Here is a 57,671-nt window from a genome sequence, read left to right on the forward strand (position 1 = left end):
TCGCGGCTTTCCACCAGCCGAATGCCCATCAGGCGGGCCAGGGTGCTGTGCTCGAAATACGCCGAGTTGTAGATGCCCGGCGACAACAGCACCACCGTGGCCTCACTGCCTTGGCGGTCGGCGAGGGCCAGCAGGTTCCGAAACAGCAAATCGGGGTAGTCCTTCACGGGCTGCACGTTGTTTTTGGGCAGCAAATCGGGGAAAATGCGGTAGGTGATGCTGCGGTTTTCCAGCATGTACGACACCCCCGAGGGCGTGCGCAGGTTGTCTTCGAGCACGTAAAACTCGCCGTCATGGTCCCGGATCAAGTCCACGCCGGCAATGTGGGTGTAGATGTCGTGGGGCACGTGCACGTTCAGCATCGGGCGCAGAAACTGCGGGCACGAGTACACCAGCGCGGCCGGAATGATGCCGTCTTTGATGATGAACTGCTGGTGGTAGATGTCCTTGAGGAAGATGTTGAGCGCCTTCAGCCGCTGCTTGATGCCGGCCTCAATGCGGGTCCACTCGGTGTAGTTGAGGATGCGCGGAATGATGTCGAAGGGGAAAATCTTCTCGATGCCCTCCCCGCTGCTGTACACCGTAAAAGTCACGCCCTGGCTCAGAAACAGCTTTTTGGCCAGCTCCACCTTCCGGGTCATTTCCAGGCCCGCCAGGTTTTCAATGGCCGATACAAAGTGGCGGTACTCGGGGCGGATGCCTTCGGCCCGGAACATTTCGTCCCAGACGTTGGACTGTTCTCGGTAGGAGTGAAGGAGTGAGTTTTCGGGCATAAAGCAACAGGTAAGAGGCGAGCAGCAAGCAGAACAGTCGGGAGCGGGAGTAAGTCATCGCGCCAACCACGATACTAAAAGCGAATACCCTGTAAAAAAGTAGGGTTGAAGCAGGAATTAAGGTAATAAAACCCGGAAAACACTCATGTTTTCAAAGGCAGTTGTAAATAATTATGCACTCGTCGTCTGAAACACCCACTTGTCCAGCAGGGGGTATGCGCACTTTCCTGTTCTGGCAAAGCCGCCGTTGGGTCGCGTAACTAGCAGCCTTTTCATGAGCTAGTAGTACAGCCCGCTGCCCTGCGGGGGCGGATAAACGGCGCTTACGGTCTGAATGACAGCGCCTTTCCTGAAATGCCCGTACACGCAGGCAAAGCCCGTTATTCTTCTTGCTTTATCATGCAACTTTTCAAGTGTACCCACTGCGGCCAGCAACTGTTTTTCGAAAACGATAAGTGCGAACAGTGCCAGTATCCATTGGGCTTTGAGAGCCAACAGCTACAGTTGTTTCCGCTCGTAGCCGAGCCCGAGGGCGCCACGTTCCGCCTGTACGGCTCCCCGGCCGCTGATGCCACCACGTACACCTACTGCCACAACCACACCGAGGGCGCCTGCAATTGGCTGGTGCCCACCGATAGCGCCACGCCGTTTTGCGCTGCCTGCACCCTCAACCGCACCATCCCCAACCTAGAGCAGCCCGAGCACCGTGCCCGGTGGCGCAAGCTGGAATCGGCCAAGCACCGGCTGGTGTATAGTTTGCTGCGCATGGGGCTGCCGGTGGTCAGCAAAGCCGCAGACCCCGACCGGGGCCTGTGGTTCGACTTCCTGGCCGATACCAGCCCCGAAAGCGGCCAGCGCGTACTCACCGGCCACGACGAAGGCCTGATTACCATCAACATTGCCGAAGCCGACGACATCGAGCGGGAAATGGCCCGCAAGGCTATGGCCGAGCTGTACCGGACGCTGCTGGGTCACTTCCGCCACGAGGTGGGGCACTACTACTGGGACCGGCTGATTGACAACACCCCGCATCTGGCGCGGTTTCGGGAGCTGTTCGGCGACGAGCAGCAGGACTACAGCGAGGCCCTCAAGCGCCACTACGACCAGGGCGCCCCCGCCGACTGGGCGCAGTTTTTCATCAGCTCCTACGCCAGTAGCCACCCCTGGGAAGACTGGGCCGAAACCTGGGCGCACTACCTGCACATTATGGATACGCTGCAAACTGCCCACGCCTTTGGCCTGAGCGTGAAGCCTGTGGTAGCCGACGAAACCCAGTTTCTGCAAGCCACCATTAGCGAAGAGCCTTACGAGCAAGCGGATTTCCAGCGCATCATGGACCAATGGCTGCCGCTCACCTTCGCCATGAACAGCCTCAACCGCAGCATGGGCCAGCCCGACCCGTACCCTTTCATCATTCGGCCGGCAGTGGTGGAGAAGATGGCCTTCATCCACAAAGTCTGCCAGGAAGTGAAGCACTGCCTCCAGGAAAACCGGGCCGACTGCTAGGCGTTGGTTCGCTTACTGGTGTAGCCTAAAACGGAAAGCCGCCGCTGCATGATGCAGCGGCGGCTTTTGCGTTGCGCGTGGTAGCTGAATGGCCGGCGGGTTTACTGCATCATTTCGGCCAGCAGGCCTTCTTTCAGAGCGGCTGAGGAGGTGCGGATGCGGGTGATGCCCGACACCCCCAGCACGTAATCAATGAGGATGCTGGCTACCACCAGCATGTCGGCGCGCATGGGCAGGATGCCGGGCAGGGCTTTGCGCTGCTCGTGGTTGTTGGTTAGTAGCTGGCGGTAGCTGTGCTGGAAGCTGCTCATTTCCAGCTCGGTGCAGGGTGGAAGGTCAGCCTCGGTGCGTAGTTCACCCAGCTGCATATCAGCCAGGCTGTCGAAGCTGCCCGAGGCGCCGACCAGCGTAACGGGCTGGTAGTGCTGGATAGCGGCCGTCAGGGGGGCCAGTACGGTGCTGAGGTGGGCTTGCTCGGCGGCTACGGCGCTGGCGGAAATGATGCCGCTGGGGTCGGGGAAGAACATATCTAGTAGCCGCTGCGCCCCAATTTCAAAGCTCTGCTTCCAGAAAATGGTAGCTTCGTCGGCAATGATGCACTCCACCGAGCCGCCCCCAATATCCACTATCAGGTTCTTGTCTGGCCCCAGTGGCACGGCCTGCCGCACGCCTTTGGTAATCAGCTCGGCCTCCCGCTCACCCGGAATTACATCCACTTTGATACCGGTCTGCTCGAAAATGGCCTGCACCAGCTCCGGGCCGTTGCGGGCCACGCGCACGGCACTGGTGGCGGTGGCCCGCACTTCCGTTACCTGGTGCAGCTCAATTTCCTCCTGGAAGGCCTGGAGCGTGTGCAAGGCCCGCGCAAAGGCCGCCGGCGTAATCTCGCCTTTGCTGATGCCGCCTTCCCCGAGCCGCACGCCCACTTTGGTACGCAGCAATACCAGCGTATCGTGGTGCTTTTCTTCGGGTAGCTCCACTATCAGCAAGTGGAATGTGTTGGTGCCCATATCAATCAGGGCGAGGCGGCGGTGGCGCATATCGTTTTTCGTTGTTGGTTTTTTGTTGTTCGTTAGTTGGGTTCACATAGTGCCGGCCAGCCGACGAACAACGAAAACCCAATAACGAAAAACGAAATATCAGGTGGCAAACCGGCAGAACGTGCCTAGCGGCAGCTTGCGGGCGCCGGCGTCGTGCAGGTAGATTTCCCCGATTTCGCGCTTCTCCCGCATGGCTGGGAAGATTTCTCCTACTAGGTTATCGAGAATCAGCGCCGAAAAACCCAGGGAGTAGAGGTTGACGAGGAAGAAATGGTCCTGCGGGTCGAGCAGCTCTTTGCAGAGCTTGAGCATTTCGTTGAGCTCGTCTTCCAGCTGCCACTTCTCGCCGTTGGGGCCGCGGCCGTAGGCGGGCGGGTCCAGGATGAGGCCCTGGTACTTGCTGCCGCGCTTCACTTCGCGCCGCACGTATTTCATGGCGTCTTCTACCAGCCAGCGCACCCCATCCAGGTTGCTGGCTTCCATGTTGTCGCGGGCCCAGAAGTTCACTTGCTTCACCGAGTCGAGGTGCGTAACGTCGGCACCGGCGGCCCGGGCGGCCAAAGTGGCGGCGCCGGTGTAGGCAAACAGGTTGAGTACGCGCGGTACGGCGGCTTGGCGCTGGCGCGTCTGCTGGTAAATGAACTGCCAGTTGGGGTCCTGCTCCGGAAACAGCCCCACGTGCTTGAACGACGACATGCCCAGCCGAAACCGCAGCTTCAGGCCGTCGGGCCGTTCGTAGCCGATTACCCACTGCTCGGGGGTGCCGGGCTTTATTTTCCATTGGCCGCGCTCTTGGCTGCCTTTCTCGCGGGTGAAGGTGGCGTGGGCGCGCTGCCACTCACTAGCGGCCAGGTGCGGGTCCCAGATGGCCTGCGGCTCGGGACGGGCCAGAATGTGCTTGCCGAAGCGCTCCAGCTTCTCGAAGTTGCCGGCGTCCAGTAGCTCGTAGTCGGCCCAGGGACTGGTGGTGAGGAACGTGTACATGTAAGGCAAAGGTAGTTGTTGGTTGCTGGTTGTGGATTGCTGATTGTTAATTGTGGCTTGTTGTCAGTTCTTGGGTAGTTGGCTATTCAATGACCTCCGAACGTACAGCAACCAACAACCAGCAACCAGCAACAATCACCTATCAACCTTCCACCACCCCATGACTGAACCCAAACGCATTGCCGACCAGCTGCGTCGTGCCTTCGATGGCGACGCCTGGTCGGGGTCTTCGTTGCAGCAAACCCTGGCAGGCATCACGGCCGCGCAAGCGGCTGCCTACCCGTGGCCCGGCGTGCATACCATTGGCGAGTTGGTGTGCCACCTGGCTGCCTGGACGGCCACGGCGGCGCAACGCGTACAGGCCCGAGAACATACCCCCATGACCCGCGACGACTGGCCTGCTTTTCCGGTGGTGGCCGACGAAGCCGCCTGGCTGCGGGCCCGGCAGGAACTGCACGAAGCGCACGAACAACTGGTGGCACTTACCGAAGCCCTGCCCGCTGCCGAGCTGGATACGGTGCTCGGCGACGTGCGCGAACGGGCCGATGGCTCGGGCGTAACCATCTACGTGCTGCTGCACGGCATCATTCAGCATTATCTTTACCACGCCGGGCAGATTGCCCTGCTGCGTAAATTCGTCTGACCCGCTCCTCCCGTGACTCTTCCCTTCTTCAAATACCAAGGCACCGGCAACGACTTCGTGATGGTGGACGACCGTGCCCACCGCTTCGACGAAACCAACCAGGCCCTCGTGCATCACCTCTGCGACCGGCGCCGCGGCATCGGGGCCGACGGGCTCATCCTGCTGCGTGAGCACCCGGAGTACGATTTCGAGATGGTGTACTTCAACGCCGATGGACGCATCGGCTCGATGTGCGGCAACGGGGGGCGCTGCACGGTGGCCTTCGCCAAGCAGCTCGGCGTAATTGCAAGCAGCACCCGCTTCCTGGCCGCCGATGGTCCGCACGAAGCGCAAATTGATGCCGATGGTACCGTGCACCTGCGCATGCAGGACGTAACCGGCCACCAGCACATAGCCGAGCACGACGGTGTCTTTCTGAACACCGGTTCGCCGCACTTGGTGCGCTTCATGCCGGCCAGCACCCTGGCCGAGTTGAACGTGTTTGCCGAGGGGCGCGCCATTCGCTACGGCAACGTATTCAAGGAGCACGGCACCAACATCAATTTCGTGGAGAAGCCCGCTACACCCGATTTGCCGTGGCAGGTGCGCACCTACGAGCGGGGCGTGGAAGACGAAACCCTGAGCTGTGGTACGGGCGTTACGGCGGTGGCACTGGCTGCCTCCCGGCACGGCGCGCAAAGCCCGGTGCGTCTGCTCACGCCCGGCGGCGAGCTGCGCGTTACGTTCGAGGCGCTGCCTGATGGCGCCTTCACCAACATCTTCCTTATCGGGCCCGCCCAGCGGGTATTCGACGGCCAAGTGGAAATCTGAGCGAGGCTATGCTGCACAACGAGCTGGTTTTTCTGCGGGCCCTGGAAGCAGAAGATTTAGAGTTTCTGTACGCCCTGGAAAACGACGCCGCGCTGTGGACCGTTTCCGACAACGTAGTACCTATTTCGCGCTACACCCTGCGGCAGTACCTCGACAATGCCGCCGCCGACTGGCAGGAGGTGCGGCAGCTGCGGCTGGTTATCTGCGCCACCGACGATAAACGGGCCGTCGGTACCGTCGATTTGTTTGATTATCAGGCACGTCATCAGCGGGCGGGCATTGGTATTGCGCTCTTGCCTGCTGAGCAGGGGAGGGGCTATGCGCAGGCAGCCTTACAACTGGTAATTTCTTACGCCCATACCACGCTGCACCTGCATCAGCTGTATTGTACAATTGCCACTGATAATGTGCGCAGTATTTATCTGTTTGAAAAATTGGGATTTACGGTGGTAGGCGTACGAAAGCAATGGTTGCGCAAAGCCGACGGTTGGCAAGACGTACTAGAATATCAATGTATAGTATAATTCAGGCCGTAAAATTAGTGTTGTTTCCTGCTCGTTAGCTTAATCTCAATATAAGCAAAGCTATATAAGTGGTAGTGTTGTGCTTGAATTTGTATTAATGCTATTGAAATATAATTTTTAAAAGTGAATTCTGCTGTTGAGCTATGTATAAAGCTATACAGTTGAATTTATTAGTTACAGGAATTACTTTTTTTGGGGTGTATCCTTTTGTTGGGTGGCTACGTAGAATATAAATACCCCGGCCAGTGACCATTATTTGACTGCTGCATAGGCCCGGCGGTACATCTATTACTTCTCACTACTGCTACTTTATGTCGCTGAACGACCCAGCGCGGGGGGCCTTGTCTGCCACCAGCTCATCTGTCTCTGCTTCTCAACCAACCGCTGGGTTATTCCCAGACCTCGTTTGCTTTGCGCACCTGCACTGGGATTTTGTGTGGCAGCGCCCACAGCATCTGCTCACGCGCTTTGCTCAGCAAGGCCGCGTGTTTTACGTGGAGGATGCGTTTTACCATGCCGACGACCTGATTGAGCCGCACATGGAGGTGAAGCCCCGGCAAGAAGGCGTGCAAGTGCTGGTAGTGCATTTGCCGGCCCGGCTGCGCGACAATGAAGCCGCCGCCGACCAGGCGCAGGAAAAAGTATTGCAGCAGTATTTCCGGCAGGAAAACATCAACCGCTACATTTTCTGGTACTATACGCCCATGGCGCTGGGCAAGTCCAGCCAGTTCCAGCCGGTGCTTACCGTGTATGACTGCATGGACGAGCTGGCTGCCTTCAAGTTTGCGCCACCCGCCCTGCGGGAGCGGGAGCAGGAACTGTTCAAGCGGGCCGATTTGGTGTTTACCGGCGGGTACACCATTTATGAATCCAAGCGCGAGCAGCATGCCGATGCGCACCCATTCCCGAGCAGCATCGACAAAGACCACTTCGGCCAGGCCCGCCAGGCCATGCCCGACCCCGCCGACCAAGCCGGTATTGCACACCCGCGCATTGGGTTCTTTGGCGTGGTAGATGAGCGCCTCGACATCGAGCTGCTGGGTGAGTTGGCCGAAGCGCACCCCGAATGGCAGTTCGTTATCATCGGGCCCGTAGTGAAAATTGATGCGGCCGTGCTGCCGCGCCAGCAAAACATCCACTACCTCGGCGGCAAAAATTACCAGGAGCTGCCTGCCTACCTGCACGGCTGGGACGTGGCCACGCTGCTCTTCGCCGACAACGAAAGCACCAAGTTCATTTCGCCTACCAAAACGCCGGAGTACCTGGCCGCTGGCCGCCCGGTGGTAAGCACCCCCATCCGCGACGTAGTGCGCCCCTACGGCGACCTGAAACTGGTGCAGATTGCCGCCACCGCCGACGAGTTTGGCAGCGCCATTGCACGGGCCCTCGAGCAAACCAAGGACGCCGACTGGCGCCGCCGCACCGACGACTACCTGGCTACCATTTCCTGGGACCTAACCTGGCAGCAAATGACAGCGTTAATGAAAGACCGGCTACAGGCAAAAACTGCCAACTCGTCTGCCGCAGCCCCGTCTTCGCCGCTTGTCTCCGTTGCTTAACCTATCGAATCCGTCACTTCTCATCCATCCAAAACACGCTTAGCATATGTTCGATTATCTGATTGTCGGGGCCGGTTTCGCCGGCAGCGTGCTGGCCGAGCGCCTAGCCACCCGCTCGAATAAGAAGGTCCTTATCGTAGACAAACGCAGCCACATTGCCGGCAACGCCTACGACCATTACAACGAGGAAGGCATCCTGGTCCACAAATACGGTCCCCATATCTTTCATACCAACTCGAAGGATGTATTCGAGTACCTCTCCAATTTCACCGATTGGCGCCCTTACGAGCACCGCGTACTGGCTTCGGTAGATGGCCAATTGGTGCCCATGCCCATCAACCTCGACACCATCAACAAGCTGTACGGCTTGTCGCTCAATAGCTTCGAGGTAGAGCAGTTTCTGGAGTCGTTGGCTGAAGAAATACCCGTTATCAAAACGTCGGAAGACGTAGTAGTAAGCAAAGTAGGCCGCGAGCTATACGAGAAATTTTTCCGCAACTACACCCGTAAGCAGTGGGGCCTCGACCCCTCGCAACTCGATAAATCGGTGACGTCGCGCGTGCCAACCCGCACCAACCGTGACAGCCGCTACTTCACCGACAACTACCAGGCCATGCCGCTGCACGGCTACACCCGCATGTTCGAGAAGATGTTGGACCATCCCAACATCAAGGTGATGCTCAACACCGACTACCACGACATCATCGACTTCATTCCGTTCAAGGAAATGATTTTCACGGGTCCGGTAGACGAGTATTTCGACTTCAAATACGGCAAGCTGCCGTACCGCTCGTTGGAGTTCAAGCACGAAACCCTCAACCAGGAAAACTACCTGGAGGCGCCCGTGGTCAACTACCCCAACGACAACCTCTACACCCGTATTACCGAGTTCAAGGCCCTTACCGGCCAGAAGCACCCCAAAACGGCCATCGTGTACGAGTATCCGAAAGCCGAGGGCGACCCATACTACCCCGTGCCGCAGCCCGAAAATGCCGAGCTGTACAACCAGTACAAGAAGCTGGCTGACAACACGCCGAACGTGCATTTTGTGGGCCGCCTGGCCACCTACCGCTACTACAACATGGACCAGGTGGTAGCCCAGGCCCTGACGCTATACAAGAAACTGACCGAGAAAAGCGAGGAAGCCGTGAAGGCTGCCAAGCCCGCCATTACCGGCTCGGCTTCTATCATCGACAAGCTGGTACCGCGCGACCCGGCCAAAGGCAAGCCGTAACCGAGCATCCATCTGAGTACAGCGGCCCGCGCCGCTACCTGTCATCTGGTTTCCAGGAGAGTCTGATAAGGCTCCACCGGAAATCAGATGACAGACTTGTTTTAGACTTAGGCAAACTTGATACTCTGGCCGTTCCGCAAGAATGAGGAGCCCACGTTTGCCAGCCTATTTTTTCACCACCGACCAACCCTGTGCCAGAGTACGACGTGGGCCAGCGTTTCAAGCCGCTGATGATGTGCTGATTTCGCCTGCTTACGTGCCCGACTCGGTGAACGTGTCGCTCGGCCTGCTCATCGATGAAGAGCGTGGGGTGTGGCACTTGGCCAACCAAGGTGCCTATACCTGGGCGCAGTTTGCTAGCCTAGCTGCCGATATGGCCGGCTTGGATCAGTCGTTTGTGCTGCCGTGCTCGATGCGTGCTTGCGGGCTGCCCGTTACTCGCCCTGCTTATAGCGTGCTGGGTAGCAAGCCAGGTAGTTTGCTGCCCGCAGTAGCGGATTGGCTGCACGAGTGCGTAGGCGAGCCGATGCCCAAGCTGAGGCTGGAACCCGAGAAGGCTATTGCGCTGGCCTCGTGAGCTGAATAAGTATTGAAACCACCTACAATGCCTGTTCATGGCCTGACAACCTTTCTTATCTGGCAAACCCCGCACTCTTTTTGAGGGAGCGGGGTTTCGTCGTTTTGGGGGCCGGGGCGACGCAGATACGGGGTTTGGCGGGGAGTTTCCCGAAAACGCCGTAAATTTGAGGTACGCCCTTGCGTTTCAGCTTAAATAAACCAGCATGTTTGATTTTTTAGGGAAAACCGTCGCCAAGATTTTCGGCACCAAATCGGACCGGGACTTGAAGGAGATTATCCCCTACGTGGCGCTTATCAATGCCGAATATGCCAAACTGGCACAACTATCCGACGACCAGCTGCGCGAGCGTACCAACGAGGTGCGCGCCCGCATTGATGCGCATCTAAAGGCCATCGACGAGCAGATTGCCGCGTTGCATGCCCGCGTCAACGAGGATACTACGCTCGATATTGCGCAGAAAGAGCAGGTTTTCGACCAGATTGACGAGCTGGAAAAGCAGCGCAACAAGGAGTTGGAAGTGGTGCTGATGCAGGTACTGCCCGACGCCTTTGCCATTGTGAAGGAAACCTCGCGCCGCTACAAAGACAACGGCCAGCTGGTGGTAACCGCCACCGACTACGACCGGGACTATGCGTCGCGCAAGCAAAACGTGACCATCCAGGGCGACCAGGCCATCTGGTCGAATAAGTGGCTGGCCGGCGGTGCCGAAATCACCTGGGACATGGTGCACTACGACGTGCAGCTGATTGGCGGCGTGGTGCTGCACCAGGGCAAAATTGCCGAAATGGCCACCGGAGAAGGTAAAACCCTGGTTTCGACCTTGCCGGCGTTCCTCAATGCGCTGTCCAAGCGGGGCGTGCACCTGGTAACCGTCAACGACTACCTGGCCAAGCGCGACTCGGAGTGGAATGCGCCGCTGTTCGAGTTCCACGGCATCACCGTGGACTGCATCGACAAGCACCAGCCCAACACCGACGCCCGCCGCAAAGCCTACGCCGCCGACATCACCTACGGCACCAACAACGAATTCGGCTTCGATTACCTGCGCGACAACATGGCGCGCGACCCGCAGGAGCTGGTGCAGCGCAAGCACCACTTCGCCATGGTCGACGAGGTGGACTCGGTACTGATTGACGATGCCCGGACCCCGCTTATCATTTCCGGCCCCGTGCCGCGCGGGGATGTTCACGAGTTCTACCAGCTCAAGCCCCGCATTCAGATGCTGGTAGACGCGCAGAAACGGCTGGTGCAGCAATACTTAGTGGAAGCCCGCAAAGGCATCAAAGAAGGCCAGGATGGCGCTAAGGAAGGCGAGGCTGGCTTGTCGTTGTTCCGCGCCTACCGTGGCCTGCCCAAGAGCAAGCCACTCATTAAGTTCCTGTCGGAAACTGGCAACCGGGCCGTGCTGCAAAAGGTGGAGAACTTCTACCTGCAAGACAATGCCCGCCAGATGCCGCAGGCCGACATGCCGCTGTACTTCACCATCGACGAGAAAAACAACCAGATTGAGCTGACCGAAAAAGGCATCGACCTGATTACGGCCCAGGGCGAAGATCCGCACCTGTTCATCATGCCCGACATCGGGATGGAAATTGCGGCGCTGGAGAACAGCAAAACCCTCACCAACGAGGACAAGCTGCACCAGAAAGAGCAGCTCATGCAGGACTACCAGGAGAAGAGCGAGCGGGTACACACCGTAAACCAGCTGCTGAAAGCCTACACCCTGTTCGAGAAAGACGACCAGTACATCCTGACCGACGACGGCAAGGTGAAGATAGTGGACGAGCAGACCGGCCGCGTAATGGAAGGCCGCCGCTACTCCGACGGCTTGCACCAGGCTATTGAGGCCAAGGAAAACGTGCGCGTGGAAGATGCCACCCAGACCTACGCCACCGTAACCTTGCAGAACTACTTCCGCATGTACCACAAGCTGGGCGGCATGACGGGTACGGCCGAAACCGAAGCCGGCGAGTTCTGGAGCATCTACAAGCTCGACGTGGTAGTAATTCCAACCAACCGCGGCATTTCGCGCAAGGACGAGCACGACAAGGTGTACAAGACTGTGCGCGAGAAGTACAACGCCGTGGCCGAGGAAATCCAGACGCTGGTACAAGCCAACCGCCCGGTGCTGGTAGGTACCACGTCGGTGGAAATTTCCGAGCTGGTGAGCCGCATGCTGAAGCTGCGCGGCATCCCGCACCAGGTATTGAACGCCAAGCAAAACCAGCGCGAAGCTGAAATTGTAGCTGCTGCCGGCCACCCCGGCACCGTAACCATTGCCACCAACATGGCCGGCCGGGGTACCGACATCAAGCTGCGCGGGGTAGCCAAAGAATCGGGTGGGCTGGCTATCATCGGCACGGAGCGCCACGAGTCACGCCGCGTTGACCGCCAGCTGCGTGGTCGGGCCGGCCGCCAGGGCGACCCAGGTTCGTCGCAGTTCTTCGTGAGCCTAGAAGACAACCTGATGCGCCTGTTCGGCTCCGACCGGATTGCCAAACTCATGGACCGCATGGGTCTGGAGGAAGGCGAAGTGATTCAGCATTCCATGATTACCAGCAGCATCGAGCGGGCGCAGAAGAAAGTCGAGGAAAACAACTTCGGCCAGCGCAAGCGCCTGCTGGAGTACGACGACGTGATGAACGCCCAGCGCGAAGTGGTGTACAAGCGCCGCCGCAACGCTCTGTTTGGCGAGCGGCTGGAGCTGGACATCTGGAACATGATTTACGACGTGGCCGAGGACATTGTAACCAGCCACAAGATTTCCGGCGACTACGAAGACTTCAAGCTGGCCATCGTGCGCATCTACGGCTACGATACCTACATCACCGAGCAGGAAATGAAAGGCCTGGCCGCCGGGCCGCTCACGCAGAAGCTCTACGACGAAGCCCTGGGCTACTACCACAGCAAGAACGAGCACATTGCCACCAATGCCATGCCGCTCGTAAACGATTTGCTGGCGCAGAACGCCCCGTTTGAAAACGTAGCCGTGCCGTTCACCGACGGCCGCAAGCAAGTATCGGCAGTAGCTAGCCTGCGCCGTTCCCAAGCCACGGGTGGCCACGAAATCATCCGGAGCATGGAGAAAACCGTGGTGCTGTCGACCATCGACACCGCCTGGACTCAACACTTGCGCCAGATGGACGACCTCAAGCAGGTGGTACAGAACGCCGTGTACGAGCAGAAAGACCCCCTGTTGGTGTACAAGTTCGAGAGCTTCGAGTTGTTCAAAGGCATGATTGGCAAAGTGAACGAGGAGACGCTGTCCTTCCTGTTCCGCGCCGACGTGCCGGTGCAAGCCGGCGCCGAAGGCACTAACGAGTCGGAGTTCTACATCGAAGACGAACTGCCCACCCCGGTTCCGATGCCCAAGCTGAAAGCCGAGAAAGAAGTATCCTCGGTTTCGTTGGGCGCGGGCCCCGAGGACATGGGCCCTGACGACTTGCCGCTGGAAAAGCAGCAGCCGGCCAAGGCCCAGAAGATTGCCAACCGCAACGAGAAAGTAAGCGTGCAATACATGGACGGCCGGATTCTGCGGGACGTGAAGTTCAAAACCGTAGAGGAAGACCTGCTTAACAACCGCTGCGTGTTGGTGGATATAGCTTAAGAAACCTTGGTTTAGCTACGTAAGGCGGGAGCCGGCGAGGGTCGTCGGCTCCCGCTTGTTTGTGAGGCAGTCTGCGTGGCGGCTTACTTGCGTACGTTACGGCAGCCGTGCCTCGTTCTTACCCGGCAGAGAACCGCTGACATTACCTTCAGACCCATGAACCTCGCCCCCTACATCGACCACACTTTGCTCCGGCCCGACGCCACTCCCGCGCAAATCGAGCAACTGTGCGCGGAAGCCGCCACACATAGCTTTGCCGCCGTGTGCGTGCCGCCTTGCTACGTGCGGTTGGCTGCTGAAAAGCTGCAAGAAACCAAGGTTGCCGTGTGCACAGTAATTGGGTTTCCGCTGGGATATCAGCTGGCCAAGGTGAAGTTTTTTGAAGCCCACCAAGCCCTGACCGAAGGCGCCACCGAGCTGGACATGGTTATCAATATTGGGGCGCTGAAAGCCGGCCGCACCGAAGAAGTGGAAGAGGAAATCGGGCAGTTGGCCGAACTGTGCCACCTGCGCGGAGCCTTGCTGAAGGTGATTATTGAAACGGCCTTACTCACCGAGGACGAAATGGAACTGGCCTGCCAGTTGTGCGAGGAAGCCGGTGCCGACTTCGTGAAAACCTCCACCGGTTTCGCCAGCCGGGGGGCGTCCGTAGCCGATATTATGCTGATGCGCCGAACCTTACCCGGCCAGATCCGAATTAAAGCAGCGGGCGGCATCCGAACCCGAACGGCAGCGCTAGCGCTGATAGCCGCCGGTGCCGACCGTATCGGCTCGTCAAATAGCCTAATTTTGCTTCACGAAGATGATACCACCATACCTGCGTAACGTGCTGTTTCTTGCTGCTTTTTTCGCGCTGGGCGCCTGTGCTTCCAGCGGCCCGGCTGCCCCTACTGTCACTGCGCCCGCCGATACCACCAAAGCCAAGCCCGCTACTACGGCCCGCACCGCGCAAGCAGCCCCGGCCGAAGACCTGAGCCGCTACCGGCCCACTTTCCCGGCTCCCAAGGAAGCGGCGCCCACCTCGGCCGCTAAAGTGACCGTGACGCCCACCAACCAGGTAAACGCTCAGATTGAGCAGCGCCTGCGCGACCAGGCCTATACCAACCAGAACGTGAAATACGCCCAGGGCTACCGTATTCTGGCCTATGTGGGCCTGGAACGCGAAAAAGCCATGGCTATTCGGCGCTCGGTTATCAGCCGCTACCCCGACGAAACCGACTACCTCACCTTCAAGCAGCCCGTGTTTCGCCTGCACATCGGCGACTACCTCACGCGCCTGGAAGCCGAGCAGGCCATGCTGCGCATTCGTCCGCTGGCGCCTAAAGCCGAACTAGAATCGGCGCAGGTGCTGCTGAATAAAGCGGCGTACTAGAGCTGTCAGTTGTCGGTTGTTAGTTGTTGGTTGTCAACCTGCTCTAGTAATCAACAGCTGATAACCCACTACCGACAACTGACAACGAGTTTTATGCAACACCTGCTTTCCCGCATCAAAACCCTGGCCGCCGACGCGGCTGCCGACACTGTAGCGCTGCGCCAGCATCTGCACGCCAACCCGGAGCTGTCGTTTCAGGAGTTCAATACGGCGGCTTTCGTAACAACTGAGCTACAAAAGCTGGGCCTCGCGCCGCAGCCCATTGCCAACACGGGGGTGGTAGCCCTCATTGAAGGCCGCAACCCCGGCGCCCGCACCGTAGCCCTGCGCGCCGACATGGACGCCTTGCCCATCACCGAGCAGAACGAGGTGCCCTACAAATCAACCAACCCCGGCGTGATGCACGCCTGCGGCCACGATGTGCATACGTCGTCGTTGCTGGGCGCGGCCCGTATTCTGGTGCAGTTGCGCGACGAGTTTGAGGGTACGGTAAAGCTGATGTTTCAGCCGGGGGAAGAGTTGTTGCCGGGCGGGGCTTCTTTGATGATAAAGGAGGGTGTGCTGGAAAATCCCAAACCGGCCAGCGTGCTGGGCCAGCACGTTTTCCCGATGCTGCCTGCCGGGCAGATTGGCATTCGGCCGGGCCGCTACATGGCCAGCACCGACGAGCTGTACCTGACCGTGCGCGGCAAAGGCGGCCACGGCGCCATGCCCGAAATGAACCTCGACCCGGTGCTGGTAGCCGCTCACATTATCGTAGCCGCTCAGCAGATTGTCAGCCGCCGCGCCAGCCCCAAAATGCCCTCAGTGCTGTCGTTTGGGAAGGTTATTGCCAACGGCGCCACCAACGTTATTCCCAACGAAGTGCATATTGAAGGCACCTTCCGCACGCTGAACGAGGAGTGGCGCAACGAAGCCCATGAGCACCTGCGCCGCCTCTGCGAAGGATTAGCTGAGTCGATGGGTGCGACGTGCGAGCTGGAAATCCGGCGTGGCTATCCGTACCTGGAAAACGAGCCGCAACTGACGGCCCGCATCCGGGCGGCAGCCGAGCAATACCTGGGCGCTGAAAACGTAATTGAGTTGGACCAATGGCTGGCGGCCGAAGACTTTGCTTACTTCTCGCAAGCTGCTGATGCCTGCTTCTACCGCCTCGGCACCCGCGCCCAGGACGGGCGGTTTGCCTCGTCGGTGCACACGCCTACCTTCGATATCGAGCCCAAGGCCCTGGAAACCGGCCCCGGCCTGATGGCCTGGCTCACGCTGCAAGAATTGGCTTGCCGCTAGAACGGCGGCAATTTCACTTATCTATACAAGTCTGATTGTGATGCGCTATTTGTCGTGGGTTCCGTTGGCTATTGGGGGAGTATTGGTGGCAACGGGCGCCACTGCCCAGCGCCGCAATGTGGGCGACCTTGTGATTGTGCCCGAAGCACAGGTAGAAGTGGCCCTTAAAGGAGCTGACTACCTATTGGCAGGCTTCAACCTGGTTTCCAATCCGGGAGAGGGCAGCACGTTTACGGGGGGGCAGCTTCGGTTGGGCTACGAGCATTTCTGGAACGAGCACTGGAGCGGCGGCGCAACGCTGCGCATCCTGGGCGGCAGCAACTACAGCTACGGCGACTTTCTGGGGCTGGAAGGGAATGTCACGCCGGGCTTGCTGGTGCGGCACAGCGGCACCATTGGCGGCTTCAACTTTAGGCAGCGCCTGGGGCTGGAGTATGCCACCACGTTTGATGTGCTGGGAAGCAGCAACGAAAACCGTGCCCTCACCCGCCTGCGCCTTGATGTGGACCGAGTGTTTCCGCTGGGTGGCAAGCTGGCAATCAGGCCCCGCATTGCGTATGAAGTGGTAACCTACCTGCGCCTCCAGCGCGACGAAAACGAGTTGAAAGAGCGGGTTGTTGACTTCGGTAATCTGCGGGCCGAGGTGGGCGTGCGCCTGTCGCCACACGTTGATTTCACGCCGTGGGTGGCCTCCCAAACCTACTACCTCAATACGCTGCCGCAGTTTGATGCTACTGGCAAGCAAACGGGTGGTGGCCGGACCAATCTGCTAACGCCCCTCGTTGGCCTCGACCTGCGCGTGACGGTGTTTACAAAAGCTGCAACAGCGGAGCGGGTTCAACTCCCAACCCAGCATTAAAGCGGTTTTGGCGGTGGGGCTTGCCCCCGCCCGTCGTCGAACGGAATTGGTGAAAAGGCGCTGGCATAGGGGTGGGGGCCAGCCCCGCCCCTATCTCATTCATCCTGTATACTGGCCCGGAAACCACTCTAGATTATCGATGATGACATTATGTCTTGTGTGTTAATTGTTGTTTTTATGGTCTGATTGTGTGTAAAAGGACTTTTTGCATTAAATCTATATGTATAATGTAAATTGCATATTAGTCAATAAAGACAAAGTGTCTTGCTAAATTAGCAAAAGGGCTTTTGGTACAGATTTTATAGAATCAGGGTGTACCCGCAAGGGAAAACATCAACTTCTGACTTCAATTAGCATCTTTTACCATGGCAACTTTGCTGTATAACAACCGTCCTGCTCTTCGCCCTAACCGCGCCTTCAATTCGTTGCTAAACGAAATGCTGCGCGACACCTTACCTGCCGTAACCGAGCCTTCCAAATCGTTTGTGCCCGCTGCCGACGTGTTGGAAACTGCTCAGGGTTTTGAACTGCACCTGGCCGTGCCCGGCGTAGTGAAAGAAGACGTTAAAATCGATTTTCAAGACGGCCAGCTGGTCGTGAGCGGTGAGCGGAAAGCTCCGGCTGCCGACGAAAACGCCCCGAAATTCCGCCGCCTCGAAACCGGCTTCGGTAGCTTCTCCCGCAGCTTCCGCCTCCCCGAAACTGTGGACGTAACGGCCATTGATGCCACCCTCACCGATGGTATCCTGCGGGTGGTGCTGCCCTTCGACAGCAAGAAAGTGACGAAACATCACATCGAAGTGCGCTAAGCCTTCTGAAAAACTGTAAAAAAGGCATCCGATTGGGTGCCTTTTTTCTTGGTTTGTGTGTTGCTTATGTAAGTGCCACTGGCTGTAACTCGCTGCGTCGAATGGCACGTAATTAGCTAGTGAGTACGGCTGAAGGTACTGGCTGGAAATCTAGTATGATGCAACCCTATACCGATAGAGTAGCATCTTTCGTTAAGTACCCCGAATGAGGAAGCAGGTTCATTTGCTTTTCATGCTGGTTTTGTAAATTCGAATCACATCTTTTTCTTCTTTTCATCATCCTATTACCCATGCAAGCAAAACAAATGATGCTCGGTCTGTTGGGCTCCGCCATTTTGGGCGGCGGCGTGGCAGTGGGTGGGTACAAGCTGCTGGAGCCCGAGCGCACCAATACGCCACAGGCTATAGCTGCTGACCCCAATGTTCGTTACACGAGTGAGCTGCGCAGCAGCAACTACGTGGTGCCCGAAGGGCTCAACTTCACGGCGGCTGCGGCTTCCGTGACGCCCGCCGTAGTGCACGTAACCACTGAATATGCCCCGAAGCCTAGCCAGGGCAGTGCGCAGATGGACCCTTTCCTGCGGCAGTTCTTTGGCGACGACTTCGACCAGTATCAGGGCCGCGGCCGCAACCAGGGGGTGCAGCAGGGCTCCGGCTCCGGCGTTATCATTGCGGCTAATGGCTACATCGTAACCAACAACCACGTAATCGACAAGGCCGATAAGATTACGGTGATTATGGACGACAAGCGCAAGTTTGAAGCCGAGCTGGTAGGCACCGACCCTACCACCGACTTAGCGCTGTTGAAAGTGAAAGCCGATAACCTACCCTTCATCCGGTACGGCAACTCCGACCAAGTGAAAGTAGGGGAGTGGGTGTTGGCCGTGGGTAACCCCTTCAACCTGAACTCCACGGTTACGGCCGGCATCATTTCAGCTAAAGGCCGCAACATTGGCATTTTGCGCGAGCAGAACGCCCGTAACCAGAACATGGGTATCGAGTCGTTTTTGCAGACCGATGCCGTTGTGAATCCCGGCAACTCGGGTGGTGCCTTGGTGAACCTCAACGGTGACCTGATTGGTATCAACTCGGCTATTGCCTCACAAACGGGCTCTTTCGTGGGCTATTCGTTTGCCGTGCCTAGCTCCATTGTGAGCAAGGTGATTGACGACCTGCTCAAGTACAAAGTAGTGCAGCGCGCTTTGCTGGGCGTGAGCATTCAGGAAGTGGATGCTACGCTGGCCTCGGAGAAGAAACTGTCCAGCCTGAACGGCGTGTACGTGCAGGGCACGACGGAAGGCAGCTCGGCCGCGGAAGCAGGTATAAGAACCGGCGACATCATCACCGAAATCAACGGTGCCAAAGTAAATACCTCGTCGCAGTTGCAGGAGCAGGTAGCCCGCTTCCGCCCCGGCGACAAAATCAAGGTGACCTACCTGCGTGGCAGCGACACCCGCACTACCACCGCCACATTGCGCAATGCCACGGGCACTACCGACATCATTCGGGAGGAAATCAGCAAGGCCATCAAGTACGAGGGAGCTACGTTGCAGCCTGTTAGCAAGCAAGAATTGAGCAAGCTGGGCCTTGATGGTGGCGCTAAAATCAGCGGCATCGGCAAATCCAACTTCCGCGAAACCGGTATTGCCGACGGCTTCATTATCACGCGTATCGATAAGAACCGGGTGAACAAGCCGCAGGATGTAGAGAAGTTCTTGGAGGCTGCCAAGGAAAGTCAGGGTGCCCTTGTAGAAGGCGTGTACCCTGATGGCCGCAAGGCATACTACCCAATCGGGCAAGCTGAATAAGTTTGCGCACTGCCTATAAAAACGCCTCTGCCGTACAGCAGAGGCGTTTTTGTTAGGTGGCATTTCCGGGATAATCAGCTACCTGGCACAAAGCCACTCCATGGCAGTGCCTTCGTCGCCGAAGAGGCGCATGTGGTAGGGCCGTTCCGGTGCCAAGCCGTAGGTTAAATATTGCATTTGAATTGGATCTGCCGCGTACACTGCCATGCGGGCCGGCGAGCAAAGCACACTGATACGCAGAATTTGGGGCGCCAGCCGGCCTGCTGCCTGCGGATAGAAAATGGTGGTCGTCCAGTGGCCTAGTTCCGGGCTAATCTGGTCGCGCCGGCGTACGTCAAGCATCCAATACGCCGTGGCGGTTTGCTCGGACATGGCCAGTACTGCTTCGAAATCAGCCTGCAACTGCTCTAAAGGTGCATCGTCAGGCCAGCGCACTACCAGCACCCCCAGGTCAGAGCGGTGCTGAATGGTACAGGTAATGTGCGGCATTGTGGCGAGCATATAAATGGAAAAAGAGCGGCATAACGGTTAGCAAACCCACTGACCATTAACCCTGGCAAGCTACAAAAGCCGCAGCATTGAGCGCGGCTTATCTGCCCTCACGAAAATATAAATTTATCACGTAAACCAACGCAAACTTTGCCCCGCCTGACCCTAAGCACAGTATCATAGGGCGCTGCTTGCATTTCACTCAATAGGAATGGCCAGCCAGCGCTGGGCTTCCCCTTCCTGGTCGAAAAGTTGAAAAACGTAAGGGTGCATACTTTTCTGAAACCTGACAAACAACTCCGTTAACTCGGTATCGGTCTGTAGCTGCCGCCGGCTACCGGGCGGCACCATGTACGCCATGCGTACCGGCCGATGAAAGCGGGCGGCCAGCGTGGGGTAAAATACATCATTCACCCACCGGCCGGCCTCTGCACTAATGGTCAGGGCGCGCGTATCGAGCAGCCAGCGGACAGTATTGCGTCGTTCGGCTTCATCGGCCAAGCAACGGTAGCCCACCTGCAATTCCTCCAGCGTAACGAGGCGTTGCCACCGAGCTATCATCACTTCCAGATCGGGCCGGTACGTGAGGGTAAGATGGTCGGCAATTGGTAAAGTCTCAGGTAGCATAAGATGGGTGGCCAGTGACGTTTAAAAATGTACCACTTCTTGCAACTCAGATGGGTTATTGCGTGGATAATGCTCTTCACAGAAAGGCTATTGTGCCTTCTTTGGCGCTAAATAACTAAGTGGCGAATAAAGGATGAACTATGTATAACTGGTATTATGCGTTGAGCAGCCACTGTAATGCCGCCGCTTCGTCGAAAAACGCCTGCATACGGTAGGGTTGGCTGAGGGATTGGGAACGGGAAAAAGTGGCTTGCAATTCAGGCTGGCTGTCGATGATACGTTGCCGGTTCGGCGACATGAAATAGGCGATGCGCAGAGAATTTGGCAATAGCCCGGAGGCCTGTGGTAGAAAATCGTCGACCACCCAGCTGAAATGCGCGTGTTCGACTAATAAGCGGCGCCGAACATCAATAAACCAATGGGTAGCCGCATGGTGGCGGGCCAAATAAAGAGCTGCCTGATGGCCAAGCTGTATCTCAGGAAACGTAGTATCACGCAGCCAGCGCAACACTACTGTGCGTAAGTCAGGTCGGTAACTCAAGCTTAAATATTCGGCATGAGCAGTGCTGGAAAAAGTTGCCAGAGTAGAAATTTCCATGTAGAGCAACAGGAGAGTGAGTTGTAATAATACAAAAATAACCATTTGTTTCAAATTGCTATTACCCTGTTCTGTTGCATTATCGTTGTGTTTTACAAAAGGTAGTAAAAATTTATATTGAAATGATTATATAATATGCAATTCGGATTCAACTTGTCAAATAGGGAAGTTCTGTTGGTAGTGTAGTTGCTGGTGGGTACAAATCAGGCATAGTTCGGTTGGCATCTTACCTTTAGGCCACCCATCCATTTCCAACTTCTCGCATTCTTTCCCCATCATGAAACAAGCCCTCGAAGAAGCTACCGCCACCGGTACCGACGTGCAGGAACACGACCCCCACGGCATGCAGCAAGTGTTGCGTGAACTCGGCATTCAAGCCGAAAACGCGGCTTGGAGCACCGGCCTAGCGTGGGGCGGTGCCAGCAACTCCCGCTCGAAAACCATCCACTCGCCCGCCGACGGCCGCCGTATCGGTACCGTGGCCTTGGCTACCACCGAAGATTACAGCCACGTGGTGGAAACTGCTCAAGCCGCATTCAAGACCTGGCGTACTGTGCCGGCTCCCAAACGCGGCGAGATTGTGCGCCAGATCGGCAACAAGCTCCGCGAATACAAGGAGCCGCTGGGCAAGCTGGTGAGCTACGAGATGGGCAAAATCTTGCAGGAAGGCCTCGGCGAAGTGCAGGAAATGATTGACATCTGCGACTTTGCCGTGGGCCTCTCGCGGCAGCTGCACGGCTTTACTATGCACTCCGAGCGGCCCGCGCACCGCATGTATGAGCAGTACCACCCGCTGGGCGTGGTGGGCATCATCTCGGCGTTCAACTTTCCGGTGGCCGTGTGGAGCTGGAACGCCATGCTGGCCGCCGTGTGTGGCGACGTCTGCATTTGGAAACCCTCCGAGAAAACCCCGCTGACAGGCGTGGCCGTGCAGCACATTCTGGCCGACGTGCTGCGCGAAAACGAATTGCCCGAAGGTATTTTCAACCTCATAATCGGGGATGCTGAAATAGGTGCTCAAATGGCCGCCGACCCGCGCGTGCCGCTGGTGTCGGCTACGGGTAGTACCCGCATGGGCAAGAAGGTAGGGGAGGTAGTAGGTGCCCGCCTCGGGCGGGCCCTGCTGGAACTAGGCGGCAACAACGCCATTATCCTGACCGAGCACGCCGACCTTGATATTGCCATTCGGGCCATTGTGTTTGGGGCGGTGGGTACGGCCGGGCAGCGGTGCACCACCACTCGTCGGGTCATTATTCACGAAGCAGTTTTCGAGGATGTGAAGGCGCGGCTGCTGAAAATATACCCTAGTCTGCCCATTGGGAATCCCTTGCAGGAAGGCACGCTGGTTGGCCCCCTCATCGACCAGGATGCCGTAGCTGCCTTCACAAAAGCCCTGGCCGATGTGCAAGCCGAAGGCGGCAAGCTGCTAACCGGCGGTGAAGTGCTAACCGGGGCCGGCTACGAAAACGGTACCTACGTGAAGCCCGCGTTGGTGGAAGTGGAAAACCACTACCACATGGTACAGGAAGAAACCTTCGCGCCCATTCTGTACCTGATAAAATACAGCGGCGGAGTAGAAGAGGCCATTGAGTTGCAGAACGGGGTGCGGCAGGGCTTGTCGTCGGCCATCTTCTCGCTGAACATGCGCGAAACCGAAACCTACCTCAGCCACACCGGCTCCGACTGCGGCATTGCCAACGTGAACATCGGTACGAGTGGCGCGGAAATCGGCGGCGCATTTGGGGGCGAAAAGGAAACCGGCGGCGGCCGCGAATCGGGCTCCGACGCTTGGCGCGTATACATGCGCCGCCAAACCAATACCATCAACTACAGCACGCAGCTCCCATTAGCCCAGGGCATCAAGTTCGACGTGTAGTTAGTTCATAAACAATCCAACGAAGGCCTGCCCGACCACTCGGGTAGGCCTTCGTTGGTTTTAATAGCTGTAAGTTTTAAGTAAAGGACAGAAAATAGCTGTACCAACCTAAATCAGTATACTGATGCAACTTCCTTTCCGCGGGTGCTGTCTTTCACTTGCTTAGCCTCTCCGCTGTGGCGGCTTTGCCCGGAAAGTTGGATATTTACCGTTATCCTTTCTTTAACTAGTTGCCGCTGTCCGACGCTATGGAAGCTTTTGCGTATACCGACATCAACGCCCCGCTAGTCGAGCGGTGCCGCCTGGGCGACCGACGGGCGCAAGCCGAAATCTACAAGCGCTACGCCAAAGCCATGTTCAACGCGTCGTTGCGCATCACCGGCGACTACGCCGAGGCCGAAGACGTATTGCAGGAGTCGTTTTTGAGTGCTTTCCGCGAACTGCACAGCTATAAAGGTGATTCTTCGTTCGGCAGTTGGCTGAAGCGGATTGTCATCAATAAAAGTATCAACTGCCTGCGCAACCGGCGCCTGCAATTGGTGCCTTTGGGTGAGCAGCACGATGCTGCCGGCCCCGAAACGCTGGACAGCTCAGCGGATACCGAAGTGGTGCAGTGGCGCGCCGATGTGGTTCGGCGCTGCGTGCAGGAACTACCCGACGGCTACCGCGTAGTACTAACCCTGTACCTGCTGGAAGGCTACGACCACGCTGAAATAGCCGGTATCCTGGGCATCACTGAATCTACCTCAAAATCGCAGTACAGCCGGGCGCGTAAGAAGCTATTGGAATTGGCTTCGCAACGCGGGCTTACGGCTTAGTAACCACCTCATTGTGCTTTACCAGCGCGGCAGGCCGTCCACCTAATTTCAACGGCGTGCCGTAAGTGAAAGCAAACCATGTGTTTAGTACCACCCCTGATATGAACGACAAAGAAACCGGTCTGGAGAATTTCATCGAGCGGCACCGCGCCGACTTCGATGTGTTCGAGCCGCGCCCGGATTTATGGGACGACATCGAGCAGAACCTGGCCGCACCCACGGCCGGTACTGTTGCGCCAGCCGCCGATGAAGCGCCTGCTGTTGCCCCATTACGGGTAGTGAAGCTATACCCTGATGAAGCGCCCGAAGCAACTCCCGCTGCTTTTGTCGGCCCAGCCTCTGCCACCACTTTCCGCAGCAAATGGCTACCCAACTCGGGCATGGCTGCCGCTGTGGCCCTGCTGATTGCGGCCGGAGTTGGCGCTGTATGGAGCAGCAACCACCAGGATACGGTGTGGGCCCGCACCACCGGAACAACGCCTTTGGTGTTGGCGCCCGAAAGTGAGCCGGAGGACTTGAACTCCGGGCTGTATTTTGGCGCTTCGCCGGTGGCGAATGCGCCCGAGTCATCGGCGCAGCACCTTACCACGGCCCTTCAGCGCATGGAGGCCTATTACGCCACGCAAATTGCCGAGCGCAAAGGAGCCTTGCGGGAACTGGAAGCCCAAACCACTGCCGCTAGTGCTCCACCCGCCGACTGGCGACAAGAGTTAGCCGGGCTGGATTCCACCTATCGGCAGTTGAAGGTGGAACTTTACCGCAACCCCGAGCCCGATGTAGTGCTGGAAGCCATGAACCGCAACCTGCAAATTCGCCTCGATATTCTGAATCAGCAGACCCGCTCCCGCGAGCAGGTGCAAGACTACCACGCGCAGCCCCTGATGATTGCCGACACCCACCCTATGCCATGAGGTATTTCCGCCGCACCCTTCTGCGCACCGGCTGCGTGCTGGCGGTAAGCTGCCTGCTCGCCACCAGCGCCGCTGCACAAACCCAGCCCCCCACCGTAGCCAGTACCCCCGCCCGCCCCGGTTCCGCCACCGAAGCCCAGTACTACCAACCCTCAACAGCTGAAACTCCTGCTTTCTGGCCGCAAAATGGGGCAACCCACGCGGCGCACGTGAGCGGCTGCCCACAACAATCGGAGCAGGTATATACTCAAGGAACGCAGGAACCCGAGCAGGGAACGGATGTCAATCAGTTGGCTGCCGAGAAAACCCGTAAGCTGAGCCGGACTTTTGCCGTGTCGGCCGGCAAACCGTACGCCTTGGATACCCGCTACGGGCGGGTGCTGGTAAACGTGTGGAGCCGCCCGGAAATCCGGACCGATGTGGACATTATTACCCGCGCCGACACCGACGAAAAAGCCCAGCAGCTTCAGGAGATGATTCAGGTGGAGCTAACCGAAACCGACCCGGCTACCGGAGGCGTATCGGTTCGCTCGAAGTTTGGGGCCATGCCCCACGGGTGCCGCAGCCGCACCAAGCTCTACGAAGTGAACTACACGGTATGGATACCCCGCAACACGCCGTTGCGCGTGTACAATACCTTTGGCGAAGTCAGTATCCTCGGCGACCTAGCTGGCCCTACGGAACTGGCCGTGGAGTATGGCACCTTGCGCACGGGCCGGTTGGAAGGCAGCAAAAACCTGTTGCGCATTGGCAATGGACAGGCATCGGTTCCGTATGTGCGGCAAGCCGGAATTGACGCGTCGTACTCACGCCTGCGGCTTGACGCGGGGCAGGTAGTTGATTTGCGCAACAACTACTCCGATATCAATATTGGCGTGGTGCAGGACCTGAGCGTGCATAGCAAATACGGCGACGTAGCGCTGGGCACCGTTCGTAACCTGCGCGGCACGTCGGGCTTCTCCACCTTCAGCATCGACAAACTAGGCAACCAACTGGACATGACGGTGCAGTATTGCCCCAATTTCGAGGTGCGCAACACCGGCCGAAATTTCCGGGCAATCAACCTGGACGGTGGCTACAGTACCATCTTGCTGAATTTTGCCGATGAAGCCGGCTTCAATTTCGATGTAAACACCCAGCACGGCAAACTGCTGGTTGACAAGAAACTGGTGCGCGTAGCATCAGAGGAAAGTAGCCCGGTTTCCAGCGACATGCAGGGTACTTTCGGGGTGGCAAAAGCCCGGCCGGCGTCCAGCAACGTCAACATCAAAGTGCGGTACGGCAACGTGCGCTTCAACCGCTAAAATACAGAACAAGCTTAGTTGGAAGCCTCACAAAGAGCCTCTCCTAAACAAAATGGTGCTGTGTAGCGCCGCTTTGTTCAGGAGAGGCTCTTGCATTGGCGGCAGGCAAAACGGCCAAGAGCAGCTACTTCTGCGCCGGATGCCGTTCTTTGTGTTTCGCCGATTGTAACCTGTTATGCGTGCTGCGTTTTTACTGCTATGGATGGGGCTGCATGCCGCATTGGTAGCCGCTCAATCTTCTGTGCCCATGCCCACTCTGCCGCCTGTTTCATCAGCTACTGCTTCTCCCATGCGCACGTATGCGTTGCGCCTGAAGCCGGGCCAGGATGTGCGCCAGCAGCTTACTGCTTTCACCACCGAGCACCAGATTCGGGCGGGCGCTATGGTAACGTGCGTGGGCAGCCTCACGCAGGTAACGTTGCGGCTCGCCAATCAGGAAAACCCAACGGTGTACCACGGCCACTTCGAAATTGTATCCTTGGTAGGTACGCTCTCCACCAACGGCAGCCACTTGCACCTGGCCGTTTCCGATTCCACTGGGCGCACTATCGGTGGGCATCTGCTCGACGGCAACCTGGTGTATACAACCGCCGAACTAGTGATTGGAGTGCTGGACAACTTGGATTTCCGGCGTGAGCCCGACCCTACGTTTAACTACCGGGAGCTAACAATTTATCCAATTACGCCAGCGGCCAAGCGCCGGAAACAATAAATTAGTTAGCTCCTCAGTCCACCTACTGACAGCCAGCTGAAATTTATTGCTGCCCTAGCTTCGCCAGCTATTTCAGGGGTGCCTATTCGTGTGTATTATTGTAAGAATATCCGCTGTTTATCAAGCGTGATTACTTGCATTTTAGCTGGTTTATTTATTTAAGATTGATGCGACTTCTACCTTACAGTGCTACGTGGGCGCTGCTCTTGTCGGCTAGTGCTGCCTACGCCCAAAAACCACTTCCTGCTACTATTCCGCCTCTCGTCAACTCCGGTGAGGCCGTGAAGGAAGGCATTGCACTCCACGACAAAGACCAGTTTGAGGCGGCCTTGGCCCACTACGCCACCGTCACCCCCGGCGACTCGCTTTACGCGGCGGTGCAAGGCGAAATGTCGCTCACGTACCTGGCCGCCAAGCGCTACCCCGAAGCTATTGAAGCGGCTCAGCGCGCGCTGAACCTCCGCTACGCCGACCCCCAGCCCTATATTACGCTGGGCTCAGCCGAAGACGAATCGAAGCACCCCGAGAAAGCAGTGGCCGCTTATCAGGCCGGGTTGAAGCGTTTTCCTTACTACCAAAGTCTGTGGTATAATCTGGCCGTAACCCAGATCGGAGCCAAGCAATTTCAGCCGGGCCTGAGCAGCTTGCAGCGCAGCCTGGAACTGCGGCCCACCCACGCCGGCAGCCACTACGCGCTGGCAAAACTGGCCGCTCGGCAAGGGCAAACCAGCCATGCCATGCTGAGTTTATTGACCTACCTGCTGATTCAGCCTGATAGTGAGAGCAGCAATAGCGTACTGGTGGAGCTAGAGAAGCAGGCGTCGCACGCAGCCGACATTGCCGAAACTGACCGGATTCCTGCTTTCCTGCCCAACGAAGCTTTCCGGGAGCTGGATTTGCTGCTCGATTCCAAAGTGGCACTCCGCAAAGACTACACCTCCAAGGTGAAGTTTGATGCCAACCTAGTGAAGCAGCTGCAACTGCTGGTAGAGAAGTTTCCGAGCACTACGGCCTCCCCCGACGACCTCTGGCTACGCCTCTATGGCCCGCTGGTAGAAGGCCTGCGCCAAGGCGAAAACCTCACTGCCGCTACTTACTTCATCTTGTCATCGGCCGATGATAAGAAGGCGGCGCAGTGGGTGAAAGGCAACAAAAGCAAGGTGGATAAGATGCTGGAGGCTCTTTCGCCGGCCATCTTGCGCTTTCGTGAGCAGCAGCCGTTGGTGCGCGAAGGCAAGCCTACTATGCTTAAGGGCTGGTTCGATGACGACGCCCGCTTGCAAGGCATAGGTGCCGGCACGATGCAGGGCGAAGAGCGCCATTTCACGGGTCCCTGGATGTTTCTGACCAATACGGGCGCAATTGAAGAGGAAGGCGAATACGGCCCCGACTTCAAGCGAACCGGAGTATGGCGTAGCTACGGCCCCAACGGCCAACTCACCCGCACTGCTCCTTACGTCAATGGGCAAGTGCACGGCTTGGTGCGCGACTTCCACGACAACGGTCAGCCTTCCGCCGACATGAACTTCGCGCAAGGCAAGAACGAGGGGGAGATGAAAATCTACAACTACTGCGGCACGCTGGAAGAAGTACGCACTTTCCGGCAAGGCTTGCTCGAAGGCCCGTATACCACGTTCTACTCGGATGGCAAACCGCGCCTGCGGGTGCAAATGCGGGCCGACAAGCAGGAGGGACCCCAAACCACGCTCTATCCGAACGGCGTGGTAGAGGTGGAATACACCTACGTGGCCGATAAAAAGCAGGGCCCGTTCCTGGTCAACTACCCCGACAAAACCCCGGAAAAGCGCGGCGCCTACGAGCAGGACGAGCTGCACGGTCCTTACACCGAATACTTTTCCAACGGGCAGCTCATGAACACCGGCACTTACACGCGCGGCAAGCGGACGGGTGTTTGGAAAGAGTATTTCGCCGATGGTAAGCTCAGTTCAGAAAGAACCTACGACGAAAACGGCGAGCTACACGGCACCTATCATGATTATGACTACCAAGGCCGGCTGGTGTCGGACAATGATTACGAGCATGGCCGCACCACTCGCCAACGCTACTACAATCCCGCTACCAAAGCCACACTGCTCGACAACGCCATTAAAAAAGGCCGCGTAGCCATAGCTACGTTCAACCTTGATGGCATATCGAAAGGCAGCGGCTTCTACCTCAATGGGCAAACCGACGGCGAATGGCGCTGGACCTACGCCAACGGCCAGCCGCAGCGGGTTCGTCATTTCCAGAAAGGTCAGCTGGAAGGCGTGGCCGAAGACTACTACGCCAACGGGCAGCTGAAAAGCCGCACCACGTACCACAACGACGAGCAGGAAGGCGCGTACGAAAGTTTCTATCGAGACGGCCAACGCTACCAAACCGGCTACTACCGCAACGGCCAGCCCCAGGGCGCATGGCGCGAATATTACGCCGACGGCTCGGTGCGCGAGGAATATGAGTTGCACAAAGGGCAGCGCAACGGCCCGAACCGTAGCCTGGCTCCTAACGGCAAGCTTACCGAACTGAGGATATACGAGTTTGGCCGTAAAATGCAGACGCTGACCTACGATACCCTAGGGCGAGTGGTTAGTGATGTGCAGCTTCAGCCTGGTACCAAAGAAGTTTCGTTCAACCACCCTGGCGGCAAGCTCCGCTACCGGACGGCAGTTTCCTGCTACGAAAACCAGGGGCCGGCCGCGTGGTTCTACAGCTCCGGTCAGCCCAACGCCACCGTCAGCTTCGTGGCCGACAAGCGGGAAGGAGCGTTCAAGTCGCTCTACGCCACCGGTAAAACCAACTTGGAGGGGCAGTTCAGCAACGGCGACCGGGAAGGCGAGTGGCGCGAATACTACCCGTCTGGCCAGCTACGTTCCAAGACCGGATACCGCGAAGGCAACCTCGACGGGGTTACTAGTACTTTCTACGAAAATGGCCAGCCCGAATTAGAGCAGCACTTTCTGTACGGGGCCGCGCAAGGCGTAGCACGCTACTACAACCCAGCCGGCGAGTTGCTGGTGGAAAAGCTGTTTGAGCGGGGCGACGTGGTAGGCTTCCGCGACGGGCGCAACCCGGCGGCATCTTGGCAGCCCATCGAGCGAATGGCGGGCACCATCAAAACTGCCTTTGCCAACGGGAAGCCCGCGCTAGATGAAACAATTGAAGCCGGGCAACGCGCTGGCACCCGCACCGCCTACTACAGCTCGGGGCAGGTTTTTCGGCGCATGACGTTCAAAGACGGCCTGATAACTGGCGCGCTAACAAGCTATTATCCCAATGGTAAGCTTATGGAGGAAGAACAGTATCTTCACGATGAGCGCCACGGCCGCTGTAGCTACTACCGCCCCGATGGTACCCTGGAGCGCACCGAAACGTACCGCAGCGGCGAACAACTTGGCCCTACGGTGTACTACAACGCCAAGGGCCAACCCACCAAGACGGAAATTCACTGGAACCAGTACGTGTATGAAGGCAAATAAGCACCTGCGCCGCCGCGCCGCGCTACTCGTTTTTTCGGCACTGCTCACCGCTGGCTTGGTTGCCCCTGCCCAGGCGCAGCAGCCCATGCAGCTGGTAACCCAGATGCAGACCCAGTTTCCGGGCGAAAAAGCCGTGTATTTAGACTACCGTACCGACGTAACCCTGGAGCTGAAAGGCGACTCGGTGGTGGTGCTAGCCAAGCACCATCAAGACATGCTGCACCTCGATGCGCAGTCGGCAATGTATGCCAACGACCGGGTGTTCAACTCGCACTTCAGCCGCTTGCAGAAGCTGGATGCTCGTACGATGGTGCCGGCCGGCAACAGCTACAAAGCCGTGAAAGTGACGGATTTCAAAGAGAAATTTGAAGTGCAGTCGGGCATCTTCTATGACGATACACGGGCTACTACGTTCAGCTTCCCGGCCGTATCGGCGGGGGCGCGCACCGTTACCGACTACACCGTGCGCCACCCCGACCCGCGCTTTCTGATGCCATTCTACTTCGGGGCGCACATCCCCATGCGCCACGCCGAGCTGACGGTGACGGCCCCGCGCAGCATCAAAGTCAGCCACAAGCTGTTCCACGTCGAAAACACGCCGGTCAACTTCACCAAGCAGGAAAAAGGCAACCTGGTCACCTACCGCTGGACCGCCGACAACCTGCCCAGCCCGCCCCGCGACGACGACGGCCCGGAAGTGGCGTACTACCTGCCGCACCTGGTGTATTTCGTGGAGGAAGTACCCTCGGCCGCCGGGCAGGCGCGCCGCATGTTGGCGGGGGTGCCGGAGCTATACAACCTGTACTCCGGCTTCGTGAGCAACCTCAACACCAAGGAAAGCCCTGGCCTGCGCCACGTAGTCGATTCGCTGGTGGTGGGTGCCAAAACCGAGCAGGAGCGGGTGCAGCGCATCTACTATTGGGTGCAGGACAACATCCGGTACGTGGCCTTCGAGAACGGCATGGGCGGCTTCATTCCGCGCGACGCCGGGCAAGTGTACGCCAAGCGCTACGGCGACTGCAAGGACATGGCCAACCTCACCCGCGAGATGCTGCGCATGACCGGCGTGAAGTCGTACCTCACCTGGATTGGTACCCGCGACCTGCCCTACCGTTACTCCGAGCTGGCCACGCCCGGTGTGGATAACCACATGATTACCACCTACGAAGCCAGCCCCGGTAAATACGTGTTCCTGGATGCCACCAACAAATACATGCCGTACGGGCTGCCTTCGTCCTTCATTCAAGGCAAAGAAGCGCTGCTGGCCATTGATGGCAAAACCTGTAAAGTGGTAGAAGTGCCGGTAATGGAAAACAACCGCAGCCCGGTGGCCGACGTGTCGGTGCTGACGCTGGACGACAAAGGCGGCCTCCGCGGCAAAGGCAGCCTGCAACTCAGCGGCTACGCCAAAGTGCGGCAGAGCTACGCCCTCGATGGCCTCGACCACCTCGAAGAAACCCGCTACGTGAAAGGCCTGCTGGAGCGCGGCAACAACAAGTTCTTCGTTGACAAGTACAGCGTTAGTCACCTCGACACCCACGACCAGCCCCTCACCATCGACTACGAGTACCGCTTGCAGGATTATGTGCAGAAGCTCGACGACGAAATCTACGTGAACCTGAACCTGGAGCAGCCCTACGCCCACGACAAGATTGACGCCTCCAAGCGCCGCCTGCCCCGCGTGAACGAGTATGCCCACCAGAACCGCACCCGCACCGAGCTGGAAATTCCGGCCGGCTACGACGTGGAATATCTGCCCGCCACGGCCGAGTCGCAGGACCCGCTGTTTGGTTTCCGCATCAAGTATGAGCGGCAGGGTAACAAGATTGTGCAGGATAAGGAGCTGTACATCAACTATTTGATGCTCCAGCCTCAGCAATTCAACCAGTGGAACGCCGGCATCGACAAGCTGAACGCCGCCTACCGCGAAACCGTCATTTTCAAGAAGAAGCGGGTGTAATTCGCGCAGTTTCTATCATCATTATCAACCAATATGAAGTTTCTATCCGCTGCTCGTGCTACCGCGCTGGCTGTGCTGCTTGCCTCTGCTACGCCGCTGCTGGCCCAAACGGTACCCGCTACGCTGCAATACGCCACTTATACCTGGGATGCCAAACGTACCAAGCGCCTAGCGGTTTCCGATGAGGAAATGAAGCAGCCCGCTTTGATGCTGCGCGATTTTACCGCTCACGAATATCTGTATAGCCCGCAGGATAAAGGGCTGAAGCTATATTCGACGGAACACCGCATTGTGCGCGTCAACACGTCGGAGGGCATTGAGCGGTTCAACAAAATCTATATTCCGCAGGATGGCGGCCAACTGCTGTTTCTGAAAGCGCGCACCATCAGCCCGCGGGGCGAAGTGGTAGAGGTGAACGAAAGCAGCATCAAGGAACTGAAAGACGAAGACGGCCGCCGCGGCTACAAGATTTTTGCGGTGGAAGGCGTCGAGAAAGGGTCGGAAATCGAGTACATGTTTCTGCGCGAACGGGCTCCTAAGTTTTTCGGGCGGGACTACCTGCAAAGCGACCTGCCGGCCCGTGACGTAACCTTCGAGCTGATTTCGCCGGAAGCCCTGACCTTCGATGCCCGCGTGTACCACGGCCCCGCTGCTTCCCCCCGTGACACGGTGCTGGCCGGCAAACGCCACATCCGGATGAAGCTGGCGCAAGTGCCCGCCGCGCGCGAAGAAGCCTTTGCCGAAACGGCGGCCGAACGGATGCGGGTGGAATACAAGCTGGCCTACACGGCCCAGCGCGGCCGCACCCGGCTCTTCACCTGGGCCGATGCCAGCCAGTACTTACACGAAAGCATCTATTCCTTGAACAAGGACGAAGCCAAGGCAGCCGATAAGGTGCTAAAAGCCGCTAAAGTGCCAACCGGCGACACCGAAACCCAAGTGCGGGCCCTGGAGCAATACCTCAAAACCAACTTCAACGTGCAGGAAGGTGGCGACTTCAACCTGGCGCGGGTGGTGGCCACGCACAACGCGTCCGATGTGGGCATGACTCGCCTGTTCGGGGCGCTGCTCAAGCGCCTCAACATCGAGCACGAGCTGGTAGTAACCACCGACCGGTCCGACGTGGCTTTCGACGAATCGTTTGATTCGTGGAATTACCTCGACAACTACGCCCTCTACTTCCCCGAAACCAAGCAGCTGCTGGCCCCCGCCCGCCCCGACTTCCGGTACGGCATGGTGCCCCCCGGCTGGACCGCCAACAAAGGCCTGTTTGTACGCACCGTGAAACTAGGTTCCACCGAATCAGCCGTGGGTACGGTGCGCGATATTCCTACGCTGAGCGCCGAACAAAGCCCCTCTGACCTGGACATTAAGGTGAAGTTTGCGCCGGAACTAGACAAAGCTTTTGTGGATGTGCACCATGTATTGGGCGGCTACCACGCCCAAGCAATTCAGCCGTTTTATTCTTTGATTCCGGAGGAAAAGCGCACCGAGATACTACAGGCGCTGGTGAAGAGCAGCGTGCCGGATGCCACCTTCCAGAGCGTAAAAGTGACCAACGGCGAGGCTGGCTTGAGTCCCCTTTCCAAGCCGTTTCTGGTAGATGCCAATGTGGAATCGGCCGCGCTGCTCAACAAAGCCGGGCAGCGCTACTTGTTCAAGATTGGCGACTTGCTGGGGCCACAGTCGGAGCTGTACCAGGTAGAAGCCCGGCAGTACGACGTAGAAAACGACTTCAACCGGCGATACAACCGCGTGATTACGCTGGAACTGCCTACCGGCTACCAAGTACGCAACCTACAAGACCTGAACGCCGACGTGAAAGCCGGCCCCGACACCAAAGACCCGCTTTACTACTTCAACTCGAAGTACGACGTGCAGGGCCAGATTGTAAAAGTCACCATCACGGAAGCGTACCGCCAGATTCGGTGGCCCAAGAAGGATTTCGAAGCCTTTCGGGAAGTGGTAAACGCCGCCGCCAACTTCAATAAGGTGGTGCTGGTGCTGGAAAAGAAGAAAAGCTAATGCTTCTGTAGCGTGAAGCCTTTGCTTCGCGTATCGTTGCTGACTACCACGCTCTGATAACGATTCTAGTCAACGATACGCGAAGCAAAGTCTTCGCACTACATTCTTCCATCCATGCCATCCGTTCCCTTTACCACCGATACGCCAGCCGCCGCGGCTTTCCGGCGCACCATCTCCAACCCGCTAAAGCTGCGGCTGTTCATGCTGCGCAGCTTACCCATGGCCTATCTGGCAGGTTTGCGGCTGCGAGAAGTAACGCCCGAGCGAGCCACAGTTACGGTGCCGTTCAAGTACCTTACCAAGAACCCATTCCGCAGCATCTACTTCGCGTGCCTGAGCATGGCCGCTGAAATGGCTAGTGGTATGCTGGCCATGATGTACACCCAGGGTGCCGGCCGCGTCTCGATGCTGGTAGTAGGCCTGGAAGCTGATTTCACCAAGAAAGCCGTGGGTTTGATTGCCTTCACCTCGGAAGACGGCCCTCGCATTGCCCAAGCCATCCTCGACAGCCGCGCCACCGGCGAAGGCCGCACCGTGGTGTGCACCAGCACCGGCCTGGACCAGGCCGGCGACGTGGTGGCTACGTTCCGGATTACCTGGTCGTTTCGGGCAAAGTAGTGCTTAGTACTCTATAGCGGTATATGTCTACTGGGCAGCGAATAATAATTAGGCTATGGTTGCTGAGTGTTGGAGCTATTGTAGTTACTCTGTTTACACCTCTCGAATTCTCTCCATTGCCATTGGATAACCTACCCCGCTGGGGAGTATGGGGGCTGGCCTTCCCTGCCTGCCAATTGTTAGGACAGCATATAGGCAGATTTCAAAGGTTGTGGCGCACAATTCCGTGGCTACTGTGGGGGCCGTTGCTAGCGGTGCAAGCCTTATGGATGCCCTTGTCAGTTCCGGAAGCACTTTCCGGACCATGGTCCAAAATGTTTGAGCCAATGACAGGGTTATTCGTGCGCCAAGAAATATGGGCCACCACACGAGTGCTGTTTCGAAGGGGATGGCAGGTTGTAGCAGTGCAACAGATAGACCCTATGAGTTTCTACCCGCGTTACCACCGAACAGCTATGATAACACCCCTACTACCTGGTGTCCAGTGGGTTACCCGATTAGAACATCGTGAGAATGATGATTGTGTGCTTGATGCTTCTTGGCAGACAGTTGCTCCACAGGAGTTGGTTGTCTCTAAACGCTACCCGTACGAGCTTGAACAAGCTGCGCAACTAAGTTGTGATTCGGCCTTGCTTCGTGCTCTGCACACATGGCAAGTGCGCCGCCAGCAACATCGCGCCCTAAAAAAATGATTGTTAAAGGACTCATCCTCAGAAAAAATTGTCCTCAATCTTCTTCCCTCGGTTGCTCCTTGGTGACGACGTCAATCATGCCGTTCTGTTGAGCCTGATTCAGGCTTGAATGTATCGATAACATGATTTTTTTAAGGGTACGCAGGAAATCGGGGTGCTACTGGCTACAGTGCTACCACCCGCATTACCTGCGAGAAGCCTGTTCCGGATAGCTGCACGTAGTATAAGCCTGCTGCCAATGAATTGCGTGGCAACGCAAACCGGTGCCATCCAGCACCAACTAAGCCCTGATGCAAAGTAGTTACCTCCTGGCCGAGAGTATTGAGCACTCGCAACTGCACTGTTGTGGGGGTTGGTACCGAAAACTCAACTAGAGCATCACCTTGGAATGGATTAGGCGAAACGGGGTATAGGGTTGGCTCTGTGCGTAGCGGCCTGCGCAATACATAGGTGTGCACAAGTACCTGGCGCCGCGTAAAAAACTGTAACGACAAGCTATCCGCCGTAGCGTTGAGGAGCATGGCACCATAGTCACCATTGTAAATAGCGTTACTCTCAGGCAGTGGCGTCTGTCTAACCCGGTAAACACTACGTCCGCCTAGTCCATTAACGAAATAGGGTAGGCCATCAACTGTTAGCTGTTCGTAATGATGATCGTGGCCAGCCAGAACCACCGAGGCGCCCCATGCCCGAAACGGCCACTGTGATTCTTGGGTACTGCCATGGTAACCCGAAGAATAAGGCGCATGATGCAGGTACACTACCTTCCAGCGTGCCGTAGAGGCAGCGAGGCCAGCTTGCAGCCATCGAGCCTGAGCGGAAGTTGCCGTAATACCATCAGGCTCAGCGGGGTCACTGTTGAGGGCAAAGAAATGAACATTGCCGCGCACAAAGTCATAATAGCGGCCGTTGCCGGGCAGCGTAAAATAGTCGCGGTAAGGTTCGCCGTTGCGGGTGTAATAGTCGTGGTTGCCAAGCGAGGGGAAAAAGCGGTTGGTGGAAGCACTGGGGCCATAACGCCCTTTGTACTTATAGATATAGCTGTGATAATACTGGCCGATATTCTGGTCTATGGTGCTGGAGTCGCCTACATCGTAGTTGTTATCACCGAGGGTGATAATGAATTCGGGGTCCCAACTCTTCACCAGTTGCGCTACGTCTCGTTCCGCTGGGCCAGCATAGCCATAATCTCCGATGGCTGCGAAGCGCTGGCCTTCACTTCGGTGAGCGAGCAAGCAGAAGCAAAGCATCGCCGCCAAGCGCCCAAAGCATGCCCATAATGCGGCATGCTTTGCGCTATGCTTATGATAAATTGAAGAAATATAAGAATTTTGATTGTTTATAATAAAAATAAGATTTGAGGTGTTTACTTCGTGCATCATTATCGGGTAAGTCATATTTTGAACTTGCGTATTCGTCGTTTAAAAATACTCATTTAGTAAGTATAAATCTCTCGTTGAAATGGCAAAATGATTATAAAAAGCTGCTGAGTAGTGTCTATTATCTATTCTATGAGTTATGAGGGATATGGATGGCGTATTAAGTAAGTGCGGAATAGTTATAAATAAAGCAAATTAAGCACTAGTTAGCGCCTCTTAATTCAAGTGCCAAGCTGCTATGCCGCTCATGTACTGAGTTCAATGCTGATTAATAGCTGGTGCGCTCGATTTACAGAAGCAAGAGTAAAGAATAATCAAAGCCTGCTTTTTCTGTAATCAGCAGAATTAATTAAGCATAATCAAATAACGATTAGCTACTGCTGAAGCCGTTCTGTTAACGGTAGATATACAATTGATTTTAGATAAATTTTAAAAATAACTTAACTGAATATGAGTAAAAAACTTGCATCAATTAATCTGGTTTTGTTAATTACTGCTTTCACTTTGTCAATTTCAAAGGCATCGGCTAGTGACACAATCAGAGTTAGGCCTAACCTCTATCATATAGACCATCATAAAAATATCGTTATTATAAATCAATCCACTAGTGAATTGATTTCTGGAGCTGGTGAAGCAAAAAACCATTTACTACTGGATGAAACATATGAGTTTCTGGCTCCTGTTTATTCAGTTAATGAATCAGCATCGTACAAAGTAGTATGCCGGGATTCGATGTATACTGCTTACTTCACTAAGCTACCAATAATCCATATCAACACGAGAAGTCAGATAGTAGATACGCCAAGCGTATATGCTTCCTTCTCGATGTCGGAAAATAATCGTGCTTTCACACAATCAGCAATAGGGATAGAGCTAAGAGGTGCTTCTTCGCAAAGCTTGCCTAAGAAATCGTATGAGCTGAGCTTTTGGAGTGATACGCTAGGGGCTGTTTCGCGTGATGTGCGCTTGTTAAATATGCGAACCGATAATAAATGGAATTTGCAAGCTATGTATAACGAGCCACTACGCATGCAAAGCAAAGTATCGAATGAATTGTGGCAGGATATTCACCAGATATATTACAAGAACTTAGAGCCGGACGCTAAAAATGGCATTGCCATGACCTATGTCGAGGTATTTGTTAATGACGAGTACAAAGGGATATACGCACTGAGCGAGCGAATTGACCGTAAGCAGCTAAAGCTCAAAAAATACGATAACCAGACTATCAAGGGAGAATTGTATAAAGGTAGTGGCTGGGGAGCTACCACGTTCACCAGTCTGCCGCCTTTCGATAATACCAGCTTGACATGGGGCGGCTTTGAATACAAGCACCCGGAAGAAGAAATAGACTGGACTAATCTGTATAATTTTGTTGATTTTGTTGAAAATAGCTCTACTCAAGATTTCAATAATAACTATAAAACTAAATTTAAACTTAGCAACGCTGTCGATTATTATATTTTTTTGAATTTACTAAGATCTTTAGATAATACAGGCAAGAATATATATATAGCCAAGTACAAAGCAGGTGAGCCTTATTATTATGTGCCTTGGGATTTGGATGGAGTATTCGGTACTAACTGGCAAGGCAATCAAGATAACGTTACAAATGGGTTGCTTTCCAATGGTTTTTATGATCGGCTGAATCAGGATTGCTCTCCTAACGGTTTCCGAGCAGCATTGGTACAACGCTGGGCTGAACTGCGAACCACTGTTATAAATCAGGATAGCATCATGTCTAGGTTTGCGGTTAATACCAACTATCTGGTCAATAATAATGCCTACGAAAGAGAACATATAGCCTGGAATGACTTTACGTATGACGCAACGCAGCTTACCTACGTTGCTTCTTGGCTAAGCAATAGACTGGCTTATTTAGATGTAGTGTTTAGCCAAAGCTGCACTGCTTTGAGTAACGTAAGTGCTATTGCCACAACAGGTTTAGAACTGAAGATGTATCCTAATCCGGCTACTGGCTATTTAGTGATAGAAAATAACTTCTCAGCTCGTGAAATGTGCGTACAGGACATGAGTGGTAAAATAATTATGAAACAGGCACTAAACAGTAAAACCAGCAAAGTAGATATTAGTGCTTTGCCAAAAGGATTATATATAACGACTGTTAGAAGTGAAAAAACATCCAAGCGAAATAAATTAGTGGTAAATTAAAATTACCTGATTCTAGATAAATAAAAGCGCCGCTGTTCTCTGCATAAATAGTAGCAGAGAGCAGCGGTGCTTTACAAATCAGGATATCCGGTACTACTGGCCGGTTACTCTTCCTCTCCCAAACGCTCTTTGGTAATAACGTTCACCATACCATCCTCACTAACCACAATGGCCAGGCAAGGATAGGGCGAGGTTTCCACGTAGCGGATGGCCGAGTTGTAGCGGGCCCCGCGGGTGCTGGTGCCCCGGCCCGAAGCTTTACCGTCCAGAATGACGCCAATGGAGTAGCAGTAGCTTTCCGGGTCAAGGAGCACGGCGCCGTCGATGGAGGTGACCAGGCGGGTGATGAGCGGCGTGAGTGGTACCGGCTCGATGAGGGTGCATTGCAGCTTCAGGCGGTCGGCCTCGGCCAGGGCTTCGGTGGTGACTACCAGTAGCGTGCCGTGCTTCTGGCGGCTGGCTTCCAGCACCACTTCCCAAAGCCGCTCCACCTTGGCGGGGTCGGTGAGCTGAAAGGTGCGCTTGAGGTCCTTACGGAAACGGCTCCGGTTGACGCGCGAGCGGGGCAGGCTGGGCTGGCTGTAAATGGTGCGCATCAGCACTTTGCCATCATGCTGAAACTCCCAGGCGAAGTGGTTGATGAAGTTGATAACAAACAAATCCTCCCGCGTGGTGTCGTATTCGCCTACCAATCGGCCCAGGGCGTACACGTTTTCACTGTCGGCGAGCAGGCTCACGTCGGAGGTAGTCATTTCGAGCAGCTTGCGTACGGCCCGGTAGTCGGTGAGCGGGGTGGGGCAGGTGAGGGCAAATACCTCTTCCACGTTGGGGTGGCGGCGGCGAGCCATAATCAGCTTGCCCACGCCCTCGGCGCCTTCGTAGCGGAGGCTGGAAATGGTGTTGAGCGTGTTGAACAGGCGTGCCGCACCCGGTTCAGCTCCCAGGGCCTGCGCGGGCGTATCGAGCAGACTTTTACCGGCGGCGCGCAAAATCTCCTCGGATTCGCGGGGGCGCGTGAGCATCCCAAAACCCGGCTCCGACTCGCTTAGCGTTTTGGCGCATTCTTCGGAGAAGCGGTAAATGGCCGCCACCAGCAACGACGGCGCCAACGGCTTGCCATCAGTGTAATAGCGGTGCGGGCGCAACGACGGGTAGGCACGCATGGCCTTGCGGCGCATACGCAGCAGCGTCAGTACGTAGTAGTCGTTGATGGGCACGGGCCAGCCGGCTACGTGCTGGTAGATGCTGTTTTCATCGTGGGCATCAAGCTGCTCCTGCACGGCGTTGCGGATGCCTAGCGCCTCTTGTCGGCGGCTGAGCATTTCCTGCGTGGCGCCGTCGCGGGGTACGGCCCCGGCCAGATTCGACAGCAGCTGAAGCTCCCGGCCCCGGGCCAGGGCATGCGTGAAGCGGGCCGGGTCGAGGCCGTGGTTGGCGGGTTCCAGATGCACCGGCGGCGCTTCGGTGGGCACCAGGGCATCGGGGGCGGTGCACAAGGCCAGCAGCAACACGCTGGGCTCCAGGTCGTCGTCAAGCGTGTTGAAAATACCGTCGGCAATGTTCTGAGCGGCCTGCAAGTACCGCATCTGGTAGGGCCAGACGTGGTAGGTATCGGTTTCGGCGAGAGGCTGGGCCGTGACGGGCGGCGCGGAAAGCAGCGGAATGGAAAGCATAGGAAGGCGGAAAGAAGTCACCGGCACTGGTTGGCGCCCAGTGAACGGAACGCATCAACCGGTCAACAGCACTTGGAAAGGAAGGCTTCAACCGTTTTTAACGACGGACGAAACTCATAATTACTTTACAACTGGAATAGAACAGGCAAAACCATTTTTTGCTTCATCGGCTGGCCCTGATACGTAGCCGGGGTCCACTTTGGGGCCACCTTGATGAGGCGCAAGGCTTCCTGGTCGAGGCCGGAGCCGAGCGGCTTCACCACCTTGGCATCGGTGAGCGAGCCGTCTTTCTGAATGATGAATTCCACCATCACCTTGCCTTCCACCTTGCGTTGCCGAGCCAGGGCAGGGTACTGCTGGTTTTTCTGAATCCACTCGAAAAAGGCTTCGGTGCCGCCTACCGGGCGGGCCGGTTGGTCGGGCGTTACGATGGTAGCGCCGGTTTTGGCACTGCCAGCCGGGGCGGGAGTGCCCGCAGGGGCCGGAGTAGGCGCGGCGGTTGGCTCGGTGGCCGGGGCGGGGCCACCGGCCCCGAGCGGTATCTGAAACGAAATCGGGACGCTGACGCGCTGCCGCACTTTCTGGCCTTTGTGCTGGGCGGGCGTCCATTTTGGGCCGCCTTTTATCAGCCGGACGGCTTCGGCATCCAGAGCCGGGTCGAGGGGCTTGCTGGCGGCCACGTTGGAAATAACGCCGGATTTCTCGACCACAAACGTCACTTCCACGGTGCCGGCTGCGCCGCGCTGCAAGGCCGCCGTGGGGTACTGCTGGTTGTCGGCCAGGTACTGCGCGTAGCCTTCCACGCCGCCGAGGGGCACGGCGGGCTGGGCTACAGCATCGTAAATCTGCTCGGGTTCGGGCTTGGGGTATTTCAATTTCTGCTGGGCCAGGGCGGGGGCAGCCAGCGGCAAGGCCAGGGCTACCACAAAAGCAACACGACGAAATAACTGCATAACGTTGGGGAAAGCAGGGGAGTGGATACCGAAAGTAACTCAACAACCGCACCAACGGCCGTGCCGGTTCAGTGGCCGCGCATCAAGTACAAAAAACGGCTAGTTTTGACGTATGGCACCTGACACTACTTCCGCCGCCGGCGCCCCGGCCACCTCTACTGCCCACAACTCCAGCCGCGCCCCCGAGCCGGTGGGCCTCTATCCGCACGCCCGCCGGGTGGGCAACCTGCTGTTTCTATCGGGAGTGGGGCCGCGGCAACGGGGCCAGAAGGCAGTGCCGGGTGTGGAGTTGGATGCGGCTGGCACCATCATCCGCTACGATTTCGAAAGCCAGTGCCACGCCGTGTTTCAGAACGTGCGCTACATCCTGGAGGAGGCCGGGGCCCGCTGGGAAGATTTGGTGGACGTGACGGTGTTTCTGACCAACATGAAGGCCGACTTTCCTACGTACAACCGCCTCTACGCCGAGTATTTCCAAAGCAACCAGCCCTGCCGTACTACCGTCGAAATCAACTGCTTGCCCACGCCCATTGCCATCGAGCTGAAGTGCGTGGCAGCGGTGGCTGGGTGAAGTGCTGGGGCCTCACCCCCCGGCCCCCTCTCCTAGGGGAGAGGGGGAGCCAGACGAGGCGCCGCCGCGGCTTCGGCTTGCGCCTTCGCAACGGCTACCGGATAACCACCGAAGCTATTTTCAACGGGCCTTATTCATCAATGACACTATCACAATCTCGTCCAACAGGGTAGCAGTCATCTAGGCGCAAGCCGAAATGGCTGCGCTGTACCGTCGTCTGGCTCCCCCTCTCCCCTAGGAGAGGGGGCCGGGGGGTGAGGCCACTATCAGAACGAAGGACTGTGTCGTAACTTTGATTCTGTGTTAATTCTGTTCTGTTGTATCTTATGAAACAAACTTTACCTGTTTCTTTAGGCTTACTTTTTACCTTACCGGCCGCCGCCCAAACTGTGCGGCCCGACACCGCCCGCATTGTCGGCCTGAACGAAGTGGTGGTGTCGGCCAACCGCATTCAGGGCGAGCGGAAGCTGGATTTGCCGCAGCAGGTGGACGTGCTGAGCGCCCGCCAGATTCGGCTGCTCAACCCTGGTACTACCGCCGATGCGCTGTTGAACTCGGGCTGGGTGTTTGTTCAAAAGTCGCAGCTAGGTGGCGGCTCACCGGTTATCCGGGGCTTCGAGGCCAACAAGGTGCTGCTGGTGGTGGATGGGGTGCGGCTCAACAATGCCATCTACCGCGCCGGCCACCTGCAAAATATCATCACGGTAGATGTTAATTCCCTGGAGCGCACCGAAGTGCTGAACGGCGCGGGCGCCGTAATGTACGGCTCCGATGCGCTGGGCGGCGTTATCAGCCTGTATACCAAGCAGCCCCGGCTGGCCGATAGCACGGGCTTTGCGGTGCACACCAACAACCTGCTGCGCTACGCCACCGCCGCCCGCGAAAAAACCGTGCACACCGATTTCACGCTGGGCTGGCGCCGCTGGGCCACCTTCACCAGCGTAACCGCCACCGATTTCGACGACCTGCGCAAAGGCCGCAACGGTATGGACCGTTTTCCGGGTTTTGGGGAAGTGCGCGAATATGTGAAGGAGCAGAACGGCCAGGATGCGGTGGTACCTAACGCCAACCCGAACCGTCAGAAATTCACGGGCTACCGGCAGCTGGATGTGGTGCAGAAAGTGCTGTTTCAGCCCCAGGTGGGCGTGCGGCACCTGCTGAACCTGCAACTCTCCACCACCTCCCACATTCCGCGCTTCGACCGGCTTCAGACCTACCGCAACGGCGCGCTGCGTTTTGCCGAGTGGGACTACGGCCCGCAGCAGCGCCTGTTTGCCAGCTACCAGCTGGAGCTGACGCGCCCAAGCGCCCTGTACGACGTACTGCGCCTGACGCCCGCCGTGCAGAACATCGAAGAAAGCCGCTTGGTGCGGGACTTCAACAACCCACGCCGCGACGAAAACACCGAGAAAGTACGCGTACTGAGCGCCAACCTGGATTTGTTTAAGGACTTGCAGCGCCACGAGCTGCGCTACGGCGCCGAGGTTACCCACAACAAAGTGCGCAGCATTGGGGAAGGCGTAAACGTGTACACGGGCGCGCTAACGCCCATTGTTACGCGCTACCCTAATGGGGCCACTTACGCCACAGCAGGCCTATACGCCGCGCACCGCTGGGAAATAACCGACCATCTGATTCTGTCGGATGGGCTCAGGTTCAGCAACGTGAAAGTAGATGCCGATTTTGCGTTCGACTCGCCTTTTAATAGCGTGAAGCAGAATTCATCCTCGCTGGATGGGAACGTGGGGCTGGTGGCCATGCTGCCGGCGGGGCTGCGGCTGAGCGGCTTGGTAGCCACCGGGTTCCGCAACCCCAACGTGGACGATTTGAGCCGCACGTTCGAGCAAACGGCTGGCACCGGCCAAACGCTGGGCACCCTCATTGTTCCTAACCCGGATTTGAAGCCCGAACGGGTGGTAAACTACGAGGCAGAGCTGTCGGAAAACATCGAAAACCGCCTGCTGCTGTCCGTTACCGGTTTCTACACCACCCTGCGCGACGCCCTGGTAATTCGCCCCTTCACCACCCCCGACGGCCAGACCACCACCCAATACAACGGCCGCACCTACCAAACGCTGGCCCCGGTGAATACCAATAAGGCCCGCATCTACGGGGTTTCCGGCCGCGCCCAGGTGGCCCTGCCCGCCCACCTGCGCCTCGATGGCAGCCTCACCTACACCCAGGGCCGCGACAAAACCGCCGACGTGCCCCTCGACCATATTTCGCCACTGTACGGCCGCGGCGCCCTCACGTACCAGCTGCGCCGGCTGATGGCGGAAGGCTCGGTGCTGTTCAACGGCCGCAAAACGGTGGCCCAATACAGCCCCAGCGGCGAAGACAACCTGCCCCAGGCTACGCCCGCCGGCGCACTCGGCTGGTACACGCTCAACCTGCGCACCAGCTACCAACTCACGCCGCGCTGGGCCGTGCAGGCCGGCCTGGAAAATATTCTGGACCGCAACTACCGCGTATTCGCCTCCGGTATCAGCGCCCCCGGCCGCAACCTGTTCGTCACGGTGCGGTTTGAACGGTAAGAGAGTGAATGAATGGATGATTGAATGATTGGATGGGAGGATGAATGTGGAAATAGCTCGTTACCACCTCATTTTCCCATCCAATCATTCAATCACCCATTCATCCATTCACTCCCTAAAGGGCTACCTTCGTGGCTTCATCTGATGCTGTTGCCGTGCCTGTTTCTACTGCTGTTCGTCCGCTTACTGTTGCGCCCGCTGAGGTTTTTGCCGAGAACCTGACCACTCATACTGAGCGCGAAAACTACTATGCCAGCCGGCACCAGTTGGGCGGCTGGCTGCGGGTGCTGCTGTTTGGCGGGGGCGCGGCGGGGGCTTGGGTGCTGTTTTCCGGTGGACAGATAGCCGCCGCCGTGGCTCTGATAGGCGTGGTGTGGGTGCTGTTTGCGGTGCTGGTGCGCTGGCATTCGGGCGTGAGCTACCAGCGGGAACATCACCGGCTGCTGGCCCGCCTCAACCAGGACGAGCTAGACCGGTTGGCGGGTAAGCTCAGTGGCTTCGACCCTGGCCTGCGCTACCTCGACGCCCAGCACCCCTACGCCGCCGACCTCGACGTATTCGGGGCGCATTCCTTGTTTCAGCTCCTTAACCGAGCTACCACCCGCCTCGGGCACGATTGGCTGGCGGGTTGGCTGCTGGCTCCGGCACGCCCCGCCGAAGTGCAGGCCCGCCAGCAAGCCGCCGCCGAGCTGGCCCCCGACGTAGCGTGGCTGCAAGAGTGGCAGGCCCGCGCCCGGCATTTTCCGCGTCAGCAAGCCGATCCGCGCGAGTTCAGCGCCTGGCTGGCCCGCCCCGATTTCTTTGCCGGCAAGCCGTGGCTGAAGCCGTTGCTGATTGTGCTGCCCATACTAGTATTTCTGTCTATTGGCGCCTGGATAGTGGGGCTGGGCTTTTACGCGCTGATAGTGGTGCAGCTGATAGTAGGCGTGCTGAACAGCCGCCTGGCCCCCGTGCGCAACGAGTACGCCGAGCAAGCCACCGCCATGCGCGACGCCCTCCGGGCCACCCAGGCCCAACTGGCCCATTTCGAGCAGGACCCCGACCGGCAGTGGCAGGCGCCGCGGCTGCAACAATTGCGCGCCACCTTGCAGGCCGCCAGCCACGGCGCGGCCGCTACCCAGCGGCTGGGGCAATTGTCCAGCGTGGCGGGGTTGTTCCGCGGGCGCGAGCATCCGTTGGGGGCCTTGCTGCTGAACAACTTGCTGCTCTGGGATTTGCACGCCGTATGGCAGTTGGAACGCTGGAAGCGCGGCCTCGGCCCCGAGCTGACGACGGTGCTGGAAGTACAGGCCGAGCTGGAAGCCTTGGTTAGCCTGGCCGGCTGGCAATTCGCCAACCCCACTTACACCACGCCGGAGCTAAGCGCCGAGCAGCTGGAGGTAACCGCCACCGAACTGGGGCACCCGCTCATCTTCACCACCAACCGCATCACCAACGACTTTCACACGGTGGGGCTGGCGCAAACGGTCGTTATTACGGGTTCCAACATGGCGGGCAAAAGCACGTTTCTGCGGACGCTGGGGCTGAATATGGTGCTGGCCCAGGCCGGGGCCGTGGTGTGTGCCCGCCACTTCCGGCTCAGCCCGGCGCAGGTGTTCACCGCCATGCGCACCCAAGACAACCTCGCCGAAAGCACGTCCTCGTTCTACGCCGAGCTCAAGCGCCTCAAACTCCTGCTCGACCTTAGCGCAGGAGAGTTAAAAAATAAAAAGGAAGAACTAACAATTGAAGGGGGCACTGCCAGCAACCAGCCCGCGCCGAAAAACGAAACCCCAACACCGAAAAACGAACAGCCGCCCGTTTTCTACCTGCTCGATGAAATTCTGAAAGGTACCAACTCGCTGGACCGGCACCGGGGCGCGCGGGCGCTGCTGCGGCAGCTGCACCAGCGGCGGGCGGCGGGCCTGGTGAGCACCCACGATTTGGAGCTGGCGGCGCTGGAAGCGGAATGGCCGGGGCAGGTGCGCAACTTCAGTTTCAACAGCACCTTCTCCAACGGCCAGATTCACTTCGACTACCACCTCACGCCGGGCGCGTGCCAGGCCTTCAACGCCAGCCAGCTCATGCAGCTCATGGGTATTGATGTAGAGGGCTGAATAGTTTTAATTGTTGATTGCTGAATTGTTGATTGGTAGGTACATAACTGTTCTGTCGAGGCGAATAGGCTAACAAGTCAACAATCAGCCATTTAGCAATCAACAACCAACAATTTAACAATCACCCCATGTACGTTCGTAGAAACCTCCGCTGGCACGTCATCTGGAAATATGGCTGGAGAGGAATAGTCGTTTTTACGGTGTATTCGTTGCTGATTTGCTTGCTGTACTCGGTGTTCAGGCAGCGCTGGATTGCCATTCCGTGGCAGCCGGTTTCCACGCTGGGTATTGCCGTTTCGTTCTATATCGGCTTCAAAAACAACGGCTCTTACGACCGATTCTGGGAGGGGCGGCAGCTGTGGGGCGGCATTGTCAACTACAGCCGCACCTGGTCGATTCAGGCGCTGGAATACGTAACGTCGGTGGTGGATGCGCCCGGCGTGGAGGCTCCGGCTGCCTCGCAAGCCGAACTCAGCTTGCGCCACCGCCGCTTGGTGTACCGCCACATTGCCTGGTGCAATGCCGTACGCCTAAACCTGCGCCGCCAGAACGACCAGTGGGATACGCAGGTGGGCCCCTTCCTCGACCCAGCCGAATCGGCGGAGATGAAGCGCAAGCAGAACCCGCCAACCCATTTGCTGCGCCAGCAAGCCGCCGACCTCCGGATTCTGCGGGAGGAGCGGGGGTTGCTCAACGATTTCCAGCACGTGAACATGATGATGAGCATGGAGCAGCTCTTCAACCTGCAAGGCGGCTGCGAAAGAATCAAGAACACGCCGTTTCCGCGGCAGTACGCGTTTTTCAGCTACGTATTCGTGTGGCTGTTTGCGGCGCTGCTGCCGCTGGGCCTTATTGCCGAGTTCGAGAAGCTGGGGCCGTACCATCTGTGGATGACGGTGCCGTTTTCGGTGCTGGTGTCGTGGGTGTTCAATACCATTGAAATTGTGGGGCACACCAGCGAAAATCCGTTTGAAAACGAAATGAACGACGTGCCCATGACGGCCATCTGCCGCAACATCGAAATCGACCTGCGCGAGTTGCTCGGCGAAACCGACCTGCCCGCCAAACTCGCCCCCATCGACGATATTCTCTATTAAGTGGTGAGGTGGTGAGGTTGATGTTCTGCTGGCGCAGTTAGAACGTCAACCTCACTACCTCACCATTTCACCACCTCACCGAAGCTCGGCGTTAACTAAGGCAAGCAGGCGGGCGTACAGGCACCTTACCCCTCTGCTCTACCACATGCCCGCCGCCACCAAAAAAACCACCCCTACGCCTGCTGCTTATCCCTGCCCGTATCCGCTCGGTACGCTGATTTCTATTGGTGGCCACGAGCAAAAGAGGGTGTCGCTGGAAGCCGACGCCGACATGGCCGACGATACAATTCTGCGGCGGGTTGTGGAGGAAGTTGGTACCAAAGGCTCGATTCTGATACTGCCTATTGCGTCGGATGAGCCCGAGGAAGCCGCCGAGGACTACGTGAAAGTGTTTGGTGAATTAGGGTGCAGTAGGGTGGAAGTGCTGAATATCCAAAACCGCGAAGACGCGGAAAGCGAAGAAAGCCTGCGGTTGCTCAACGAGGCGGGCGGGGTCATGTTCACCGGTGGCGACCAGCTACGCATCACGGCGCTATTGGGTGGTACGGCGTTCCATCGGCGCCTGAAAGAACGGTACACGCAGCAGCCGTTTGTAATTGCCGGTACCAGTGCCGGTGCCACCGCCATGAGCACGCCCATGATTTATCAGGGACGCAACAATGCGGGTATGCGCAAAGATGAAATTCACATCACCACCGGGCTGGAGTTTCTGCACAACGTGGCCATTGATACGCACTTTGTGGCGCGGGGCCGCATCGTGCGCATGGCCCAGATTATTGCCACCAATCCCGCGTGTATAGGCCTGGGGCTGGAAGAAGACACGGCCGTGGTGGTAACGCAGGGCCGGGAGCTGGAAGTTATTGGCAGCGGGCTGGTGGTGGTGCTCGATGGCATGAGCGTGACGCAAACCAACATTCACGAAGTGGAGCCCGGTCATCCGTTTTCCATCCGCGACTTGCGCCTGCACCTGCTCAGTAGCGGTGAGCGGTACACGCTGCCCATCATCGAGCAGATGCACGTGTAAGTAGCTATAGCTTAGCCAGCTTCCGGCGCGGCGCGCATTGGCCGTGGTTGCGCCGTAAGCAGAACTGAAAAAGCTAGGCAGATGGTGGGTTGACTGGTAGCCGAGCGTCGGTTGGCTTGGGCTGGGCCAGGGTTTCGCGCAGAAAGCCGGTTTTAAGGTGCTCGTAGAAGGAATGTGGGTCGAGGAGCGACGCTACGGCCTGCGCCATCATGCCACTGAGCAGCAGCTGGAAAATGGCCGAGTGTCGGTCGGTCATTTCCAGCACCAGAATAGCCGCCGTAAACGGTGAGCGGACCACGCCCGTCAGGAAGCCTACCATGCTCACCAGAATCAGCAGGTTACGGTCTTCGAGCGGCACCTGACCCAAGCGGCACAACCCGTCGCCGAGCAGGGCGCCGGCGCTGAGTGAGGTGGCAAACACGCCGCCCGCGCCGCCGCCGCTGTAGCTGAGGGCCATGCCCGCAAAGCGCACCGGAAACAAGTACCAGGGCGTTTGGCCATCGTTCTGGAAAAGCAGGCGGTTGATGATGGGCTTGCCGGTGCCCATAGCCTCGGGGCCTACCAAGTAAATCAGGCCGGCCAGTACCAGGCCGCACCCCAGCACCCACGCCGCTTGCTGGGCCACCGTGCCGAACCGTTTGCGGTAATTACCGAGCCAAAGGAGGGCCTTGGCAAACACGGCCCCGGCCAGCCCACACACTATGGCTACCAGTGCCACCGTGGCCAGAAACCAGCCGGCGTGGGCATTCACCTTCGGAAACCCCAAATACAGGTACGGCCCCAGAATAGCCTGCGCCGTGAGGCCCGCCACAATAACCGCCGAGAATACCGCCATCCGAAACCGGGCCATGTGCATCTGGGTCAGCTCTTCTACTACGAACACAATGCCCCCGAGCGGCGTGTTAAATGCCGCTGCCAAGCCCGCGGCACCGCCCGTTACCAGCGCAATCTGGCGGGAAAGTTGGGGCCAGCCGGCGGGTTGCAGCCGGTTGATGGCCCGGAAAATAGCGGCCGAAATCTGGATGGTGGGCCCTTCGCGCCCAATCACGCCGCCACCCACCAAGAGGGCCACACTGCTCAATACCTTTACAAACGCCACCCGCAAGCTTAGCAAGTAGCCTGTGCGGTGGTGCTGCCCGGGGTTCGACAACTCAATGGCGGCCATTACCTGCGGAATGCCGCTGCCCCGCGCCGCCGGCGCCCACCGGTACACGGCCCCCCACGACGCCAGAAAGGCCAGCGGCGTGAATACAAACGCCAGCAGCGGGTTCTGGCTGAGCCACCGGAAGCTGCCGTGCTCGGCCCACATGAATAGTTTTTCGTAGCCCACCGCCACTACGCCCGTCACGATGGAGGCAAACCAAAACGGGAAGCTTTGCAGAATCAGGCGGCGCACTCGGTCGGTATAGAGCCGCCGGAGCAGGTATCGGTCGAGCCAGGCCAGGACTCTGGCGTAGCGAGTAGGGGAGTAGGGCATTAGATGAAAGCTGGTCAGCAGTGCCCCATCTTACGCAAAGTGGCTCGGTGGTGGCCGGAACTGTTTCATGAGCAGCGGCCAAGGTGGCGCCTATACCCGCCATGGGCGCTACGGCCAAGCAAGCTACCTCTTCATTACAAGCCCACAGATCAAGCAGTTCGTGACGGAATGTGCGGATAGACCATGCGGGCGTTTGGTTTTTGCAGTAGCTTGGTGCCACTTCACCGTATAGGTGACCTGAACCGCAGCCTGCTGCAATGAGCCAACGAACCCGCCAGCTTCAGTACTTCTTTTTCAGCCAGGATTTTTCCGATGGCCTGCGCATTACACTGGCCGTGCTGCTGCCCGGCGTGCTGTTTGGCTGGCTGGGCCACCTCGATATTGGCATCGACCTGGCACTGGGGGCGTTGTGTTTGAGCATTACCGATGCGCCCGGCCCCATCATTCATAAGCGCAACGGCATGCTGGCGGGGCTGCTGCTGCTGCCGGTGGTGACCTTGCTCACGGGGCTGGTGCAGCCTTATATCTGGTTGCTGGGTCTGGAAGTGGTGGCGCTCAGCTTCCTGTTTACCATGTTTCTGGTGTATGGTGCCCGCGCCGGCTCGGTGGGTACGGCGGCGCTGCTGCTGGTTATTCTGATGATGGACCGCGCCATGGCACTGCCGCAACTCCTGGAGTTTGCGGGCCTGGTAACCGCCGGGGCGCTGTGGTATTGCATGCTTAGTTTGCTTACCATTCAGATTCGGCCGTACCGGGCGTCGCAGCAGGCGCTGGGCGAGTGTATCCGGGCGGTGGCGGGTTTCCTGCGCCTCAAGGCCGAGTTCTACCGCACCGGCACCAACCTCGAAGACGATTACCGCCGCCTGATGAGCCAGCAAGTAACCGTGAACGAGAAGCAGGATGCCGTGCGCGAGCTGCTGTTTCGCACGCGCCAAATGCTGAAGGAATCCACGGGCACCGGGCGGCGCTTGGTGCTTACGTTCGTGGATTTGATGGACCTCTACGAGCACATCACCGTCACGTACTACGACTATTCGGCCATTCATGCGCGGTTTGAGGCCACGGGCGTGCTCGATGCCGTGGCGAAACTGGTGGAGCTGATGGCCACCGAGCTGGAAAGCATCGGCTTTGCCATTCAAGCCAACCACAGCCATACGCCCCGCCTCCAGCTCACTGCCAGCCTGGAGCAGCTCAAAGCCCGCATCGACGCCCTCGACGACCCCCGCCAGCCCGGCCACACGCTGGTGCTGAAAAAGATTCTGGTGAACCTGCGCAACCTCAACCAGCGCCTCCAGGGCATCTTGGCTTACTTCGATGCCAACGCCGCCCCCGCCAGCCGGGAGCTGGAATTCGGCCGCTTCATTTCGCACCAAAGCTTTGCCTTAGACGAGCTGCGCGGCCACTTTACGCTCAGCTCCGACGTGTTTCGGCATTCCATGCGCATGATGCTGGCCTGCCTGGTGGCGTTTGTGGTGGCCAAGGTGGTGCTGCCCAGCCACCACAGCTACTGGATTCTGATGACCGTGACCTACATGCTCAAGCCGGCTTTCAGCCTCACCAAGGAGCGCAATATTCACCGGGTGCTGGGCACGCTGGCGGGCGGTATCATTGGCGGTTTGGTGCTGTTTCTGGTGCACGACCGGCTGGCGCTGGTGGCGTTGCTGTTCGTGTTTATGCTTACCTCGTTCAGCTTCACCCGCAGCAACTACATCGTGGCCGTTACGTTCATGACGCCCTTCGTGCTCATCCTGTTCAGCTTCCTGGGGCTGGGGTATTTGCAGGTGGTGGAAGAGCGGATTCTGGATACCGTGCTGGGCTGCCTGATTGCCTTTGCCGCCAGCTACCTGCTGTTTCCGCGCTGGGAGTCCGACCAGCTCCACGACTACATGACGGCCGTGCTGCGCGCCAACCTGCGCTACCTCAACACCCTCACCGACACGCTGGCCGGCGCTTCTATGGCCGAGGTGGAGTACAAGCTGGCCCGCAAGGAAGTGTACGTGAGTTCGGCCAACCTGGCGGCGGCGTTTCAGCGCATGATGTCGGAGCCGCGGGGCAAGCAGCACCGGCCCTCCGAGGTGCACGAGTTTGTGGTGCTCAACCATATTCTTTCCTCTAATGTGGCTTCTATTTCCTCGGCCCTGCTGGCTGGTGCCACCCGTCTGCCGCACCCTGGTACCTTATTGAAGCCGGTGCGCCAGGCTCAGCAAGCCCTCCACCGCAGCCTGCGCCGCCTCAATGTCACCGAGCCCGACACCTTAGCCGTAGCGGAAACCTCTGCTGCCACCGTTACCGAATCCACTCGCCGCCCCGACCCCCTGGCCGCCCCCGACCCACAACTCACCGAGCAGTTGGATTTCATTCAGAAAGTAAGTGGTGATATCAATAAAGTGACCGAGGAAGTGCTGAGGTAGATTGACACTGTAAAAATTCACAGAACGGTCATGCTGAGCTTGTCGAAGCATCTCGCGTGCTGATGTTGAGTTAGTAGTCCGACATCAGCACGCGAGATGCTTCGACAAGCTCAGCATGACCGTTCCTTTATTTGTATACCGTAGCAGAAAAGCTTCTAAACAACTGAAAACCAGACACCCTACTACGTGGTTACGGATGCCCACCCTTCCCGCTCCCACGTGCGCCACCTTGTCCTCCGCGAAAGTACCGGCCTGCGGTACTTCACCTTTTTCTATCTGTATGTGATGCAGGGCCTGCCGGCGGGTTTCGGCATGACGGCCGTAGTCAACTACCTGATTGGCCGCAACCTCAGCGCCGCCACGGTGGCCACGTTTTCGGCGGTGGTGGGGCTGCCGTGGGCGCTTCAGTTTGTATGGGGGCCCCTGATTGACAAGTATCAGGATTCCATTATCGGGCAGCGCAAACAATGGGTGGTGCTCACGCAACTGGTAGCGGCGCTGGCTTCCTTGGCCTTGCTGCTCGTGCACGACCCCGTGGCGCAACTGCCGCTGCTGAAGCTGGCGTTTGTGGTGCACAGCGTATTCGCGTCTATTCAGGATGCCAGCGTCGATGCCATTGCTATTTCGGTGGTTCCTGAGCAGGAGCGGGGCCGCGTGAATGCTTTTATGCGCGGCGGGTTTTTGCTGGGCATTTCGGCGGGGGCGGCCGGCCTGGGGTGGGTGCTGCACCGCTACGGCTTTTTCGAGGCGGCCCTCACCCAAACGCTGGCCCTGCTGGCTCTCACGGTACTTACCTTCTTCATCCGCCTCGACCGAACCGACCAGCTACTGCCCACTTTCGGGCACCGCGCCGGCCTGCCGCACCCCACCGATAATCCGTCGGTGGACTGGTTGTTCCGGGCGCTGTTTCAAGCCATTGTAGCACCTCGCACCCTGAAGCTATTTGCCATTATTGCGGCGGCGTACTTGTGCTTCGGCATGTTCGGCTGGGCTTACAACTACCACCTCATTCATGTGCTGCACTGGCCCGATAGTGACGTGTCCATCCTGCAAGGCGGCTGGGGCACGCTGGCTACGCTCGGCATAACTGTAACCGGCGGCATCCTCGCCGACCGGCTTGGCCCGGCCCGGCTGCAACGCCGGGTGCTGCTGGTGCTGGGGGTATTTCTGCTGCTATTCTGTAGCCTGAGCTTTCTGTGGCCGCAGGCGCCCTTCGCTATCCTGGGCTTACTGGTCTGGAACATGGCCGACCCCAGCCTCAGTGTAGCGGCTCTGCCCTTGCTGATGGCCTTGTGCCAGCCCCGCATTGAGGGTTCCCAGTTCACTACCTACATGGCCCTCGTGAACCTGTGCGGCGTGAGCGGAGCTTATCTAACGGGCTTGCTGCTGGAATACCTGTCGGTGCCGGTGCTGGGTGGGGCCTGCGGCGTGGTGGTACTGCTGCTGTTCTGGCTGCTCGGCGGCAACGCAGCCAGAACAGCCACAACCCCAACTATTCCGGCTGCCTGACACCAAACCACCGCGCTACTACAGCCCTTTTTCGTGGGCAAACCGTACCAGAGCGGCTACATTGTGCAGCTCCAGCTTGTGCATTACGTTGCGCCGATGCGTACTGACGGTAAGCTCTGATATCGACAGCTTATCGGCTATTTGGCTGGTAGTCAGGCCTAAGCGCACTAAGCCCACTATTTCTTTCTCCCGCGGCGAAAGCCGCGGCACTTGCTTGGTATTGGGAGCGGGGGCGGCATAAGCCGGAAAGGCAGTTTCGCCGGCGTATATGGCCCGAATAGCCAGCAGGAGTTGGTCGGCGTTGGCGGCTTTTGAAACGAAGCCGCTGGCCCCGGCCGCGGCCAATCGGCCCATTAGCTCGGGCGTAGCGTCGGTGCTGAATACCAGCACTTGCAGGCTGGGCCACTGCTGCCGCAGCTGGGGCAGCAACGTTAGGCCATCGGGTGGCGGCAGGTGCAGGTCCAGCAGCAAAATATCGGCGGGTGCCGGGCCGGCTTGTGTTAGCCACGCCAGCAACTCGGAGCCCGCGCCAAACTGGCCCAGCACTTGCAAATCGGGCTGCTCGTTCAGCAGCCGTTCCAATCCCTGGTTCAACATCAGGTGGTCATCCAGAATCAGTAGTCGGCAGAGCATACGTTACGGTGGTAAGATGAGAGGCCGGGTAGTGAAACAGCGAATAGGAAATTACTCTCTCAGCGGCAGCCTGACTATAATGCAGGTGCCTGTGGCAGAGCTGTCGATGTGAACTTGGCCGCGCAGGTACTCGGTGCGGGCCCGCACGCCACGCAGGCCAATGCCCGCGCTGGTGTGCGCCTTATCGAAACCGTTGCCGTTGTCGTCCACCAGAATTTCCAGTGCTTCGGGGTGTAGCAGTAGCTGCACGTGCACTTCGGTGGCGCGGGCGTGGCGCACCGCGTTGTTGAGCAGCTCGGCGGTAATACGGTAGGCAGCCAGCTGCAACGGCTGCGGCAACTGCTCCACGCCTTTGTCGCAATACGTTTGCACAGTGGGGTTGCCGTAGAGGTTGAGCAGTTCCGCCAGCGCGGCAATCGAGTCACAGAGCCCGCCCAGACCCGGCTCGGCGGGCAGGATGGCGTGGCTGAACGTGCGCACTTCGTCGCGGAGGTGGCGCAAGAGCAGCTCGGTGTGGCGGCCGGCGGCGGCGGCTTCCGGCGAGCTGTTGATGGCTTCCTGCACGGCCCGGCCTTGCCAAGCAAGGTGCAGCGCCGCCAGGTTGGGCCCCAAGGCATCGTGCAGCTCTCGGGCCAGTTGTTCCCGCTCTTCGTCCTGGGCCGCAATCAGGCGGGCACTTTGGGTGTTGCGCTGCCGCAGCTGCCGGATGCGCAAATGGGCGTTTTGGCGGAGCGTATGCCGGAAGCGCCCGGTTAGCAATGCACTCAGCACCAGTAGCTCGAAAAACAGACCCCAGGCCAAAGCGTTAGGCTGCATCAGGTGCAGGTTGGTAAGGCCGATATGGTTCAGCCAGAACAAGATGAAGCCCATGAAAAAGAAAAAGTACGTAAGCCCGTAATACGCAGCCAGCCGGCGACGACGCTTGGTAAGCAGCGTGGCCAGCAGCACCACCCAGCCATACACAAAAACGGCCACCAACAGCAGCTCACGGGCGCTATTGAGCAGGAGCAGACTGGTGCCGCGGGTTTTGATGGCCGCCGGATACAGCAGGGCGTAAATCCCCACGAATACCACCGCTGCCCCCGCCAACCAATTGCCTGCTCGGTGCAGGCGCGGCCAGTCAGTGCGTAGCCGCAAAAACAACTGCATGATAAACACCCCGCACGCCACCGCCAGCAACATGAAGTTGTACTGCCCAATGCGCCAGAGCACCTGATAAGGAACAGTAGGGAGGAGTAACGCGTCAATACCATCTTCCATGAGCAGAAAAATGGTGGTGCACAGCACGTACAGCACGTACCAGATGTGAATACGGTCGCGCAGAAAGGCAAACAGCACCAAATTGAACAAGGCGCTGCCGAGGTAGAAGCCAATCAGCCAAATCCAGTTTTTAGTGAAAACGTAAGTCACTTCCCAGGCCAGAAAATCCTCGGCCGTGGTGACGTCGGTAGGCAGGTAAAGCGCGCCCGCGTGGTGGTCGATGCGCAAATACAGCTCGGCCGTTTCGCCCGCTGCCAGCGTGAACGGCAAGCACAAGCTACGAGCCGGAAACACGCGTTTCTCGGCCGGTACCCCGGAGCTGGCCGCCGCCACTTGTTGGAACTGTTGCTTGCCCTGTCGGCGGCAATACAGCATAACGCTGTCGGTGTAGTTGTAGATGCTCCACAAAAACCGGGTCCGTTCTGGCAGGGTGTTCACTACTACCAGCCGCAGCCACACCCGCCGGTGCGCAAAACCCAGGTTCAGCGTTTGGTGCCAGGGGCCAGGCTGGAATTGCCCTGCCTGCCACAGCGAGTCGGCGTAGCGAGGAGTGGCGGGGGCGGAAAAAGGAGTGGCGCAGTAGCGGTAGGTTTCGGAAAGGTGTGCGCCGTTGGATTGCTGTAAATACAACGTGTCGGCCAAGCCGGTGTGCTTTGCTGAAGATGCATACGCCGCCTTGTTTAACGCCAGTAGGGCCACTGCCCAGCAGACTATAATCCGTATAAACACCCGCATCAGGCCTAGTGATATATAGTTCCAGAGGGCAGAATACAATATTATTTACATATAATAATATTTTAAGGGCTAACACTGAAAATTAAGCAGCCGACCAGTGTGCCGCAAGCTTGGCACTAGCAAGAAAACCAAGAACCAAAAGCCCCACTGAGGTAGTAGCAGTGGGGCTTCTAGCTGTTTTCAAACCTGTTTATTTCGCTGCCTGCACTTCCGGCTTCAGCGTGCGGCCCAGCCACTCGAAAAATACCCGGTTCCAGAGCACGGCGTTCTGCGGCTTGGAAATCCAGTGGCCTTCGTTGGGGAAGTACAGAAACCGGCTCGGAATACCGCGCAGCTGCGCCGTGCCAAACGCTTCCATGCCCTGCCCCTCGGGCACCCGGAAATCCTTGCCGCCGTGAATTACCAGAATCGGCGTATCCCAGTTACGGGCAAATAGCTGCGGGTTGAATTCAGTGTAGCTCTTGTGCTGGGGTGTTTCCCAGGGAGCGGCTCCAATGTCGTGCTTGGCGAAGAACATTTCCTCGGTGCTCGGGTACCAGCTGGTGAGGTTGTAGAGGCCGCAGTGGGCAATAAAGGTCTTGAAGCGGCCTTCGTGCTTGCCCGCCAGGTAGTACACCGAGTAGCCGCCGTAGCTGGCACCCACGCA

General features: G+C 57.8%; 44 protein-coding genes (2 of these 44 only partly in view). 31 read left to right on the top strand and 13 right to left on the bottom strand.

Annotation, left to right across the window (positions count from 1 at the left end):
• Nucleotides 1–773: the 5' portion of a circularly permuted type 2 ATP-grasp protein gene (locus J0X19_RS04515; protein WP_206981678.1), read on the bottom strand. The gene continues 685 nt to the left of window position 1, outside the view; the window shows 773 of its 1,458 coding nt (coding positions 1–773); its start codon is at nucleotides 771–773; its stop codon lies off the left edge, out of view.
• 399 nt (nucleotides 774–1,172) lie between these two features.
• Here J0X19_RS04515 and J0X19_RS04520 point away from each other — a divergent pair, with 399 nt between their 5' ends.
• Nucleotides 1,173–2,279: a zinc-binding metallopeptidase family protein gene (locus tag J0X19_RS04520; protein ID WP_206981680.1), complete on the top strand. Its 1,107-nt coding sequence runs from the start codon at nucleotides 1,173–1,175 to the stop codon at nucleotides 2,277–2,279.
• A gap of 101 nt (nucleotides 2,280–2,380) precedes the next feature.
• On the opposite strand, the gene J0X19_RS04525 is transcribed toward J0X19_RS04520, so the two are convergent.
• Nucleotides 2,381–3,319: a Ppx/GppA phosphatase family protein gene (locus J0X19_RS04525; protein ID WP_206981682.1), complete on the bottom strand. Its 939-nt coding sequence runs from the start codon at nucleotides 3,317–3,319 to the stop codon at nucleotides 2,381–2,383.
• A gap of 99 nt (nucleotides 3,320–3,418) precedes the next feature.
• Nucleotides 3,419–4,303 (bottom strand): class I SAM-dependent methyltransferase, encoded by an 885-nt coding sequence (locus J0X19_RS04530; RefSeq protein WP_206981684.1) that lies wholly within the window; start codon nucleotides 4,301–4,303, stop codon nucleotides 3,419–3,421.
• 160 nt (nucleotides 4,304–4,463) lie between these two features.
• On the opposite strand from J0X19_RS04530, the gene J0X19_RS04540 reads away from it, so the two are divergent.
• From J0X19_RS04540 to J0X19_RS04600, 13 genes are all read left to right on the top strand, one after another.
• Nucleotides 4,464–4,946, top strand: coding sequence for a DinB family protein (locus J0X19_RS04540; protein WP_206981688.1), 483 nt, complete (start codon nucleotides 4,464–4,466; stop codon nucleotides 4,944–4,946).
• A gap of 12 nt (nucleotides 4,947–4,958) precedes the next feature.
• Nucleotides 4,959–5,756 carry a diaminopimelate epimerase gene (gene dapF, locus J0X19_RS04545; protein WP_206981690.1) on the top strand — a complete coding sequence of 266 codons (798 nt, stop codon included), beginning with the start codon at nucleotides 4,959–4,961 and terminating at the stop codon, nucleotides 5,754–5,756.
• Between the two features lie 8 nt (nucleotides 5,757–5,764).
• A complete protein-coding gene (locus tag J0X19_RS04550) occupies nucleotides 5,765–6,280 on the top strand; it encodes a GNAT family N-acetyltransferase (RefSeq protein ID WP_206981692.1) in 516 nt (171 codons plus the stop codon).
• A 311-nt stretch (nucleotides 6,281–6,591) separates the two neighbouring features.
• Nucleotides 6,592–7,839: a glycosyltransferase family 1 protein gene (locus J0X19_RS04555; RefSeq protein ID WP_206981694.1), complete on the top strand. Its 1,248-nt coding sequence runs from the start codon at nucleotides 6,592–6,594 to the stop codon at nucleotides 7,837–7,839.
• A gap of 46 nt (nucleotides 7,840–7,885) precedes the next feature.
• Nucleotides 7,886–9,073 (top strand): UDP-galactopyranose mutase, encoded by a 1,188-nt coding sequence (gene glf / locus J0X19_RS04560; RefSeq protein WP_206981696.1) that lies wholly within the window; start codon nucleotides 7,886–7,888, stop codon nucleotides 9,071–9,073.
• Nucleotides 9,074–9,230: 157 nt separating this feature from the next.
• Nucleotides 9,231–9,650 (top strand): sugar nucleotide-binding protein, encoded by a 420-nt coding sequence (locus J0X19_RS04565; RefSeq protein WP_206981707.1) that lies wholly within the window; start codon nucleotides 9,231–9,233, stop codon nucleotides 9,648–9,650.
• 205 nt (nucleotides 9,651–9,855) lie between these two features.
• Nucleotides 9,856–13,260, top strand: coding sequence for a preprotein translocase subunit SecA (gene secA, locus J0X19_RS04570; RefSeq protein WP_206981709.1), 3,405 nt, complete (start codon nucleotides 9,856–9,858; stop codon nucleotides 13,258–13,260).
• A gap of 156 nt (nucleotides 13,261–13,416) precedes the next feature.
• The gene (deoC, locus tag J0X19_RS04575; protein WP_206981710.1) at nucleotides 13,417–14,085 is read left to right on the top strand and encodes a deoxyribose-phosphate aldolase; all 669 of its coding nucleotides are present in this window, start codon (nucleotides 13,417–13,419) and stop codon (nucleotides 14,083–14,085) included.
• A complete protein-coding gene (locus J0X19_RS04580) occupies nucleotides 14,063–14,632 on the top strand; it encodes a sporulation protein (protein WP_206981711.1) in 570 nt (189 codons plus the stop codon). Before deoC ends, J0X19_RS04580 begins: the two co-directional genes overlap by 23 nt.
• A 93-nt stretch (nucleotides 14,633–14,725) precedes the next feature.
• The gene (locus tag J0X19_RS04585) at nucleotides 14,726–15,919 is read left to right on the top strand and encodes a M20 metallopeptidase family protein (protein WP_206981712.1); all 1,194 of its coding nucleotides are present in this window, start codon (nucleotides 14,726–14,728) and stop codon (nucleotides 15,917–15,919) included.
• Nucleotides 15,920–15,959: 40 nt separating this feature from the next.
• Nucleotides 15,960–16,778 carry a hypothetical protein gene (locus J0X19_RS04590; protein WP_206981713.1) on the top strand — a complete coding sequence of 273 codons (819 nt, stop codon included), beginning with the start codon at nucleotides 15,960–15,962 and terminating at the stop codon, nucleotides 16,776–16,778.
• A 365-nt stretch (nucleotides 16,779–17,143) separates the two neighbouring features.
• Complete coding sequence (locus J0X19_RS04595; protein ID WP_206981714.1) at nucleotides 17,144–17,587, top strand: Hsp20/alpha crystallin family protein; 444 nt, start codon at nucleotides 17,144–17,146, stop codon at nucleotides 17,585–17,587.
• A gap of 290 nt (nucleotides 17,588–17,877) precedes the next feature.
• Nucleotides 17,878–19,395: a Do family serine endopeptidase gene (locus J0X19_RS04600; protein ID WP_206981722.1), complete on the top strand. Its 1,518-nt coding sequence runs from the start codon at nucleotides 17,878–17,880 to the stop codon at nucleotides 19,393–19,395.
• A 78-nt stretch (nucleotides 19,396–19,473) separates the two neighbouring features.
• On the opposite strand, the gene J0X19_RS04605 is transcribed toward J0X19_RS04600, so the two are convergent.
• The 3 genes from J0X19_RS04605 to J0X19_RS04615 all read right to left on the bottom strand — a co-directional run bounded on the left by J0X19_RS04605 (nucleotide 19,474) and on the right by J0X19_RS04615 (nucleotide 21,109).
• On the bottom strand, nucleotides 19,474–19,884 hold the full coding sequence (locus J0X19_RS04605; protein ID WP_206981723.1) for a hypothetical protein: 411 nt from the start codon (nucleotides 19,882–19,884) through the stop codon (nucleotides 19,474–19,476).
• A gap of 198 nt (nucleotides 19,885–20,082) precedes the next feature.
• Nucleotides 20,083–20,511 carry a hypothetical protein gene (locus J0X19_RS04610; RefSeq protein ID WP_206981730.1) on the bottom strand — a complete coding sequence of 143 codons (429 nt, stop codon included), beginning with the start codon at nucleotides 20,509–20,511 and terminating at the stop codon, nucleotides 20,083–20,085.
• Nucleotides 20,512–20,665: 154 nt separating this feature from the next.
• Nucleotides 20,666–21,109: a hypothetical protein gene (locus tag J0X19_RS04615; RefSeq protein ID WP_206981731.1), complete on the bottom strand. Its 444-nt coding sequence runs from the start codon at nucleotides 21,107–21,109 to the stop codon at nucleotides 20,666–20,668.
• A 277-nt stretch (nucleotides 21,110–21,386) separates the two neighbouring features.
• Between J0X19_RS04615 and amaB the strand changes: the two genes are divergently transcribed.
• The 9 genes from amaB (at nucleotide 21,387) to J0X19_RS04660 (ending at nucleotide 34,809) form a co-directional block, all read left to right on the top strand.
• Nucleotides 21,387–22,985 carry an L-piperidine-6-carboxylate dehydrogenase gene (gene amaB, locus J0X19_RS04620; RefSeq protein WP_206981732.1) on the top strand — a complete coding sequence of 533 codons (1,599 nt, stop codon included), beginning with the start codon at nucleotides 21,387–21,389 and terminating at the stop codon, nucleotides 22,983–22,985.
• A gap of 248 nt (nucleotides 22,986–23,233) precedes the next feature.
• Nucleotides 23,234–23,803 carry an RNA polymerase sigma factor gene (locus tag J0X19_RS04625; RefSeq protein WP_206981733.1) on the top strand — a complete coding sequence of 190 codons (570 nt, stop codon included), beginning with the start codon at nucleotides 23,234–23,236 and terminating at the stop codon, nucleotides 23,801–23,803.
• 101 nt (nucleotides 23,804–23,904) lie between these two features.
• Nucleotides 23,905–24,714 carry a hypothetical protein gene (locus J0X19_RS04630; RefSeq protein ID WP_206981734.1) on the top strand — a complete coding sequence of 270 codons (810 nt, stop codon included), beginning with the start codon at nucleotides 23,905–23,907 and terminating at the stop codon, nucleotides 24,712–24,714.
• Nucleotides 24,711–26,018 (top strand): hypothetical protein, encoded by a 1,308-nt coding sequence (locus tag J0X19_RS04635; RefSeq protein WP_206981740.1) that lies wholly within the window; start codon nucleotides 24,711–24,713, stop codon nucleotides 26,016–26,018. The genes J0X19_RS04630 and J0X19_RS04635 overlap by 4 nt, the downstream gene beginning before the upstream one ends.
• A gap of 175 nt (nucleotides 26,019–26,193) precedes the next feature.
• Nucleotides 26,194–26,730 carry a PPC domain-containing DNA-binding protein gene (locus J0X19_RS04640; protein ID WP_206981742.1) on the top strand — a complete coding sequence of 179 codons (537 nt, stop codon included), beginning with the start codon at nucleotides 26,194–26,196 and terminating at the stop codon, nucleotides 26,728–26,730.
• Nucleotides 26,731–26,897: 167 nt separating this feature from the next.
• Nucleotides 26,898–30,206 (top strand): toxin-antitoxin system YwqK family antitoxin, encoded by a 3,309-nt coding sequence (locus tag J0X19_RS04645; RefSeq protein ID WP_206981743.1) that lies wholly within the window; start codon nucleotides 26,898–26,900, stop codon nucleotides 30,204–30,206.
• Entirely contained in the window at nucleotides 30,193–32,166 is a 1,974-nt protein-coding gene (locus J0X19_RS04650; protein WP_206981745.1) for a DUF3857 domain-containing protein, read from the top strand. The genes J0X19_RS04645 and J0X19_RS04650 overlap by 14 nt, the downstream gene beginning before the upstream one ends.
• 33 nt (nucleotides 32,167–32,199) lie before the next feature.
• Nucleotides 32,200–34,191, top strand: a complete 1,992-nt coding sequence (locus tag J0X19_RS04655; protein ID WP_206981746.1) for a DUF3857 domain-containing protein — start codon at nucleotides 32,200–32,202, stop codon at nucleotides 34,189–34,191.
• Nucleotides 34,192–34,305: 114 nt separating this feature from the next.
• On the top strand, nucleotides 34,306–34,809 hold the full coding sequence (locus J0X19_RS04660) for a DUF4442 domain-containing protein (protein WP_242581975.1): 504 nt from the start codon (nucleotides 34,306–34,308) through the stop codon (nucleotides 34,807–34,809).
• An 856-nt stretch (nucleotides 34,810–35,665) separates the two neighbouring features.
• On the opposite strand, the gene J0X19_RS04665 is transcribed toward J0X19_RS04660, so the two are convergent.
• Complete coding sequence (locus J0X19_RS04665; RefSeq protein ID WP_206981748.1) at nucleotides 35,666–36,883, bottom strand: metallophosphoesterase; 1,218 nt, start codon at nucleotides 36,881–36,883, stop codon at nucleotides 35,666–35,668.
• Nucleotides 36,884–37,330: 447 nt separating this feature from the next.
• Between J0X19_RS04665 and J0X19_RS04670 the strand changes: the two genes are divergently transcribed.
• Nucleotides 37,331–39,052: a CotH kinase family protein gene (locus J0X19_RS04670; protein WP_206981759.1), complete on the top strand. Its 1,722-nt coding sequence runs from the start codon at nucleotides 37,331–37,333 to the stop codon at nucleotides 39,050–39,052.
• A gap of 104 nt (nucleotides 39,053–39,156) precedes the next feature.
• On the opposite strand, the gene J0X19_RS04675 is transcribed toward J0X19_RS04670, so the two are convergent.
• Nucleotides 39,157–40,725 (bottom strand): DNA integrity scanning protein DisA nucleotide-binding domain protein, encoded by a 1,569-nt coding sequence (locus tag J0X19_RS04675; protein WP_206981761.1) that lies wholly within the window; start codon nucleotides 40,723–40,725, stop codon nucleotides 39,157–39,159.
• Between the two features lie 125 nt (nucleotides 40,726–40,850).
• Complete coding sequence (locus tag J0X19_RS04680) at nucleotides 40,851–41,678, bottom strand: energy transducer TonB (RefSeq protein WP_206981763.1); 828 nt, start codon at nucleotides 41,676–41,678, stop codon at nucleotides 40,851–40,853.
• 112 nt (nucleotides 41,679–41,790) lie between these two features.
• On the opposite strand from J0X19_RS04680, the gene J0X19_RS04685 reads away from it, so the two are divergent.
• The 5 genes from J0X19_RS04685 (at nucleotide 41,791) to J0X19_RS04705 (ending at nucleotide 49,000) form a co-directional block, all read left to right on the top strand.
• The gene (locus tag J0X19_RS04685; protein WP_206981765.1) at nucleotides 41,791–42,249 is read left to right on the top strand and encodes a RidA family protein; all 459 of its coding nucleotides are present in this window, start codon (nucleotides 41,791–41,793) and stop codon (nucleotides 42,247–42,249) included.
• Nucleotides 42,250–42,575: 326 nt separating this feature from the next.
• Nucleotides 42,576–44,783, top strand: coding sequence for a TonB-dependent receptor plug domain-containing protein (locus tag J0X19_RS04690; protein ID WP_206981767.1), 2,208 nt, complete (start codon nucleotides 42,576–42,578; stop codon nucleotides 44,781–44,783).
• A gap of 155 nt (nucleotides 44,784–44,938) precedes the next feature.
• Nucleotides 44,939–46,879 (top strand): MutS-related protein, encoded by a 1,941-nt coding sequence (locus J0X19_RS25095; RefSeq protein ID WP_317194749.1) that lies wholly within the window; start codon nucleotides 44,939–44,941, stop codon nucleotides 46,877–46,879.
• Nucleotides 46,880–47,007: 128 nt separating this feature from the next.
• Entirely contained in the window at nucleotides 47,008–47,976 is a 969-nt protein-coding gene (locus J0X19_RS04700; RefSeq protein WP_206981769.1) for a bestrophin family protein, read from the top strand.
• Between the two features lie 145 nt (nucleotides 47,977–48,121).
• Nucleotides 48,122–49,000 (top strand): cyanophycinase, encoded by an 879-nt coding sequence (locus tag J0X19_RS04705; RefSeq protein ID WP_206981771.1) that lies wholly within the window; start codon nucleotides 48,122–48,124, stop codon nucleotides 48,998–49,000.
• A 73-nt stretch (nucleotides 49,001–49,073) separates the two neighbouring features.
• Here the strand turns inward: J0X19_RS04705 and J0X19_RS04710 are convergent, their stop codons facing one another.
• Nucleotides 49,074–50,477 carry a chloride channel protein gene (locus J0X19_RS04710; protein WP_206981774.1) on the bottom strand — a complete coding sequence of 468 codons (1,404 nt, stop codon included), beginning with the start codon at nucleotides 50,475–50,477 and terminating at the stop codon, nucleotides 49,074–49,076.
• 257 nt (nucleotides 50,478–50,734) lie between these two features.
• Here J0X19_RS04710 and J0X19_RS04715 point away from each other — a divergent pair, with 257 nt between their 5' ends.
• Together J0X19_RS04715 and J0X19_RS04720 are read left to right on the top strand one after the other, a co-directional pair.
• Entirely contained in the window at nucleotides 50,735–52,888 is a 2,154-nt protein-coding gene (locus J0X19_RS04715) for an FUSC family membrane protein (RefSeq protein WP_206981776.1), read from the top strand.
• A 219-nt stretch (nucleotides 52,889–53,107) separates the two neighbouring features.
• A complete protein-coding gene (locus J0X19_RS04720; RefSeq protein ID WP_206981778.1) occupies nucleotides 53,108–54,397 on the top strand; it encodes an MFS transporter in 1,290 nt (429 codons plus the stop codon).
• A gap of 18 nt (nucleotides 54,398–54,415) precedes the next feature.
• On the opposite strand, the gene J0X19_RS04725 is transcribed toward J0X19_RS04720, so the two are convergent.
• From J0X19_RS04725 to J0X19_RS04735, 3 genes are all read right to left on the bottom strand, one after another.
• Entirely contained in the window at nucleotides 54,416–55,030 is a 615-nt protein-coding gene (locus J0X19_RS04725; protein WP_206981780.1) for a response regulator, read from the bottom strand.
• 51 nt (nucleotides 55,031–55,081) lie between these two features.
• Complete coding sequence (locus tag J0X19_RS04730; protein WP_206981789.1) at nucleotides 55,082–56,932, bottom strand: sensor histidine kinase; 1,851 nt, start codon at nucleotides 56,930–56,932, stop codon at nucleotides 55,082–55,084.
• A 283-nt stretch (nucleotides 56,933–57,215) separates the two neighbouring features.
• A protein-coding gene (locus J0X19_RS04735; protein WP_206981791.1) for a S9 family peptidase crosses the window boundary here: on the bottom strand, nucleotides 57,216–57,671 show its 3' portion. Its footprint extends 1,599 nt past the window's final position; only the last 456 of its 2,055 coding nucleotides appear in the window; its start codon lies off the right edge, out of view; its stop codon occupies nucleotides 57,216–57,218.

Source organism: Hymenobacter telluris, assembly GCF_017313265.1.
In the GTDB taxonomy this organism is placed as follows: domain Bacteria; phylum Bacteroidota; class Bacteroidia; order Cytophagales; family Hymenobacteraceae; genus Hymenobacter; species Hymenobacter telluris.

Bases quoted from the DNA above. Each gene is read 5' to 3' on its own strand.
- J0X19_RS04520 (WP_206981680.1), top strand. From the start codon at position 1,173: ATGCAACTTTTCAAGTGTACCCACTGCGGCCAGCAACTGTTTTTCGAA.
- J0X19_RS04525 (WP_206981682.1), bottom strand. From the start codon at position 3,319: ATGCGCCACCGCCGCCTCGCCCTGATTGATATGGGCACCAACACATTC.
- J0X19_RS04530 (WP_206981684.1), bottom strand. From the start codon at position 4,303: ATGTACACGTTCCTCACCACCAGTCCCTGGGCCGACTACGAGCTACTG.
- J0X19_RS04540 (WP_206981688.1), top strand. From the start codon at position 4,464: ATGACTGAACCCAAACGCATTGCCGACCAGCTGCGTCGTGCCTTCGAT.
- J0X19_RS04550 (WP_206981692.1), top strand. From the start codon at position 5,765: ATGCTGCACAACGAGCTGGTTTTTCTGCGGGCCCTGGAAGCAGAAGAT.
- J0X19_RS04555 (WP_206981694.1), top strand. From the start codon at position 6,592: ATGTCGCTGAACGACCCAGCGCGGGGGGCCTTGTCTGCCACCAGCTCA.
- glf (WP_206981696.1), top strand. From the start codon at position 7,886: ATGTTCGATTATCTGATTGTCGGGGCCGGTTTCGCCGGCAGCGTGCTG.
- secA (WP_206981709.1), top strand. From the start codon at position 9,856: ATGTTTGATTTTTTAGGGAAAACCGTCGCCAAGATTTTCGGCACCAAA.
- deoC (WP_206981710.1), top strand. From the start codon at position 13,417: ATGAACCTCGCCCCCTACATCGACCACACTTTGCTCCGGCCCGACGCC.
- J0X19_RS04580 (WP_206981711.1), top strand. From the start codon at position 14,063: ATGATACCACCATACCTGCGTAACGTGCTGTTTCTTGCTGCTTTTTTC.
- J0X19_RS04585 (WP_206981712.1), top strand. From the start codon at position 14,726: ATGCAACACCTGCTTTCCCGCATCAAAACCCTGGCCGCCGACGCGGCT.
- J0X19_RS04590 (WP_206981713.1), top strand. From the start codon at position 15,960: ATGCGCTATTTGTCGTGGGTTCCGTTGGCTATTGGGGGAGTATTGGTG.
- J0X19_RS04595 (WP_206981714.1), top strand. From the start codon at position 17,144: ATGGCAACTTTGCTGTATAACAACCGTCCTGCTCTTCGCCCTAACCGC.
- J0X19_RS04600 (WP_206981722.1), top strand. From the start codon at position 17,878: ATGCAAGCAAAACAAATGATGCTCGGTCTGTTGGGCTCCGCCATTTTG.
- J0X19_RS04605 (WP_206981723.1), bottom strand. From the start codon at position 19,884: ATGCCGCACATTACCTGTACCATTCAGCACCGCTCTGACCTGGGGGTG.
- J0X19_RS04610 (WP_206981730.1), bottom strand. From the start codon at position 20,511: ATGCTACCTGAGACTTTACCAATTGCCGACCATCTTACCCTCACGTAC.
- J0X19_RS04615 (WP_206981731.1), bottom strand. From the start codon at position 21,109: ATGGAAATTTCTACTCTGGCAACTTTTTCCAGCACTGCTCATGCCGAA.
- amaB (WP_206981732.1), top strand. From the start codon at position 21,387: ATGAAACAAGCCCTCGAAGAAGCTACCGCCACCGGTACCGACGTGCAG.
- J0X19_RS04625 (WP_206981733.1), top strand. From the start codon at position 23,234: ATGGAAGCTTTTGCGTATACCGACATCAACGCCCCGCTAGTCGAGCGG.
- J0X19_RS04630 (WP_206981734.1), top strand. From the start codon at position 23,905: ATGAACGACAAAGAAACCGGTCTGGAGAATTTCATCGAGCGGCACCGC.
- J0X19_RS04635 (WP_206981740.1), top strand. From the start codon at position 24,711: ATGAGGTATTTCCGCCGCACCCTTCTGCGCACCGGCTGCGTGCTGGCG.
- J0X19_RS04640 (WP_206981742.1), top strand. From the start codon at position 26,194: ATGCGTGCTGCGTTTTTACTGCTATGGATGGGGCTGCATGCCGCATTG.
- J0X19_RS04645 (WP_206981743.1), top strand. From the start codon at position 26,898: ATGCGACTTCTACCTTACAGTGCTACGTGGGCGCTGCTCTTGTCGGCT.
- J0X19_RS04650 (WP_206981745.1), top strand. From the start codon at position 30,193: ATGAAGGCAAATAAGCACCTGCGCCGCCGCGCCGCGCTACTCGTTTTT.
- J0X19_RS04655 (WP_206981746.1), top strand. From the start codon at position 32,200: ATGAAGTTTCTATCCGCTGCTCGTGCTACCGCGCTGGCTGTGCTGCTT.
- J0X19_RS04660 (WP_242581975.1), top strand. From the start codon at position 34,306: ATGCCATCCGTTCCCTTTACCACCGATACGCCAGCCGCCGCGGCTTTC.
- J0X19_RS04665 (WP_206981748.1), bottom strand. From the start codon at position 36,883: ATGATGCACGAAGTAAACACCTCAAATCTTATTTTTATTATAAACAAT.
- J0X19_RS04670 (WP_206981759.1), top strand. From the start codon at position 37,331: ATGAGTAAAAAACTTGCATCAATTAATCTGGTTTTGTTAATTACTGCT.
- J0X19_RS04675 (WP_206981761.1), bottom strand. From the start codon at position 40,725: ATGCTTTCCATTCCGCTGCTTTCCGCGCCGCCCGTCACGGCCCAGCCT.
- J0X19_RS04680 (WP_206981763.1), bottom strand. From the start codon at position 41,678: ATGCAGTTATTTCGTCGTGTTGCTTTTGTGGTAGCCCTGGCCTTGCCG.
- J0X19_RS04685 (WP_206981765.1), top strand. From the start codon at position 41,791: ATGGCACCTGACACTACTTCCGCCGCCGGCGCCCCGGCCACCTCTACT.
- J0X19_RS04690 (WP_206981767.1), top strand. From the start codon at position 42,576: ATGAAACAAACTTTACCTGTTTCTTTAGGCTTACTTTTTACCTTACCG.
- J0X19_RS04700 (WP_206981769.1), top strand. From the start codon at position 47,008: ATGTACGTTCGTAGAAACCTCCGCTGGCACGTCATCTGGAAATATGGC.
- J0X19_RS04705 (WP_206981771.1), top strand. From the start codon at position 48,122: ATGCCCGCCGCCACCAAAAAAACCACCCCTACGCCTGCTGCTTATCCC.
- J0X19_RS04710 (WP_206981774.1), bottom strand. From the start codon at position 50,477: ATGCCCTACTCCCCTACTCGCTACGCCAGAGTCCTGGCCTGGCTCGAC.
- J0X19_RS04715 (WP_206981776.1), top strand. From the start codon at position 50,735: ATGAGCCAACGAACCCGCCAGCTTCAGTACTTCTTTTTCAGCCAGGAT.
- J0X19_RS04725 (WP_206981780.1), bottom strand. From the start codon at position 55,030: ATGCTCTGCCGACTACTGATTCTGGATGACCACCTGATGTTGAACCAG.